Source organism: Thermus caliditerrae, from assembly GCF_021462525.1.
GTDB lineage: Bacteria > Deinococcota > Deinococci > Deinococcales > Thermaceae > Thermus > Thermus caliditerrae.
This window is the reverse complement of record NZ_JAKEDT010000011.1, coordinates 1-54,795: the sequence shown is the minus strand read 5'-3', so window position 1 is coordinate 54,795 and position 54,795 is coordinate 1. Positions and strand designations below refer to the sequence as shown.

At 67.8% G+C, this 54,795-nt stretch carries 52 protein-coding genes, 1 tRNA gene and 1 riboswitch (1 of these 54 only partly in view); of the genes, 23 read left to right on the top strand and 30 right to left on the bottom strand.

What is annotated here, in order from left to right; genetic code table 11:
- From L1088_RS07405 to hisS, 7 genes are all read right to left on the bottom strand, one after another.
- Window positions 1–250, bottom strand: partial view of a TRAP transporter small permease subunit gene (locus L1088_RS07405; protein WP_234554367.1) — the 5' portion only. 272 nt of this gene lie to the left of the window's left edge; the window shows 250 of its 522 coding nt (coding positions 1–250); its start codon is at window positions 248–250; its stop codon lies beyond the left edge, outside the window.
- Between the two features lie 10 nt (window positions 251–260).
- Window positions 261–1,343, bottom strand: coding sequence for a TRAP transporter substrate-binding protein DctP (dctP, locus tag L1088_RS07400; protein WP_234554366.1), 1,083 nt, complete (start codon window positions 1,341–1,343; stop codon window positions 261–263).
- Window positions 1,344–1,590: 247 nt separating this feature from the next.
- Window positions 1,591–2,907, bottom strand: coding sequence for an asparagine--tRNA ligase (gene asnS, locus L1088_RS07395; protein WP_234554365.1), 1,317 nt, complete (start codon window positions 2,905–2,907; stop codon window positions 1,591–1,593).
- 12 nt (window positions 2,908–2,919) lie between these two features.
- On the bottom strand, window positions 2,920–3,735 hold the full coding sequence (locus L1088_RS07390; RefSeq protein WP_234554364.1) for an HAD family hydrolase: 816 nt from the start codon (window positions 3,733–3,735) through the stop codon (window positions 2,920–2,922).
- 7 nt (window positions 3,736–3,742) lie between these two features.
- A complete protein-coding gene (locus L1088_RS07385) occupies window positions 3,743–4,636 on the bottom strand; it encodes a PhzF family phenazine biosynthesis protein (RefSeq protein WP_234554363.1) in 894 nt (297 codons plus the stop codon).
- Window positions 4,629–6,374 (bottom strand): aspartate--tRNA ligase, encoded by a 1,746-nt coding sequence (aspS, locus tag L1088_RS07380; RefSeq protein ID WP_234554362.1) that lies wholly within the window; start codon window positions 6,372–6,374, stop codon window positions 4,629–4,631. The genes L1088_RS07385 and aspS overlap by 8 nt, the downstream gene beginning before the upstream one ends.
- 24 nt (window positions 6,375–6,398) lie before the next feature.
- The gene (gene hisS / locus L1088_RS07375; RefSeq protein ID WP_234554361.1) at window positions 6,399–7,655 is read right to left on the bottom strand and encodes a histidine--tRNA ligase; all 1,257 of its coding nucleotides are present in this window, start codon (window positions 7,653–7,655) and stop codon (window positions 6,399–6,401) included.
- Window positions 7,656–7,686: 31 nt separating this feature from the next.
- Between hisS and L1088_RS07370 the strand changes: the two genes are divergently transcribed.
- Window positions 7,687–8,016 carry a hypothetical protein gene (locus L1088_RS07370; RefSeq protein ID WP_234554360.1) on the top strand — a complete coding sequence of 110 codons (330 nt, stop codon included), beginning with the start codon at window positions 7,687–7,689 and terminating at the stop codon, window positions 8,014–8,016.
- Window positions 8,017–8,474: 458 nt separating this feature from the next.
- On the opposite strand, the gene L1088_RS07365 is transcribed toward L1088_RS07370, so the two are convergent.
- The 5 genes from L1088_RS07365 to L1088_RS07345 form a co-directional block, all read right to left on the bottom strand.
- Window positions 8,475–9,485, bottom strand: a complete 1,011-nt coding sequence (locus L1088_RS07365) for an ABC transporter ATP-binding protein (protein WP_234554359.1) — start codon at window positions 9,483–9,485, stop codon at window positions 8,475–8,477.
- The gene (gene modB, locus L1088_RS07360; protein WP_234554384.1) at window positions 9,464–10,138 is read right to left on the bottom strand and encodes a molybdate ABC transporter permease subunit; all 675 of its coding nucleotides are present in this window, start codon (window positions 10,136–10,138) and stop codon (window positions 9,464–9,466) included. The genes L1088_RS07365 and modB overlap by 22 nt, the downstream gene beginning before the upstream one ends.
- A 3-nt stretch (window positions 10,139–10,141) precedes the next feature.
- Window positions 10,142–11,020, bottom strand: a complete 879-nt coding sequence (gene modA, locus L1088_RS07355; protein ID WP_234554358.1) for a molybdate ABC transporter substrate-binding protein — start codon at window positions 11,018–11,020, stop codon at window positions 10,142–10,144.
- Window positions 11,009–11,135, bottom strand: a riboswitch (molybdenum cofactor riboswitch). (Overlaps the previous gene by 12 nt.)
- A gap of 49 nt (window positions 11,136–11,184) precedes the next feature.
- Window positions 11,185–11,802 (bottom strand): uracil-DNA glycosylase, encoded by a 618-nt coding sequence (locus L1088_RS07350; RefSeq protein WP_234554357.1) that lies wholly within the window; start codon window positions 11,800–11,802, stop codon window positions 11,185–11,187.
- The gene (locus L1088_RS07345; RefSeq protein WP_014515903.1) at window positions 11,799–12,167 is read right to left on the bottom strand and encodes a hypothetical protein; all 369 of its coding nucleotides are present in this window, start codon (window positions 12,165–12,167) and stop codon (window positions 11,799–11,801) included. The genes L1088_RS07350 and L1088_RS07345 overlap by 4 nt, the downstream gene beginning before the upstream one ends.
- 80 nt (window positions 12,168–12,247) lie before the next feature.
- Here L1088_RS07345 and L1088_RS07340 point away from each other — a divergent pair, with 80 nt between their 5' ends.
- From L1088_RS07340 to murJ, 9 genes are all read left to right on the top strand, one after another.
- Window positions 12,248–13,357 carry a hypothetical protein gene (locus L1088_RS07340; RefSeq protein WP_234554356.1) on the top strand — a complete coding sequence of 370 codons (1,110 nt, stop codon included), beginning with the start codon at window positions 12,248–12,250 and terminating at the stop codon, window positions 13,355–13,357.
- Between the two features lie 4 nt (window positions 13,358–13,361).
- On the top strand, window positions 13,362–13,958 hold the full coding sequence (locus L1088_RS07335; protein WP_038046040.1) for a hypothetical protein: 597 nt from the start codon (window positions 13,362–13,364) through the stop codon (window positions 13,956–13,958).
- 7 nt (window positions 13,959–13,965) lie between these two features.
- Window positions 13,966–15,204, top strand: a complete 1,239-nt coding sequence (gene hisD / locus L1088_RS07330) for a histidinol dehydrogenase (RefSeq protein ID WP_234554355.1) — start codon at window positions 13,966–13,968, stop codon at window positions 15,202–15,204.
- Window positions 15,201–15,998 carry a helical backbone metal receptor gene (locus L1088_RS07325; protein WP_234554354.1) on the top strand — a complete coding sequence of 266 codons (798 nt, stop codon included), beginning with the start codon at window positions 15,201–15,203 and terminating at the stop codon, window positions 15,996–15,998. The genes hisD and L1088_RS07325 overlap by 4 nt, the downstream gene beginning before the upstream one ends.
- A gap of 35 nt (window positions 15,999–16,033) precedes the next feature.
- Window positions 16,034–17,350, top strand: a complete 1,317-nt coding sequence (locus L1088_RS07320; RefSeq protein WP_234554353.1) for a S8 family peptidase — start codon at window positions 16,034–16,036, stop codon at window positions 17,348–17,350.
- 35 nt (window positions 17,351–17,385) lie between these two features.
- The gene (locus L1088_RS07315) at window positions 17,386–18,537 is read left to right on the top strand and encodes an LCP family protein (protein WP_234554352.1); all 1,152 of its coding nucleotides are present in this window, start codon (window positions 17,386–17,388) and stop codon (window positions 18,535–18,537) included.
- Between the two features lie 17 nt (window positions 18,538–18,554).
- Window positions 18,555–18,642, top strand: a tRNA-Leu gene (locus L1088_RS07310).
- Window positions 18,643–18,683: 41 nt separating this feature from the next.
- Window positions 18,684–19,772: a PDDEXK family nuclease gene (locus L1088_RS07305; protein WP_234554351.1), complete on the top strand. Its 1,089-nt coding sequence runs from the start codon at window positions 18,684–18,686 to the stop codon at window positions 19,770–19,772.
- Entirely contained in the window at window positions 19,762–21,249 is a 1,488-nt protein-coding gene (gene murJ, locus L1088_RS07300) for a murein biosynthesis integral membrane protein MurJ (RefSeq protein ID WP_234554350.1), read from the top strand. The genes L1088_RS07305 and murJ overlap by 11 nt, the downstream gene beginning before the upstream one ends.
- Here the strand turns inward: murJ and L1088_RS07295 are convergent.
- The 6 genes from L1088_RS07295 to L1088_RS07270 are packed head-to-tail and all read right to left on the bottom strand — an operon-like array spanning window position 21,200 to window position 27,572.
- Complete coding sequence (locus L1088_RS07295) at window positions 21,200–23,581, bottom strand: tetratricopeptide repeat protein (protein WP_234554349.1); 2,382 nt, start codon at window positions 23,579–23,581, stop codon at window positions 21,200–21,202. The two genes, murJ and L1088_RS07295, sit on opposite strands and share 50 nt — an antisense overlap.
- Before the next feature lie 4 nt (window positions 23,582–23,585).
- Window positions 23,586–25,478 carry an AMP-binding protein gene (locus L1088_RS07290; protein WP_234554348.1) on the bottom strand — a complete coding sequence of 631 codons (1,893 nt, stop codon included), beginning with the start codon at window positions 25,476–25,478 and terminating at the stop codon, window positions 23,586–23,588.
- Window positions 25,479–26,270 (bottom strand): serine/threonine-protein kinase, encoded by a 792-nt coding sequence (locus L1088_RS07285; protein WP_438948062.1) that lies wholly within the window; start codon window positions 26,268–26,270, stop codon window positions 25,479–25,481. It abuts the gene before it with no gap.
- 28 nt (window positions 26,271–26,298) lie between these two features.
- Window positions 26,299–26,973, bottom strand: coding sequence for a metal-dependent hydrolase (locus L1088_RS07280; protein WP_234554346.1), 675 nt, complete (start codon window positions 26,971–26,973; stop codon window positions 26,299–26,301).
- A gap of 21 nt (window positions 26,974–26,994) precedes the next feature.
- Window positions 26,995–27,366 carry a DUF3809 family protein gene (locus L1088_RS07275; protein WP_234554345.1) on the bottom strand — a complete coding sequence of 124 codons (372 nt, stop codon included), beginning with the start codon at window positions 27,364–27,366 and terminating at the stop codon, window positions 26,995–26,997.
- On the bottom strand, window positions 27,363–27,572 hold the full coding sequence (locus tag L1088_RS07270) for a DUF3248 domain-containing protein (RefSeq protein WP_038046051.1): 210 nt from the start codon (window positions 27,570–27,572) through the stop codon (window positions 27,363–27,365). Before L1088_RS07270 ends, L1088_RS07275 begins: the two co-directional genes overlap by 4 nt.
- 43 nt (window positions 27,573–27,615) lie before the next feature.
- Between L1088_RS07270 and L1088_RS07265 the strand changes: the two genes are divergently transcribed.
- A complete protein-coding gene (locus L1088_RS07265) occupies window positions 27,616–28,026 on the top strand; it encodes a hypothetical protein (RefSeq protein ID WP_234554344.1) in 411 nt (136 codons plus the stop codon).
- On the opposite strand, the gene L1088_RS07260 is transcribed toward L1088_RS07265, so the two are convergent.
- Complete coding sequence (locus L1088_RS07260) at window positions 27,974–29,119, bottom strand: 23S rRNA (cytosine(1962)-C(5))-methyltransferase (protein ID WP_234554343.1); 1,146 nt, start codon at window positions 29,117–29,119, stop codon at window positions 27,974–27,976. The genes L1088_RS07265 and L1088_RS07260 overlap by 53 nt on opposite strands.
- Before the next feature lie 102 nt (window positions 29,120–29,221).
- Between L1088_RS07260 and L1088_RS07255 the strand changes: the two genes are divergently transcribed.
- From L1088_RS07255 to atpD, 9 genes are read left to right on the top strand one after another with little or no spacing between them, the layout of a single operon-like run.
- Window positions 29,222–29,536, top strand: a complete 315-nt coding sequence (locus L1088_RS07255) for a V-type ATPase subunit subunit G family protein (protein ID WP_234554342.1) — start codon at window positions 29,222–29,224, stop codon at window positions 29,534–29,536.
- Window positions 29,533–31,491 (top strand): V-type ATP synthase subunit I, encoded by a 1,959-nt coding sequence (locus L1088_RS07250; RefSeq protein WP_234554341.1) that lies wholly within the window; start codon window positions 29,533–29,535, stop codon window positions 31,489–31,491. The genes L1088_RS07255 and L1088_RS07250 overlap by 4 nt, the downstream gene beginning before the upstream one ends.
- A 12-nt stretch (window positions 31,492–31,503) precedes the next feature.
- Complete coding sequence (locus L1088_RS07245) at window positions 31,504–31,803, top strand: ATP synthase subunit C-like protein (RefSeq protein ID WP_234554340.1); 300 nt, start codon at window positions 31,504–31,506, stop codon at window positions 31,801–31,803.
- Window positions 31,804–31,858: 55 nt separating this feature from the next.
- Complete coding sequence (locus L1088_RS07240) at window positions 31,859–32,425, top strand: V-type ATP synthase subunit E (protein ID WP_038042822.1); 567 nt, start codon at window positions 31,859–31,861, stop codon at window positions 32,423–32,425.
- Window positions 32,426–32,428: 3 nt separating this feature from the next.
- The gene (locus L1088_RS07235; RefSeq protein ID WP_234554339.1) at window positions 32,429–33,400 is read left to right on the top strand and encodes a V-type ATPase subunit; all 972 of its coding nucleotides are present in this window, start codon (window positions 32,429–32,431) and stop codon (window positions 33,398–33,400) included.
- Between the two features lie 2 nt (window positions 33,401–33,402).
- Window positions 33,403–33,717 carry a V-type ATP synthase subunit F gene (gene atpF, locus L1088_RS07230; RefSeq protein ID WP_234554383.1) on the top strand — a complete coding sequence of 105 codons (315 nt, stop codon included), beginning with the start codon at window positions 33,403–33,405 and terminating at the stop codon, window positions 33,715–33,717.
- A gap of 12 nt (window positions 33,718–33,729) precedes the next feature.
- Window positions 33,730–35,466, top strand: a complete 1,737-nt coding sequence (locus tag L1088_RS07225) for a V-type ATP synthase subunit A (RefSeq protein WP_234554338.1) — start codon at window positions 33,730–33,732, stop codon at window positions 35,464–35,466.
- Between the two features lie 11 nt (window positions 35,467–35,477).
- Window positions 35,478–36,914 (top strand): V-type ATP synthase subunit B, encoded by a 1,437-nt coding sequence (locus L1088_RS07220; protein ID WP_234554337.1) that lies wholly within the window; start codon window positions 35,478–35,480, stop codon window positions 36,912–36,914.
- Between the two features lie 9 nt (window positions 36,915–36,923).
- Window positions 36,924–37,595, top strand: a complete 672-nt coding sequence (gene atpD / locus L1088_RS07215) for a V-type ATP synthase subunit D (protein ID WP_135259451.1) — start codon at window positions 36,924–36,926, stop codon at window positions 37,593–37,595.
- Window positions 37,596–37,691: 96 nt separating this feature from the next.
- Here atpD and acnA read toward each other — a convergent pair whose 3' ends face one another.
- Genes acnA through L1088_RS07175 form a run of 8 tightly spaced genes read right to left on the bottom strand, consistent with a single transcriptional unit; the run spans window position 37,692 to window position 48,779 of the window.
- Window positions 37,692–40,397 (bottom strand): aconitate hydratase AcnA, encoded by a 2,706-nt coding sequence (gene acnA / locus L1088_RS07210; protein ID WP_234554336.1) that lies wholly within the window; start codon window positions 40,395–40,397, stop codon window positions 37,692–37,694.
- The gene (locus L1088_RS07205; RefSeq protein ID WP_234554335.1) at window positions 40,381–40,878 is read right to left on the bottom strand and encodes a carboxymuconolactone decarboxylase family protein; all 498 of its coding nucleotides are present in this window, start codon (window positions 40,876–40,878) and stop codon (window positions 40,381–40,383) included. Before L1088_RS07205 ends, acnA begins: the two co-directional genes overlap by 17 nt.
- A gap of 4 nt (window positions 40,879–40,882) precedes the next feature.
- Window positions 40,883–41,635 (bottom strand): alpha/beta hydrolase, encoded by a 753-nt coding sequence (locus L1088_RS07200; RefSeq protein ID WP_234554334.1) that lies wholly within the window; start codon window positions 41,633–41,635, stop codon window positions 40,883–40,885.
- A 3-nt stretch (window positions 41,636–41,638) separates the two neighbouring features.
- Window positions 41,639–44,938 (bottom strand): efflux RND transporter permease subunit, encoded by a 3,300-nt coding sequence (locus tag L1088_RS07195; RefSeq protein WP_234554333.1) that lies wholly within the window; start codon window positions 44,936–44,938, stop codon window positions 41,639–41,641.
- Entirely contained in the window at window positions 44,935–46,116 is a 1,182-nt protein-coding gene (locus tag L1088_RS07190; RefSeq protein ID WP_234554332.1) for an efflux RND transporter periplasmic adaptor subunit, read from the bottom strand. The genes L1088_RS07195 and L1088_RS07190 overlap by 4 nt, the downstream gene beginning before the upstream one ends.
- Before the next feature lie 2 nt (window positions 46,117–46,118).
- A complete protein-coding gene (locus tag L1088_RS07185) occupies window positions 46,119–47,084 on the bottom strand; it encodes a TolC family protein (protein ID WP_234554331.1) in 966 nt (321 codons plus the stop codon).
- Window positions 47,081–48,352, bottom strand: coding sequence for a TolC family protein (locus L1088_RS07180; protein ID WP_234554330.1), 1,272 nt, complete (start codon window positions 48,350–48,352; stop codon window positions 47,081–47,083). Before L1088_RS07180 ends, L1088_RS07185 begins: the two co-directional genes overlap by 4 nt.
- Complete coding sequence (locus tag L1088_RS07175; RefSeq protein ID WP_038046070.1) at window positions 48,345–48,779, bottom strand: MarR family winged helix-turn-helix transcriptional regulator; 435 nt, start codon at window positions 48,777–48,779, stop codon at window positions 48,345–48,347. Before L1088_RS07175 ends, L1088_RS07180 begins: the two co-directional genes overlap by 8 nt.
- 82 nt (window positions 48,780–48,861) lie before the next feature.
- Here L1088_RS07175 and L1088_RS07170 point away from each other — a divergent pair, with 82 nt between their 5' ends.
- Entirely contained in the window at window positions 48,862–50,187 is a 1,326-nt protein-coding gene (locus L1088_RS07170) for a hemolysin family protein (protein ID WP_234554329.1), read from the top strand.
- Window positions 50,174–50,542, top strand: a complete 369-nt coding sequence (gene cdd, locus L1088_RS07165; protein ID WP_038046072.1) for a cytidine deaminase — start codon at window positions 50,174–50,176, stop codon at window positions 50,540–50,542. Before L1088_RS07170 ends, cdd begins: the two co-directional genes overlap by 14 nt.
- Here the strand turns inward: cdd and L1088_RS07160 are convergent.
- Genes L1088_RS07160 through L1088_RS07150 form a run of 3 tightly spaced genes read right to left on the bottom strand, consistent with a single transcriptional unit; the run spans window position 50,539 to window position 53,983 of the window.
- Window positions 50,539–51,207, bottom strand: a complete 669-nt coding sequence (locus L1088_RS07160) for a hypothetical protein (RefSeq protein WP_234554328.1) — start codon at window positions 51,205–51,207, stop codon at window positions 50,539–50,541. The two genes, cdd and L1088_RS07160, sit on opposite strands and share 4 nt — an antisense overlap.
- Entirely contained in the window at window positions 51,204–52,055 is an 852-nt protein-coding gene (locus L1088_RS07155; protein ID WP_234554327.1) for a dihydrodipicolinate synthase family protein, read from the bottom strand. Before L1088_RS07155 ends, L1088_RS07160 begins: the two co-directional genes overlap by 4 nt.
- On the bottom strand, window positions 52,052–53,983 hold the full coding sequence (locus tag L1088_RS07150) for a hypothetical protein (protein ID WP_234554326.1): 1,932 nt from the start codon (window positions 53,981–53,983) through the stop codon (window positions 52,052–52,054). The genes L1088_RS07155 and L1088_RS07150 overlap by 4 nt, the downstream gene beginning before the upstream one ends.
- Before the next feature lie 17 nt (window positions 53,984–54,000).
- Here L1088_RS07150 and sdaAB point away from each other — a divergent pair, with 17 nt between their 5' ends.
- The gene (gene sdaAB, locus L1088_RS07145) at window positions 54,001–54,663 is read left to right on the top strand and encodes an L-serine ammonia-lyase, iron-sulfur-dependent subunit beta (RefSeq protein WP_038046076.1); all 663 of its coding nucleotides are present in this window, start codon (window positions 54,001–54,003) and stop codon (window positions 54,661–54,663) included.
- Window positions 54,664–54,795 lie beyond the last annotated feature (132 nt).

Sequence of the window (54,795 nt, the reverse complement as noted above, 5' to 3'; positions counted from 1 at the left end):
CGTAGAAGACATCTACCCCCACGTGGGCCTTTTCTTTGAGGGCATACGCCCCGGTGAAGGCGTAAAGTAAGCCGAAGAGCAGGGTGGAAACCTCGTGGGCCCACTGGGTGGGGGCGTTGAAGAAATAGCGCCGCACGACCTCTACGGTAAGGATGAGCACCGCCGCCAAGGTGAGCCAGGCGGCCAGGCGGCCCGACCACAAGCTGAGGGCCTCCACGAAGACCAGGAAGCGTTGGAGGGTTCGCCCCACGTTCCCGCTCCTAGAGGCTAAGGCCCCGGAGGTCAGCGTCGGTCACGTAGCCCAGAGCCTTCATGTACTCCAGCTGGCTGGAGAAGGCCTCGCGGGCGTACTTGTCCTGCTTGGCCCACTTGAACCAGATGGGAATGGCCACCCGGCGGAACTTGCGCACATCCACCGTGGAGAGGCGGATGATCTGGACCCCGGCCGCCCTATACTTGGGCCAGGCCTCGAGGTTGGCCTTCTGGATCCCCGCGTAGTGGACCCAGCTCCACTCGTGCACTGCCGCCTCGAACCGCTCCCGCAGGTTCTTGGGCACCGCCCGCCAGCGGGCGAGGTTTAGAGTGATGTCCGCCAGGTCCACAGGCTGGTGGATGCAGGGGGTTTCCGGCGGCCCCATGATGATGTACTTGGTCACCTGGTGGAACCCGAGGTTGTAGTTCACCGCCGGGCCCACGAAGTCGGCGGCGTCGATCACCCCCCGCTCCAGGGCCGGGTAGACCTCTCCCCCGGGCAGAAGGACGGTGGCCGCACCGGCGGCGGCGAAGATCTCAGCGATCATCCCCCCGGGCACCCGCAGCTTCACGCCCTTGAACTCCTCGAAGCTCTTGATGGGCTTTTTGGAGTGAATGAGGTTGTAGTCGTGCTGGACTGGACCCACATAGAAAAGGCCCTGCTCCTCAAAGGCCTTTCGGGCCAGTGCTAAGCCGCCCAAGGCGTAGTACCAGGTCTCCCACTGGTCGGGGCGGTCCAGACCCATGGGGTAGGAGGAGAGGAAGGCGGTAACGGGCATCCTCCCCGCCCAGTAGGGGGTAAAGGGATGCATCCCGTCCAGCACCCCGCTCTTCACCGCGTCGAACATGTCGAAGGTGCCCACCACCGCCCCGGCAGGGAAGGTTTGGATCTCGATCTGCCCGTCGGTGAGCTCCTTGACCCGCTCGGCGAACTTTTGGAATAGGCTATAGCCCACGGTGCCCGCGTCCCAGGCGGACTGGATGCGCCAGCGAAACCTGGGGGCTTGGGCGATGGCCAAGGGGCTGAAGGTCGCGCTGGCCGCCACGCCGGCAGCCACCCTACGGATGAAGCTTCTCCGACTCTCCTTCATGGCCTTCCTCCCTTGAAATAAGGGCCAATGCCGTTAACCGCCGACGCTGAGGTGAGGTTTTCCTGACGGGCCTATGAGAACACCCTTGTCAAGACCCGCGGACGGCCTTCCTGGGGGCCGGAAGGGAGGAAACACTGGGCTGGGGAGCCTAGGGGTCCGTGCGCGCGGCTCCCCTGCCGGTGAAAGCCAAGGCGGCTTACCTAGGGCTTTTCTAGTGTCCTATCCCACGCACGCTACAGCGGGGTGCTTAGGGGCGCATTCTTGTGTACATCCGGGGGAAGGGGATGGCCTCCCGCACGTGGCTGAGGCCCCCAATCCAGGCCACCGTGCGCTCCAGGCCCAAGCCAAAGCCCGCATGGGGCACGCTGCCAAAGCGGCGGAGGTCCAGGTACCAGCCGTAAACCTCTTCTGGAAGCCCAAACTCCTGGATTTTCCGCTTCAGGAGCCCCAGGTCGTGGATGCGCTGGCTTCCCCCGATGATCTCCCCGTAGCCCTCGGGGGCCAGGAGGTCGTCGTTGAGGACGAGCTCGGGGTCCTCAGGGTCGGGCTCCATGTAGAAGGCCTTGATGCGAGCCGGGTAGCGCTCGATGAAGACCGGGCGGTCAAACTGGCGGCTGATGGCCGCCTCGTGGGGGGCGCCGAAGTCCTCCCCGTAGGGCAGGGGGGGTACCTCGGGGTCTTTTTCCGCCAGGCGGTTCACCAGGGCCACGGCCTCCTTGTAGGTGAGCCGGGGGTAGTGGCCTTGGGCGGCGGGCTCGAGGGCCTTGGGGTCCCGTTCCAACATCTCCAACTCCCTGGCCCTTCGCTCCAGCACCCGGCCCACCAGGTAGCTCACCAGCTCCTCCTGCAGGGCCATGTTCTCCTCGTGGGTCATGAAGGCCACCTCGGGCTCGATCATCCAAAACTCCAGGAGGTGGCGGCGGGTCTTGCTCCTCTCCGCGCGGAAGGTGGGGCCGAAGGTGTAGACCTTGCCGTAGGCCAGGGCCCCGGCCTCGGCGTAGAGCTGGCCTGACTGGGAAAGGTAGGCCTTCTCCCCGTCAAAGAGGTCCACCTCAAAGAGGTCGGTGGTGCCCTCTACGGCGCTGGGGGTGAGGATGGGGGCGTCGAAGCGGAGGAAACCCCTTTCGGCGAAGAAGTCGTGAATGCCCCGTTCGATTTCGTCTCGGATGCGCATCACCGCGAAGGGGCGGCGGTGGCGGAGCCAAAGGTGGCGGTGGTCCATGAGGAAGTCGATGCCGTGTTCCTTGGGGCCGATGGGGTACTCCCCTTGGGGGAGGCTCACCACCTCCAGGCCCCGCACGGCGAGCTCGTACCCCCCGGGGGCCCGCTCGTCCTTACGCACCACGCCCCACACCCTGAGGGCAGTCTCCTGGGGCAGGCGGTCCGCCTGCTGGAAGACCGCTTCCGGCACCTCCCCATGGAACACCGTGGCCTGAAGGAAGCCCGTGCCATCCCGGAGGATCAGGAAGTGGATCTTGCCCTTGGAGCGTTTTTGGTAAAGCCAGCCGCGGAGCTCCACCTCCTGTCCCTCGTGCCGGGGGATCTCGTCAATGAACACCCGCATACCTCAAGGAGTCTACCCCAGGAGGCCCAAAAGGGCCTCGGCGAGGCCGCAGGCCTCCACCGGGGCCACCACCCGCTGGGCCGCTTTCCGGACGCTTTCCGGGGCGTTCCCCATGGCCACGCCCAGGCCCACCGCCCGGAGGAGCTCCAGGTCGTTCTCCCCGTCCCCCACCATGGCGCAGGCTTCCAGGGTGAGGCCGTAGGCCTCTGCCACAAAGCGGGCCGCGGAGAGCTTGCTCACCCCCTTCTTGGTGAGGGAAACAAAGCGCACCCCGGGCATCTTGGGGCTTTCCGCGATGTGGGGGGAAAGCCCCGGGGGCAAGCGGTCCAGAAAAGCGCCCAGGGGCGCTTCGGGCCCGGCCAGCACCTGGAGACGCACCAGGGGGCTTGGGAGGTGGAGGAGGTCGGCCCCTTCCGCCTGTAGGCCCAAAAGCTCCTGGTGGGCCAGGAAGAGGGGGCTTTCTCCTTCCACGTAGAACCCCCCTTCGGCGGTGTAGCCCTCGAGGGGAAGCCCCAGCCTGCGGGCCAAGCGGACCGCCTCCTCTACCTCCTCCCGGGCCAGGGCCTCCACCAGTAACGGTGTCGCCGGGGTTTCGTGGGGGTCTTGGGACAGGCGGAGGACCACTGCCCCCGACTCAAACACGTGGAGGCCTGCCGGAGCGAGCCTGCGGGCGTAGGCCAACGTTTCCCCCCGGCCTGGCCGCCCGGTGATGAGGGCGAGGGCGATCCCCCGCTCCTGTAGGGCGGCCACCGCGGGCCAGACGCAAGGGGGCACCCCTTCTTTCCCCACCAAGGTGCCGTCTACGTCCACGAACACCAAGCGCACCATGTTGCCCTTAGAACTCGCCGGTGTGCAGGATAACGGCCTCTCCTCCGATCTGCACCGCATAGGGCTGGCCCATGGGGCTGTACTCCACCACCACCTCTACCACCCCTGGGTTGCCTAGGCGGTGGCCCTGGTAGATGGTGAGGGCTACCTGGCCCTCCCGCCTCGGCACCACCCCCGCCCGGGCCAGGAGGGCCCCCAGGGCGGCGTTGGCGGAGCCCGTCACCGGGTCTTCGGGGATGCCGAGAAGGGGGGCGAAGTCCCGGGCGTAGAAGCTCCTCGGGCCCATGGGGGCGTAAGCGTGCACCGTGGCCACCTCCAGCTTGCGGGAGACCTCGGTTAGGAGGGGCATGTCGGGCTCCAGGGCGTCCACCACCCCGGGGGCGATGAGGGGTACAAAGAGACTCCAGAGTCCGGTGTAGGCGATGCCGTAGGGGAGCCCCCGGTGGAGGTAGCGTTCGTCCGAGCCCAGGGCCTCGAGGGCCTCCTTGAGGGCCTGGTAGGGGGGCAGGTCGCGGAAACGGGGGGCCGGGCCCCGCACCAGGGCCTTCTTGGGCTCGCTCCCCTCGTAGACGATGTCCACCGGCAGGGCCTCCGTGGGGGTGTGCAGGAAAAGGCGGGTGGTTCCCCCCGGGGCCAGGCCCAGGCGCACCAGGGCCAAGCCCAAGGCCACGGCGGCGTGCCCGGAGAACTCCACCTCCCCCCCGGGGGTGAAGAAGCGCACCGCAAAGACGTTGCCCCGGCGCTCGGTGACGAAGGCCGTTTCAGGCTCGGAGAGCCTGCGGGCCACCTCCTGCATCTCAGGTGGGGTCATGCCCCGGGCGTCCAGGACGATGGCCACCCGGTTCCCCGCCCCGGGGGCGGGGGCGAAGGCGTCCACGATGGCGTAAGGGATCCTAGGCATTCCGGATCACCCTCAGGCCCAACTCGCGAAGCTGCTCCTCCGAAACGGGGCTGGGCGCCCCGGTGAGGGGATCTTTCCCCTCCTTGTTCTTGGGGAAGGCGATGACCTCACGGATGGAGGGGCTGGCCGTCATCAGGGCCAGGAGGCGGTCCAGCCCCCAGGCAATGCCCCCGTGGGGCGGGGCCCCGTACTGGAGAGCCTCCAGGAAGAACCCGAACTTTTCCTTCTGCTCCTCCTCCCCGATGCCCAGCACTTGGAACATCTTGGCCTGAAGAGAAGGATCGTGGATGCGGATGGAGCCGCCCCCTACCTCGGTGCCGTTCAGCACCAGGTCGTAGGCCAAGGCCCGCACCGCCCCCGGGTCCCTGTCCAGCAGGGGCAGGTCCTCGGGGTGGGGGCTGGTGAAGGGGTGGTGCATGTAGGTCCAGCCCTGCCGCTCCTCGTCCCACTCCAGGAGGGGGAAGTCCACCACCCAGAGGAAGCGGAAGCCCTCCCTGGGGAGGTCTAGGAGCTCCGCCAGCTTAAGCCGCACCTGCCCCAAGGCGGTGACCGCTACCTTGGCCGGCCCGGCCACGAAGAGAAGGGTGTCCCCCGGGGCGGCTTTCGTGGTCTCCAAGAGACTTTGCCGCACGGGTTCCAGAAACCTAGCGACCCCGCTTGCGAAACCTCCCTCCTCCACTCGGGCAAAGGCCAGGCCCTTTGCCCCGTGGCGCTTGGCCAACTCCTCCAAGTCCGAGATCTCCTTGCGGGATAGGGCTTTGGGCACCGCCAGGGCCTTTACCCTTTCCGCTTCGCGGAAGACCTGGAACTCGCTTTCCCGGAAGAGGGGCCCCACCTCCACTAGCTCCAGGCCGAAGCGGGTGTCCGGCTTGTCGGAGCCGTAGCGCTCCATGGCCTCCAGATAGGAAAGGCGGGGGAAGGGGAGGGGAAGCTCCATCCCCAAGGCCTCGCGGAAGACGTGGGCCATGAGGCGCTCGTTAAGGGTGAGGACGTCCTCCACCTCCACGAAGCTCATCTCCAGGTCCATCTGGGTGAAGTCGGGCTGGCGGTCGGCCCTGAGGTCCTCATCCCGGAAGCAGCGGGCGATTTGGAAGTAGCGGTCCAAACCCGCCACCATGAGCATCTGCTTGAAAAGCTGCGGCGACTGGGGGAGGGCGTAGAAGAGCCCCGGCTCCTGGCGGTAGGGCACCAGGAAGTCCCGGGCCCCTTCCGGGGTACTCTTGGTGAGGAAGGGGGTTTCCACCTGGACAAAGCCCTCCCGGTCCAGGAAGTCCCAGATGGCCTTGATGACCCGGTGGCGCAGGCGCAGGTTTTCTTGCATGCGCCGCCTTCTCAGGTCCAGGTAGCGGTACTTGAGGCGGAGGTCCTCGGAGACTTCCTTTTCCTCCTCCCCCCGCCAGCCGGCATCCACGGGGAAGGGGGGTGTCTTAGCCTCGGCCAGGACCTCCAGGGCGGAAAGCTCCACCTCCACCTCCCCGGTGGCTAAACGGGGGTTGGGCTCCGGGCGGAGGCGCACCGTGCCCCGGGCGCGCACCACCCATTCCGAGCGCACCCGTTCCGCTTCCCGGTAGGCGGGGCTTTCGGGGTGGGCCACCAGTTGCACTAGCCCTTCCCGGTCCCGGAGGTCCAGGAAGATGAGGCCCCCCAGGTCCCGGCGGCGGTTCACCCAGCCCTCGAGGACCACCTCCTGTCCGGCGTGTTCTGGCCGTAAGCTCCCGGCGTAGTGGGTGCGGCGCATAATCTTCTAAATCTTACCCGATGCTCAGGAAAGGGTTCCGAGGAGGAAGCCCAGGACCTCGGCCTGGGGCAGGCGCACCTGCTCCCCGGTGGCCAGGCGCTTCAGGGTGACCTCCCCGGTCCTCAGCTCGTCCTCGCCCAAAAAGCCCGCGAAGCGGGCGTTCCGCTTCAAGGCCTCCTCCACCCCCTTCCCCGGCTTCTTGGGGGTGAGGGCGTACTCCGCCCGGATGCGGGGCCTAAGGGCTTCCGCCAGGTAGAGGGCCTCCGCCACGGCTTCCTCCAGCAGGGGCACCAGGTAAAGGTCTGGCCCCTTGGCCTCGGGGAGGGTGAACCCCTCGGCCTCGAGGGCCAGGGCCACCCGCTCCACCCCGAAGGCGAAGCCCACCCCAGGCACCCTTGGCCCCCCCAGGAGCTCGGAAAGCCCGTCGTACCGGCCGCCGCCCCCTAAGGCCGACTGGGCGCCGATCTCGGCGTGGTGCACCTCAAAGGCGGTGCGCACGTAGTAGTCCAGGCCCCGCACCAAGGCCGGGTCCAGCTCGTAGGGGATGGAAAGCCGTTCCAGATGGCGCTCCACCGCCTTCAGGTGGGCGCGGGCTTCTTCCCCCAGGAAGTCCAGCATGGGCCTTACCCCAAGCTCCCGCAGGAGGGCTTGGTCCTTCTCGCTCTTGGAGTCCAGGATGCGCATGGGGTTGAGCTCCAAGCGCTCCTGGGAGTCCTCGGAAAGCTCCTCGCGGTAGGGGGAGAGGGCTTCCCGCAGGTAGGCGTTGTACCGGGCCCGGTCCTCGGGGTCGCCCACGGAGGAGAGCTTCACGGAAAGGCGCCGCAGGCCGAGCTCCCGCAGGCAGTCGTGGAGCAAGGCCACGGCTTCCGCGTCCAGGATGGGGTTTTCCGAGCCCAGGGCCTCGTAGCTCACCTGGTGGAACTGGCGGTACCGCCCCTTCTGGGGGCGCTCGGCCCGGAACATGGGCCCGGCCATCCAGAGGCGCACGGGCTGGGGCCAGACCTTCATGCCGTGCTCCAGGTAGGCCCGCACCATGGCGGCGGTGCCTTCGGGGCGCAGGGTGAGGGAGCGCCCGCCGCGGTCTTGGAAGGTGAACATTTCCTTGCGGACGATGTCCGTGGAGATGCCCACGCCCTTTTCAAAGACCTGGGTTTCCTCGAAAATGGGCGTGACCAGTTCCAAGGCTCCGGCTGCCTCCAATACCTGACGGGCGGTGGCCACGATGTGCTGGTGGAGCCCAAGCTCCTTGCCAAACAGGTCTTTGGTGCCGCGGACGGCCATACTACCCCACTTTACCCCGTATACTTTGGACATGGTCGGCAGGGGTCTTGGGAGGGCCCTGGCGGTTTTCCTTTACCTGGCCCTCACCCTCACCGCCTCCACCGGGGTAGCCCTGCAAATGTACCTCATGCAGGTGCAAAACCCGGGGTTGCGGGCCGACTTGTGCCAGGCGCCGGGAGAGGAGAGGGAGGTGGATCACTCCCTCTTCTGCGGCATGCAGGTGGCTTCCGGCCTTCCCGTGGTGCAGGAGCCAGCGGCCCCCACCTTGCTGGAGGTGTTGCGGGTCCGCCCCAGCGCCCGGGCAGGCCATCCTGAACCGGCGCGGTCCAACCTGGCGCCTCGCGCCCCTCCTTACGCCTAGCGGCAAACCCCCAAGCGGTGTAGGCCCAAAGGCGAAAGGAGGTGGCGTGGATGCACGCAGTGGTGTTGACCCATAACCTGGAGCTTTACGCCCTGGTGGCAGAGGCGTTGCGCAAGGAAGGTTGGAAGGTTGCTTGGAGGGAAGGCAAGGGGCTGGTCCTGGCGGATTTGGACTTCCTGGAGCACGGCCAGGTGTGGCTGTGGCGGACTCCGGCGGGGTTCCGGGCCTACGACCCCAGGCGCCAAGCCTTCCTCACCCGGCGCGATGACCCGAAGACCCTATCCGATGGCCTTCGCGGGCGGTTGGGCCTTGCCCTTTCCCCCGGGGAGGTGGAGGTTCTTTGGGCTTTGGGCCGTGGGGTGGAGGCGGAGGCCAAGGCCCTGGCCCGCGCCCTAAGCCTCTTTCCCTACCAGGCCCGCTTCCACCTCAAGGGGCTCAGGAACAAGTTCGGCCTCCCGCTAGGCGATCTCGCCCGCCTGGCTTGGCATCAGGTGCAGGTAACGGGGTTTCAAGGCCACCCGCAGGCGCTGGCCCGGGTGCAGGCGAAGCCTCTCTTGGACGTGCCGGGGCAGGAGCAGGGTGAGGGTTACAGGCCCCAAGAAGCGGCCGCGGAAGGCAAGGCCCTCGGGGTGCAGGCCCTCTAGTACCCCTTCCAGGACGTTTTCCGGGGGCAGGGGGCGGTCTTCCCGAACCACGATGACTTCCTCTGCCCGCACCCCGAGCCATACCTCCTCGTCCATCCGGGCCCAGGAGGGGAGGGGGAGAGTAAGGATCACCTGGCCCACCGCCACCCCGCCCGGTACCACCCGGGCGGGGAAGAGGTTTTCGTAGCCCAAAAGCCGGGCTACCTCCACCTCTTTAGGGGAGGCCAGGACTTCCTCAGGGGGGCCTTCTTGCAGGATGCGTCCCCGGCCCATCACCAGAAGCCAGTCCGCCATGCGGGCCAGGGCGGGGTCGTGGCTCACGGCTAGGGCCGGGATGCCCTGCTGGCGGATGAGGTCCACCAGGTCGGCCACCACCTGGTCCTTGGTGAGGGGGTCCAGGGCGCTGGTGGGTTCGTCCAAGAGGAGAAGCTCCGGTTTCCGGGCAAGGGCTCGGGCCAAGGCCACCCGCTGCTTTTGGCCTCCCGAAAGTTGGCCTGGCCGCTTGTGGGCATGCTCCCGCAGCCCGACCCGTTCCAGGAGCTTCAGGGCCTGCTCCTTGCGGCCTGGGCCCCTCAGGGGAAAGGCCACGTTCTCCCAGGCGGTCATGTGGGGGAAGAGGGCCAGGTCCTGGGGGAGGTAGCCCACGGGTCTGCGCTCTGGGGGGAGGCCCGGGAAGGGGGTGCCCTGGGCGGGGACCAGCCCCGCCAGGGCTTTGAGGAGAGTGGTTTTGCCCACCCCGCTTTCCCCTAGAAGCACGGTGAAGCCCCGGATGTGGAAGTGGGCCTCGAGGGCCACCGGTCGCCTTATCTGGTAGTGGACTTCCATGCGCGCCCCCTCGCTTCCAAGAGGCGAACCGCCACCAGCACCCCCAGGCTGAGAAGGAGGAGGACCGCCGAAGCCTCGGCGGCCTCCCGGAAGCGGAGGGCCTGGACCAAGTCGTAGAGGTAGATGCTTACCATCTGCGTCTTCCCGGGAATGGAACCCCCCACCATGAGCACCACCCCGAACTCCCCCAGGGTGTGGGCGAAGGCCAGGAGGGTGCCGGAGAGGAGGCCGGGCCAGGTGAGGGGCAGGACCACCTTCAGCCAGATCTTGCCCCTGGGCACCCCCAGGGTTCTCGCCACCTCCAGGAGGTTCCGGTCCAGGGACAGGAAGGCTTCCCGGTAGGCAGTGAGGGCGAAGGGGAGGCTGAAGAGGACGCTGGCGAAGACCAGCCCCTCAAAGCTGAAGGCCCAAGAGAGGCCGGTGAGCTTCCGCCAGGGCCCCTCGGGCCCTAGGAAGAGAAGGATGTAGAACCCCAAGACCGTGGGGGGCAGGACCAGAGGGAGGAGGAAGATGGCTTCCAGAAGGGCTTTCCCTGGAAATGAGCGGAAGGCCAACCACCAGGCCAGGGGCACCCCCGTCAGGAGGAGGACGAAGGAGGCCGTCAGGGCCACCTCTAAGGAAAGGGTGAGGGAGGTCCAGAAGGGCGGTTCCAGCATCTACTCTCCCGGAAGCACAAAGCCGTAGCGCTTGAGAATGGCCCGGCCCTCGGGGCTTCCCACGAAGCGGTGGAAGGCCAGGACCTCAGGCCGGGCCTTGCCCTTGAGGACCACGTAGTTTTGCTCCAGGAGAAGGTGGCTTCCCAAGGGGGCGGCCCAATAGACCCCAGGGCGGGAGAGGCTTTCGTGGACCGCCAGGGGCAGGGCCAGGATGCCTGCCTGGGTAGCGGTCAGGGCCAGCTGGGCCGTCTGGGAGATGTTTTCCCCGTAGACGAACTCAAAGTGGGGTTTGCCCCGCCGGAGGGGCTCCGGGTCCCAGTAGGCCTCCACCCCCCGGGTGAGGCTTTCCCAGGGGATCTCCGCCCACGAAAGCCTGGGAAAAGGTTGGCTCAGGCCGGATATGGGCGCGTCGGGCCGCCTTTTGAGGAGGCCGTAGCGCTCCAAAAGGGTGACGGCGGCCCGGCCGTAGGGGGCGTGGACGGGGTTGGCGATGGCCAGCCGGGTAATGCGGGGGTCTTTCAGGGCCTCGGGTCCGGGGGTAAGCCCCAGCTTCCGGTCCAGCCAGATGGCCATGCGCCCGATGGCGTAGGGCTTGCGCGTGCCCCGCTCCGTAAGCCCCTTTTCCTCCAGGAGCTTGGGGTAGATGCTCTCGGCGGAGAAGTAGAGGTCCGCCTCGAGGCCCTGGGAGAGCTGGGTGTAAAGCTTGCCCGAGGAGCCGAAGATGAGGGACACCTTGACCCCCGGGTTCTTGGCCTCAAACACCTGGGCCACCTCGCCGAGGGCGTACTGCAGGTCGGCGGCGGCCACCACCCGCACTTGGGCCTCTGCCAGGGCCACGCCAAAGCTCAAGAGCCAGACGCTCCAAAGGATGGGTTTCATGGATGCCTCCTTTGCGACCGCGGCAGGCGGCGGGGTTGCCCCCGCCACCCCGGGGCCCTCTGGCCCGGCCCGGAAGGCCCAGGGGGTCTTTCCGGGCTCGGAGGTAAGGGCATTTTACACGCGAAGGTAGGCTTTGCTGGGTTTAGGCCTCCAGGGCTCTGGCCTCAGAAAAGCGGTTCTTGGCTCACCGCCTTCACCTGGCGGCGCTCCTTGGGGGGGAGGCCGTCCAGGACGCGCTTCACCTCCTGGATGTCCAGCCAGGTGAGGTGCTTGGGGCTTCCGGGGGCGCGGCTGGGGTTCCTGAGGAGGTAGGCGGGGTGGAACATGGGGAAAACCCGGATGCCGTGCCACTCGTACCACTTTCCCCGTACCTTGGTGATGGATACCTTCTCTCCCAAGAAGAACTCCGCCGCCACCGCCCCTAAGGGGACGATGACCTGGGGGGCGATGAGTTCCACCTGCTTGATCAGCCACTTGTCGGTGCAGATTTTGGCCTCGTCGGGGAGGGGGGTGCGGTTTCCCGGCGGGCGGCACTTGACGATGTTGGTGATGTAAATGGATTCCCGGGGGATGCCCGCCGCCTCCAGGATGCGGTTTAGGAGTTGCCCTGCCTTGCCCACAAAGGGACGGCCCGTCTTGTCTTCTTCCTCGCCTGGCCCCTCCCCCACGATCATGAGCCGGGCGTCGGGGTTGCCCTCCCCAAAGACCACCTGGGTTCTGCCCTCTGCCAGGCGGCAGGCGGTGCAGGCCTGGGCCTGCGCTTGCAAAAGCTCCAGGGTCATTGCAGGGGCTTCCTCGCCTTACGGGCCTCCCGGCGGGTTTTGGGGTCCAGACCGATCATGAGGAAGAAGTTCTCCAAGGCGTTTTCCTGCCCCTTGATCTCGGGGTGCTGGTCCTCCGGGGTGCCGGTGACGAAGGGCAGGGACTTGTAAAGCTCCAGGGCGTACTGCACCACGGCCTCGGGGCCCTCGGCTTCCGCCACCTCCGCCAGCTTGGCGTAAACCTCCCGCCTGGCCTCGGCGTGGCGGCGAAAAACCTCTGGGTTTGGCGTTTCCGGCGCCCGGAGAACGTCCTGCTTGGCGATGCGGCGGTAGTGCTTCAGGCCGCGAACGATCTCCTCCGTGGTCAGCGTGATCTTGAACTCCATCCCCGCTCCTTTCCGCCCTTAGGGCCCATCCTTTGGCAGATTATAAGCCCAGCCCCGAAGGGATGCGTATACTTGGGGGGATGGAGGTTCTGGGCAACTATTGGTTGCGGCGTATTCTCGCCCGTATTGCAACCGTTACCGTGTACGAGGGGCAAGATACCCGGACGGGAACGCCGGTTTTGGTGCTCAAGGGGGCGCAAGGCAACCCCGTGCAGGGCGAAGGGATCCTGGCTTTGTTGGAGGAAACCCCGGAAGCTTGGGTATTGGAGTGGCCCATCGGGGCGGTGCCCTTGAGCCAGTACCTGGGGGTGGCGGACCTGGAGCGCACCGCCCACTGGCTCCGGGAGATGGCCCAGCTCTTGGCGGCCCTCGAGGCCCAAGGGGTGCGCTACGCCCCCGTGCCCGAGCTTTGCCTGGTCAAGGGCAAGCGGGTGTGGCTGGCAGGGGTGGGGCTGGAGGCTCTGGCCGGGGAGGGGCGGAAGGCGGTGGCGGCGTTGGCCCGCGCCCTGGTGGGGGAGCGCTGGCCCGAGTTCCCCCTGGCCAAGGCGGTGGAGGCCCTGGAGTCCTCGGCGGGCTCTTGGGAGGGCTTGCTGGGGAAAGGGGAGGAAGCTCCCGTGGCGTCATCGGAACCTTCCCCGGAGGCCCAGCTTCCGCCAAGGGAAGCCCCGCCCCCTTCAGGGGAAGACGCTTCCCCGGGGCCAGGGGAGGGGAAGAAGCGCCTGTCCGTGGAACCCGTTCCCGAGCCGGAGGTCCCGGGGCCGCCGCAGGAGCCGGAGCGTCCCCCGAGCCGTCCCCGGGTGGTGCGCATAGAGGAGCGGGAAGAGCCTTCCTTCCCCGTTCTGGAGCCCTCGAGGGAACGGGGCCCGCGTTTGGCGCTTGCGGCGCTCCTCCTAGCGGTTTTGCTCTTGGGGGGAGTGGGCTTTTGGCTCCTGCGTCCCCGGAGCCAAGGCCCGGGGGGCTACACCATGGAGTTCCGCACCGACCCTCCCACGGAGCGGGCCGAGGTGATTTTGCTGGAGGTTCCGGAAGGCTCCAAGATGCTCCCCGGGCGGGTGCTCCTCACCGCCCCCGGGCGGGTGGAGTTTGACCAAAAGGGGGTGTACCGCCTGCGCATCCGGGTGGCGGGGAGAGACCCGGTGGACTACCTCTTGGAGGTGCCGGGCCCGCCCCTCACCATCAAGGTACGCTAGGGCCATGACCGAGCGTCCCGCCGTGTACCTGTACCGCTACTTCTTCGCGGGGGAGCCCGCGGGGGAGGGGAAGCTGGAGGTGCGCCCGCAGGGCCGGGGGGTCAAGGCCGCCCTGAGCGCCGAGGTGCTCCTTCCCCTGCCCAAAACCCGCCAGCGCTGGCAGACGGAAACCGATGCCGAGGGGTTTTCCCTTTACTTCGCCGAGCGGGTGGAAGGGCGGGAGGCCCGGGTCTTCACCGTGGAGCGCCTCGAGGAGGAGGGCGTGGTCCTGGTGACCCAGGGGAAGGAGAGCCTAGCCCTGCCCTTCGTGGCACCCTACCACGACCCCCTTTCCCTTCTTTTAGCCCTTCCCCGGCTGGAGCTCCTCCCCGGGGAGGTGGTGCGCTTTCCCATGCCCGGGGGGCGGGTGTACGTGGAGCGGCTGGCGGATGTGGAGGTGGAAGGTCGCTTGCGCCTCCAGTACCGCCTGCGTCCCGGCCTGACCTTGGTGCAGGTGGAGGAAGGGGTGCCCGTGCGCCTGGCGCAGCAGGTGGGCAACCACGTCTTCGAGGCCCACCTGCAGGGTGTGGAGGAGGCGAAAAGACGCCGCCGCTGGGTATAGTGGAGGCATGATCTACCGCGCGGAGGAGGTGAGGGAGCGCTTCGCCCGCCGGGGCCTTTCCTTTGACCCCACGGTGGAGGAAATCGTGCGGGGCATCCTGCAGGCGGTGCGGGAGGAAGGGGATGCGGCCCTAGACCGCTTCAGCCTGGACCTGGACGGCCACCCCGTGGAGGAGATTCCCAAGAAGGCCTGGCGCCAGGCCTACGAGGACCTGGACGAGGAGCTCCGCGACGCCCTGGAAACTGCAAAGGAGCGCATCGAGGCCTTCTACCGGGAGGAGGCTCGCGGGGGTTTTTTGAAGGCGGATGAGAAGGGATTATTGGGCCAGCTGGTGCGGCCCATGGCCCGAGTGGGGGTCTACGTCCCAGGGGGCACCGCTCCCCTCCTCTCCAGCCTCCTCATGACCGTGGTCCCGGCCAAGGTGGCCGGGGTGGCGGAGGTGGTGGTGGCCAGTCCCCCCAGGGTCCACCCCGGGGTGTTGGCCGCCGCCTGGGTGGCGGGGGCGGACCGGCTCTTCGCCATGGGGGGGGCGCAGGCCGTCGCCGCCTTGGCCTACGGCACGGCCCGCATCCCCCGGGTGGACAAGATCGTGGGTCCCGGCAACGCCTACGTGGTGGCGGCCAAGCGCCAGGTTTTCGGAGTCGTGGGCGTAGATGGGCTGGCCGGCCCCACGGAGACCCTGATTGTGGCCGATGGCTCCGCCTCCCCTAAGCTCCTGGCTGCAGACCTCCTGGCCCAGGCGGAGCACGGCCCCGACTCCGAGCCCTGGCTCCTCTCCCCAGAGCGGGCCCTTTTGGAGCGGGTGGAGGCCGAGCTCGCCAAGCAGCTTTCCGATCTTCCCCGGGCGGAGATCGCCCGGCGGGCCCTGGAGAAGGGAGGGTTGGTCCTCACCCGGGACCTCGAGGAGGCCCTGGAGCTGGCCAACCTCTACGCCCCCGAGCACCTCTGCCTGGCCCTGGCGGACCCCCTGCCCTGGCTGGGGAGGGTGCAGAACGCTGGGGGGGTCTTCCTGGGGGAGGGGAGCCCCGAGGCCCTGGGGGACTACATCGCCGGGCCCAGCCACGTGATGCCCACCTCGGGCACCGCCCGCTTCCAGGGGGGGCTTTCGGTGCGGGACTTCCTCAAGGTCATTCCGGTGATGGGCCTGAGCGAGGGCGCGGTGAAGGTGTTGGCGCAGAAGGGGGCCCTCCTGGCCCGGGCGGAGGGCCTCGAGGGCCACGCCCGCTCCTTGGACCTAAGGCAATGAAAATCTTTCACGAGCTTCTCGGCCCCCTAGACCTCCCCGACCGCTTCGGGCGCATCGTGAGCCTGGCCCCCAACCTGACGGACGCCCTTTTCGCTCTGGGGGTGGGGGATAGGCTGGTGGGTCGGAGCGCCTTCTGCCACCGCCCGGCGGAGGTGCTTTCCCTGCCGGTCCTGGCCTCCTACACCAAGACCCGCACCGACTTCCTCCGGAGCCTGAAGCCCGATTTGGTCCTCCTCTCCACCGGGGTGCAGCGGGAGCAGGCCCTCAGGCTCAAGGAGGAGGGCTTTCCCGTCTACGCCGTGCCCTTGCCCACGAGCCCCTACGGTATCCTGGAAAACCTCTCCACCCTGGGCCACCTTCTGGACCTGGAGGAGCGGGCCGCGGAGCTGGCCCACGGGCTTTCCCAGCGCTATGGCCGCCTCAAGGGGCGCTTTGACCTGAAGGTCTACTTTGAAATGGACCTGGGCGGTCCCATCACCGTGGGCCGGGGGAGCTACATCGCCCAGGCCCTTTTGCACCTGGGCCTTAAGCCCATCTTCCTGGACGTGCCCCAGGCCTACTTCCCCCCGGACCTGGAGGAGGTCAAGCGCCGCAGACCCGACCTCTTCCTCTACGAGCCCAAGCCCTGGGGGAAAAACCCCCTGGCGAAGGCGAGGGCCCTGGCGGAGGAGCGGGGATGGGACTTTCCCGTGGCCGCCACCGATGGGGACGAGCTGGCCCACTACGGGCCCATGTTCTTCGCCTTCCTGGAGAAGTTGGCGGGGCGGATAGAGGAAACCTTAGCCCAGGCTTAAGGAGAGGCGGGGACAGGGCATGTAGAGTAGGGAGCATGAACCGGCTTATTTTCATGGCCCTTCTTGCGGCCACGGCCCTTCTCCTCACTGCCTGTCCTCAGACGCCCCCGCCGCCTCCCGTAAACCCCGCCGAGTGCCCCGTGGGACCCTTGCAGGCGCAGGCTACGGAGGAGCCACTTCGCCTCCAAGGCTTGGGCCGCTTTGCTGGGGAATACGTGCCCGGGGAGCTCCTGGTGCTTCCCAAGCCGGGGCTTTCCGTCCAGGCCCTGCGGGCTGAGGGAGTGGAGCCCCAGGAGGCCCTTTCCCAAGGCCTCTTGCGGGTGAAGGTGCCCAAAGGGCAGGAGGAGGCCAAGGCCTGGGCCCTCCTCCGGGCGGGGGCGCAGTACGTGCAGCCCAACTACCTCTACCGCCCCCTGCGGACGCCCAACGATCCCCTCTATACAACAGACCAGAAGGTATACCTTAACAACCTGCTCCGACTGGAAGCGGCCTGGAACCTGAGCACGGGCCGGGGGTGCCCTCCCCTCATTGCGGTGCTGGATACGGGGGTCCTGAACCATGAGGACTTTCAGACCAGCAAGTACCTCCCTGCAGGCGTCAACCTGGATGTGGCCGATGGGGACGCCGACCCCACCGATGGGCAAGCCCCCTATCAAGACAGCTACGGACACGGGCTTCAGGTGGCCAGCGTCCTGGGTGCGGACACCCACAATGGCCGGGGCATGGCCGGGGTGACCTGGGGGGGCTACATTCTGCCCATCAAGGTGTTCCGTGACGGGGGCGGGGCCACCACCGCTACCCTCCTGGAGGGCGTGCGGCTCGCCCGAAGCCTAGGGGTGCGGGTTGCCAACATCTCTTTAGGTCAGAACGGGTACGACAGCCTGCTGGATGGAGAGCTAGCCCAGGCCCGGGCCCAGGGGATGGTGATCGTGGCGGCGGCAGGGAATTATACGTCGGGAGGCCCGGTCATGTTCCCTGCCAGCAGCCCTAGCGCCTTGGCTGTGGGGGCGGTGGACCAGGACCGAAGGCGAGCCTCGTTTTCCGCTTATGGTCCGGAGCTTGATCTGGTGGCCCCCGGCCAAGGGGTGGTTGTGCCGGACCCCAACAAGCCGCAGGGCTACTTGGTGGGTAGCGGCACCTCCTTTGCTAGCCCCATCGTGGCGGGGGTGGCAGCCCTGTACATGAGCAAGTACGCCAGCGAGCGCAAAAGCTGGCCCTCACCGGATCAGGTGTACACCTGCTTGACCCAGGCCGCCGAGGACCTGGGCCCTGCGGGGAAGGACGATGAGTACGGCTTCGGCCTGGTGCGCGCCGACCGGGTGCTGACCGACACCACCTACTGCTTCCCCTAATCCCCCTCACCCGAGGGGGTGTAGACTGAGCCCCCGTGCGGCGGTTGCTCATCCTTCTCTTCGCAGTCCTTTTGCTGGCCTTGGGGATTTGGGCCTACCCCCTTTTGGGCCCTGCGGTGCGCCATGGGGCGTTGCCCGCTCCTGAAGGGCTCAAAAACCCCTTGACCCTCTTGGTCTATGGCTCCAGCCCCGAGTACTCCGGCTACCACCGGCGGGCCCCGGAGCGGTTTCGGGGCCTGGCGGACACCATCCTCCTGGTGCGCCTGGACCCGGGGACGGGCCGGGTGGTGGTCCTCTCCATCCCTAGGGATGTCTGGGTGAACCTCCCCGGCTACGGCTGGCACAAGGTGAACGCGGCCAGCCCCTTGGGCGGCCCGGACCTCATGAAGGAGGCGGTGGCCCAGATCACCGGGGTGCAGGCGGACCGCTACGTGGTGGTGAGCACCGAGGCCCTCCGCCGGGGGGTGGACGCTTTGGGGGGGGTTAGGGTCTGTGTGGAGAAGCCCATGCGCTACCGGGACACCGCCGCGGGCTTGGACATCGATTTAAAGCCGGGGTGCCAAGTGCTGAACGGCGAGCAGGCGGAGGGCTACCTACGCTTTCGCAAGGACGCCTTGGGGGACATCGGGCGGGTGCAGCGGCAGCAGGCCTTCCTCCACGCCCTCAGGGAGCAGGTGCTTTCTCCTTCCGGCCTGCTTCGCCTGCCTAGGGCGGTGGCGGCGGTGGAGCCCTACGTGCAGACCGACCTCACCCGCCAGGAAACGGGGGCCATCCTGGGTTTCGCCATGAAGCGGCCCGCCCTGGTGAGCCTCCTTCTGCCAGGACGCTTTGGCGGCGGGGGTTGGCGCGTGGACGAGGCGGCTCTTCGGGAGCTGGTGGGCCTCTACTTCAACGGGGAGGGCACCGCGGAGGAGGCGGCGCTTTCCGGGAGGCGGGTAGCCCTGGTCTTCGGCCCCGGGCAGGAGGGCCAGGCCGAGCGGGTCAGGGAGAGGCTTCAGGCCCTGGGCCTGCGGGTGCTCCTGCACCCGGTGGAACTTTCCCCCACCCGCACCGAAGTGCTGGAGAACGGGCCGGGGGTACTGGCCCGAACATTGGGGGAGAGGCTGGGGGTGCCCTACCGCATCTCCGGGGAGGCGGTTTTGGGGGCGGATCTCACCCTAAGGCTTGGCGAGGACTTCCCGCTTTAGTAGCATGAAAGGCGCCCGCCGGGGTGGCGGAATGGTAGACGCTGCGGACTTAAAATCCGCTGGGGGGTTACCCCCGTACGGGTTCGAGTCCCGTCCCCGGCACCAGGCGGCCCCGGAACCACCGGGGCCTTTTTCTTGGCCCTGATATGCTGGAACCCGTGGGCGTTCTCACCCGCTACCTGGAAAGGACCATGGCCCAGGCCCGCTATGATTTGGCGGGCCCGGGGCGTTTCGTGGGGGAGCTTCCCGAGCTGGGCCTAAGGGTGGAGGCCGAGCACCTGGAGGCGGCAAGGCAGGCCCTGAGGGAGGCCCTCGAGGCCTGGCTCCTGGACGCCTTGCGCTCGGGCCTCACCCCCCCGGGGCTGGAGGGGGGGGAGGACCCGGTGCGGTCCCGCTTCTTCGCCCTGGCCGGGGAGATGTGGCGGCTTGTGCGGGAAACCCCTGCGGAGGCGCCGAAGGCCCAGCCGCCCCAGCCTGAGCCCGCAAAGGCCCAGGAGGCCCCTAAGGCCAAAAAGGTGGCCTCCGTGGAAGAGTGGCTCAAGGGTCTGGGCATCCAGGTGGTGAAGAAGCCCCAGGAGGAGGAGGAGAAGGAAAAAGTCCTCACCCGCTTGGCCCTCTTCCTGGGGGACCGCTACCCCAGCCTGGAGAAGCTCTACGAGCGCCTGAAGCAGAGCCTTTCCACCAAGCGCCAGTTTGAGCTTTCCCTTTCCGAGGCCTCCCAGGAGGAGATCGCCAACTCCACCCAGTTCTGCACCATGCTCAAGCAGTACGCCCTCCTCACCTCCTACCACTACAAGAGCGAGGAGCGTCGCATCCGCGCCAAGGCCAGCACCGAGGGCTGGGTGCAGAACTTCCTCACCGGGGGCTGGTTGGAGCGGTACGTGGCCGAGAAGGTGCGGAAGTTCCTGCGTTCCAAGAACCTGCCCCACGAGGTGGCGGTGGGCTATCAGGTAGCGCTCCCCAATGGGGACGCCATGGAGCTGGACGTGCTGGTGCGGGTGGGAGAAAGGGTCTACTGGTTTGAGACCAAGACGGGGGACTTCCAGGCCCACATCGCCAAGTACGCGGGGCTCAAGAAGGTGCTTGGGCTTTCCGCTCGGGAAAGCTTCCTGGTCCTTCTGGGCATGGATAAGGCCCGGGCCAAGGAGCTCTCCGCCCTCCACGGGCTCACGGTGGTAAACCAGGCCAACTTCCTCGAGGTCTTCCAGGAGGTTCTGGAGGGGAATGCTCCGTAAGGTTCTCCTGGTCATGGGGGGAACCCTGGCCTCGAGGGTCCTGGGCCTCGTGCGCCAAGCGGTCTTCAACGCCTACTTCCCCGACGCCCTCAAGGACGCCTTCAACGTGGCCTACCGGGTGCCTAACCTCCTGCGGGAGCTCTTGGCGGAAGGTGCGGTCCAGAACGCTCTCATCCCGCTTTTGAAGGGTCTCTCCGAGGCGGAGGCCCGGGTTTTCGCCCGCCGCTTCGCCGCCTTCCTCCTGGGGGTGAACGTCCTCGTCCTGGGCCTGGCCTACCTCCTCGCCCCCTTCGTGGCGGCCCTTTTGGTGGCCCCGGGAAGCCACCTCCGGGAGGAGGCCGCCTTCGCCCAGGTGGTCTACCTTACCCGGCTTCTTCTACCCTTTCTCCTAGGGATTTCCATGGCCGCCCTCTTCTCCGCCCTTTTGCAGGCGGAGGAGCGTTTTCTGCCCTACGCCCTTGGCCCCATCGTCTTCAATCTGGTGGCCATCGGCCTCATGGCCCTCTACCCTGGGGATCCCACCGCCTTGGGGCTTTCCGTGGCCCTGGGGGGGCTTTTCCAGGCCCTGGTGCAGCTGCCCTTCCTCCAGGGCTTTCGCCTGGAGTGGCGCTGGCACCCGGCCTTCCTCACGGCCTTGGGCCGCATGGGCCCCTTTGCCTTCACCACCTCCTTGCGCCAGTTTCTGAACCTGGTCCTGACCAACATCCTCACCCGCTACCCCCCGGCGGCGGTCACGGGCTTCTACAACGCCGAGGTGGTCTTCCAGATGGTCCTGGGCCTCTTCGCCACCTCCCCGGCCATCGCCCTCTTCCCCCGGATGAGCGCCCTAAGGGGCGGGGAGCTGGCCCGGTTCCTCGAGGGGCCCCTGCGGCGGCTTTCCCTGTTTCTGGCCCTTCTGGGAGGGCTCCTCACGGGCCTGGCGCCTTATGTGGTGGTCCTTCTCTTCGGCCTCTTTGGACCCTTAAGCCCGGAAAACCGCCACTTCAGCGCCCAGGTGCTTGCCGCCATGGGCTTGGCCGTGTTCCCCTGGGGAGTGAACACCCTCCTCCTCCGGGGCCTCTACGCCCTGGGGCGGATACGGGAGGCGGTGGCCGTCAGCGCTTTGGTCTTCCTCACCAACACCCTGGGGTACTGGCTCCTGCGGGAGGCGGGCCTTTTCCTCCTGAACCTGGCCACGGCCTTGGCGGGGTATTTGGGGCTTTTCCTTTACCTCCGGCTTCTCGCCAGGGAGGGGGTGCGGCTGGGGTTTCTCCCCGGCTTCCTGGCGCGGGCTTTTTCGGCCGGGTTGCTGGCCGCCGTGCCCGGTCTGGTGCTAGCGCAGTTCTGGGTAGCCTCTGCCCCCTGGTCCGCCCTGTGGCCCTTGGGCGTGGGAGGGGTCTTGGGCCTCTTGCTCTTCGCCGCCTCAGGCTGGGCCTTGGGCCTCCCCCTTAGGGTGCTCCTCGCCAGAGGTCCCGCAGGCGGAAGTAAAGAAGCTTGAGCCTGAGGGCGAACGGAGGCTCTTCCCAGGTGGGCCAAGAGAAGCGGACGGGTGGGGCCCCTTCCAGGAGGAGGCCGATGCCCTCTATAGGCGTGGGTTCGGGGGCGTACCAGGCCAGGCGCCGGCTGGGGTCGGCGATGAGGAGCATCCCCCAGGGGATCCGGAGCTCCAAAAGCCCGCCTTCCCCCAGGGCGTAGTCCGCGGTGGGGTCCCGGGCCCCTTCGGGGTCCTGGCCCTGCTTCAGCTGGCCCAGCTCGTAAACCAGGCGGGGGTAGTCGGTGCCGTCCCGCCCCGTGCGGCGGCGGTTGGGTTCCAAGAGGAAGGGGACGAAGGGGCCCTCTTTCGGCCTGGTGGGCCCCCGGAAGTGGAGGTACTCCGTCTCCAGCAGGCCGTGGTCCAGCTCTTGGAAGGGGTAGTAGCCGGCCTCGATGAGGAGCCTGCCCCCTTCCGGGCCGATCTCCAGGTAGAACTCCGCCCCGAAGCCCTCCGCCACCGGCACCCCCCCGGGGACGGTGTCCAGGTAAAGCCTTAAGGGCAGGGGCCCCCGGTAGAGGAGCCAGAGGTACTCGGGGTCGGCGTGGGCCTTGAGGAAGCGGCCCTCCTCCCGCAGGAGGAAGGGCACCCCTTCCCACGCCTCGGCCTTCCCGTCCAGGCGGAAGCCCCCTTGGGCGGTGGCCGCCAGAAGGCCGTAGTTCTCTTCCGGGTCCAGGAGGTTGTGCCAGAAGGGGTCGCGCCCGGGGGTTTCCCAGTCCATGAAAAGCCAGTTGCGCTTAAACCACTCGTCCATCAGGGAAAAAACCAGGCTGCCCGCAAGCTGGGCCGCTTCCACTTCTTTCGTTAAGCGGGCCACACCTTCAGCCTGAGCGTTCTCGGAGTGCCCGCCGTGATGCCAACCCTGGGGTTGGAAGTGGGCGATGCCTCGGCTAGTGGGTAGGCCGATTTCACCGATGAGCACGGCTTGGTCCCCGTGGTGGGCTTTGAGGTCTAGGAGGTAGCCGAAGTAGTTGGAAGGACCAAAAGGGCCTTGGGCCTCCCGGTACCGCGGGCTCAGGTTCATGAAGTCCGGGTAGTAGGGGTAGGCGTGGTAGTTGGCAAAGGTGTCCACCGGGCTTCCCGGAAGGGGGCGGATGAGGGCCATGTCCAGGCTCACCTCGTCGTTGTTCAGTTCCCGCACCGCGTCCTCCGGGACCCGCTCCCCTCGAGCCCTTCGGAGGGCCGCCTCCTCCTCCCGGGTGCTCTCCGTGGGGTGGAAGAGGGGGTCCAGGGTGGGCCAGTTGCTCACGGAGAGGGGGCGCGCGGTGCCGTAAGCCTCCCACTCGTACTGGGCCAGCCGGTCCAGGACCTCGGCGATGTAGGCTTCGAAGGGGCTGGCTCCTGGCAGGGCCTGCAGGAACCTCCCCCGGTAGGTGCGACCAGGGTGGCGCTCGTTGTACTCCTTGACCGAGTAGGGCTCAAACTCCCGCCCCACCAGGAGGCCCAGGATCCAGGGGGAGACGTCGGCGGTGTAGTCCCCGTGGGCGTGCCCCGGGCGGGGGGGACGGCGCAGGTTGCCGTGGAGGGCGTCCAGAACCTCCCGCCCTTCCAGGAGGAACTTTTCCAGGAAGGGGCCTTCCCAGTCCGCATACCCCTCGTCCTCGGGGAGCTCCGTCCAAACCCCTTGGAAGAGGTAGAGGGGGCGGTCTTTGTGCAAAAGGTTGTGGTGGAGGAGGGCCCGGTAGAAGGCGGGGGGCAGGAGGGTGTAGGTGCGCACGGCGTTGGCCCCCATGGCGGAAAGGAGCTCCAACCAAGCCCGGTAAAGGGCTTCCTCCTCGGGGAACTCGGCGGGGAAGCGCCCCGGCAGGGCCACCCCCAGGTTGACCCCGCGCACCTGAAAGGGCTTTCCCTCCACCCAGAAACGCCCTTCCCGGGCGGCGAAGGGCGGGGGGCCCTTGCGGACCTTGGGGGCGGGAGGTGGGGGAGGGGGAAGGGTTTGGAGGATGGCCTCCGCGTCCCGGTACCCCTGCCGCAGGGCCCAGTCCAGGGCGCTCCTGGCCCCCTCCAGGTCTCCCAGGGCTCTTAAGGTGAGGCCGAAGCCGTAAAGGGCCTCGGGGCCCCCCTTCAGGGTCCCCACCAGGCGGCTGAAGAGGAAAAGGGCTTCGGAGAACCTCCCCAGGCGGTACTGGGCGAAGCCCGCTAAGAGGAGGGCCTCCTCGGGGGGGTTGTAGCCCTGTAGGAGGGGCTTAAGGGCTTCCAGGGCAGCTTCCATCCGCCCCGCCCCGTAGTGGGCCTGGGCTTCCTCCAAGGGCGCCGCCAGGGCCAGCCCCAGGGCCAGGAGCATCCCCAAAAGGCGCACGGCGTCAGCTTGCCGCCTGGCGGATGGCCTCCACCGCCTCCGGGTTCTCCAGGGCGGAGAGGTCCCCGGGATCCTGGCCCAAGAAGGCCGCCCGCACCACCCGGCGCATGACCTTGGCGTTCCGGGTCTTGGGGAGGTCGGGCACGAAGAGGACCCGCTCGGGCTTCAGGGGCTTGCCCAGGGCTTCCGCCACCTTTTCCGCCACCTCCTCCGCCAAGGCGGGGGAGGGGGTGAGGCCCGGCTTGAGCACCGCGAAGAGGACGATGGCTTCCCCCTTCACCGGGTGGGGCACCCCGATGGCGGCGCACTCCTTGAGGGCGGGGTGGGCGATGGCCGCGGTCTCCACCTCTGCCGGGCCCACCCGCTTGCCCGCCACCTTCAGGGTGTCGTCGGAGCGGCCGAGGATGAAATAGTGGCCCTCCTCGTCCAGAAGGGCGAAGTCCCCGTGAACCCAGACCCCGGGGAAGCGGCCGAAGTAGGTGTCCAGGTAGCGGGCCTCGTCCTGCCAGAAGCCCTTGGTCATGCCCGGCCAGGGTTTGAGGACGGCGAGCTCCCCCACCCGGCCATGGGTGGGCTTTCCTTCCTCGTCCAGCACCGCCGCGGCCATGCCGGGGACGGCGGTGTTGAAGCCCATGGGCTTGATGGGGCGGAGAAGAACGTTCCCCAGGATGCCCCCCGAGACCTCGGTGCCGCCCGAGTAGTTCACGATGGGCCGTTTTTCCTCCCCCACCACCCGGAAGAACCAGAGGTAGGGCTCCAGGTTCCAGGGCTCCCCCGTGGAGCCCAAGACCCTCAGGGAGGAGAGGTCGAAGGCGCGCACGGGGGCTTCCCCGAAGGGGATGAGGGCCCGCACCAGGGTGGGGGAGAGGCCCAGGTGGGTGAGGCGGTGGGCCTCCACCATGCGCCAAAGCCTTTCCGGCCCCGGGTGGTCGGGGGCGCCGTCGTAGAGGAAGACGGTGGCCCCGAGGATGAGCCCTCCCAGGATGGCCCAAGGCCCCATCATCCAGCCCAGGTCGGTGAACCAGAAGAGGTGGTCCTCCTCCCTGAGGTCAAAGAGGAGGGCCAGGTCCAAGGCGGCCTTCAAGGGGAAGCCGGCGTGGTAGTGGACCGTGCCCTTGGGGCGGCCCGTGGTGCCGGAGGTGTAGATGAGCATGAAGGGGTCCATGCTCTCCATCGCCTCCGGGGGGAAGGCTTCCCCGGCCAGGTCCTCGTAGGCCCGCTCCCCCCCTTCCAAGGGCAGGCCCAGGCGGCGCACCGCCAGGAGGGCGGGGGTTCCGGAGAGGGCCAGGGCCTTGCGGGCCTCGAGGAGGAGCTCCACCCGCCGGCCCCGCCGCAGGAAGCCGTCCTGCACCACCAGGAGCTTGGCGCCCGCGTCCTTGAGGCGCACGGCGGCGGCTTCGGCGGCGTAGCCGGAGAAGATGGGGATGGCGATGGCCCCGAGCGAGCTCGTGGCCAGGAGGAGGACGGCGGCCTCGAGGCCCATGGGGAGCCAAAGGCCCACCCGGTCCCCCCGCTCCACCCCCAAGGCCTTAAGCCCCGCGGCCACCCGGGCTACCTCGGCCTGGAGCTCCCCGTAGCTCAGGGCCCGCACCTGGCCGTCTTCCGTTTCGTGGAGGAGGGCCAGGCGGGAGGGGTCGTGGCGAAGGGCGGCTTCCACCAGGTTCAGCCTCCCCCCCACGAAGAAATGGGGAAAGGGGAAGCTTCCCTCCATCACCCGGGTGTAGGGCTCTTGCCAGGGAAGGCCCAGGTGGCTGAAAAACCGATGGTAGAAGTCCTCGGGCTCCTCCACGCTGTAGCGAAAGAAGGCCTCGTAATCCCTAAAACCCAGGGCTTCCATGAAGCGGAAAAGCCGGGTGCCGTTAACGTCCGCTTGCGATGGGTACCAGACGGGTTCCATCTATTTCCTCCAGAAGGGAAAGCGCTTGGGTTTTCCCGGGGTTTCCTGGGTGGGAGGGCCTTCGGGGTGGCGAAGGGCTTGCAAAAACTCCGGTATGGAGGCCCTTTCCTCGGGTTTCTTGGCCAGGAGGCGCCTCAGGGCCCGGTCCAGGCGGAGGGGCAGGCGGGTGGGCGGGGGTGGGAGGAGGAGGTGGGCGGTCCGCAGGTCCTCGAGGCTCTCCCCGCGGAAGGGCCGCCTTCCCGTGAGGAGCTCGTAAGCCATAACCCCAAAGCTGTAGGCCTCGCTCTTCACGCTGGGGAGGGCGCCCAGGAAGAGTTCGGGGGCCAGGTAGTGGGGGCTGCCCGCGTACTCCGCGCCGCGGTCGGCCAGGGGGCGCAGGGTTCCCAGGTCCCCCAGCTTGTAGACCCCCTCCCCCACGAAGACGTTGGAGGGCTTCACATCCTGATGGAGGAAACCCTTGCCGTGCAGGAAGAGGAGGGCTTCCCCTACCTGCTGGAGGACCCGCGCCGCCTCTTCCTGGGGGAGGGGTCCTTTGAGCAGTAGATCCTCTAACGTGCCCTTTTCTAGGTACTCCAGGGCCAAGAAGGCCTCTTCCCCGTAGGGCACCCCATGGAGTCCGCGCACCAAGTAGGGGTGCCGCAGGGAGAGGCTGAGGGCGACCTCGCGGGCGAAACGCTCCGCCAAGGAGGGGTTCTGCCGCACCTCCTTGCGGGGGAGCTTCAAGGCCACCCGCTCCCCGGTGGGGGCTTCCGCCAGGTAGACCTGGGCGGTCTGCCCCAGGCCCAGGAGCATGAGGAGCCGGAAGTCCTTGCGCCTTAGCTCACTCAAGGACCAGCACTCCTCCGGGCTTCAAGGCGTGGCCTTCCACGCCCTTTTCCGCCGCCTTGCGGGCGAAGGCCTCCCCGTCTTGCCGGATGGGGGGGAAGGTGTTGTAGTGGATGGGCACCACCTTTTTGGGGCGCAAAAGCTCCAGGGCCTTGAGGGCGTCTTCGGGTCCCATGGTGAAGTGGTCGCCGATGGGCAAAAAGGCCAGGTCCAGGCCCAGCTCCCCGATGAGGCGCATGTCGGAAAAGAGGGCGGTGTCCCCTGCGTGGTACACGCGCTTGCCCCCTAGCTCCACCACCACCCCCATGGGCATCCCCCCGTAGGTGCCGTCGGGGAAGCTAGAGGAGTGCCAGGCCGGGGTCCACTTCAGCCAACCCCCGGGGAAGCGGTACGTGCCCCCGAGGTTCATGGGGACGCTCTTAGCCCCGTGCCGTTCCGCGTAGGTGGCGATCTCAAAGGTGGAGACCACCACGCCCCCCTTCTTGGAGAGGGGCACGGCGTCCCCCCAGTGGTCCCCGTGGGCGTGGGTCACCAGGATGAGATCCGCCTGCACCTCCCCCACCCCCACCGGGGCCAGAGGGTTGCCGGTGAGGAAGGGGTCGATCACCACCTTGGTCTTGCCATCGGAAAGCCAGACCGCCGAGTGGCCCAGGTACCGGATCTCCAACATGCGCACCTCCTTTAGCAGGCACTATACCGGAGTTTCGCCGGGCACGGGAAGCATCTGACCCAAGGCCCGGAGGAAGAGGGCCTCGAGGATCCGTGCAAACGCCCGCTCGCCCCAGCTTCTGCCCTCGGGAAGGACCAGCTCCACCCAGAGCTCCAGGGCTGGCCCCTGAGGGCTCGGGCGGATCCAGCCCTCGGCCCTCAGGCTGGGCGGGGGCAGGGGCAGGGCGGTGAGGCGCTGGCCCTCCATGCGGCAAGCGAAGGGCAGGACCACTTCCCCGAGGACCGGGTTTTCCTGGCGGAGGGCCCCTTTCAGGATATTTCCCTCCCACTGGACCTCCAGGAACGGGGGGAGTCCCTCTAGGGCAGTTGGGTTAAGCACCAGCCGGGCCCTCATTCCTCCACCCACTCCACCCGCACCCGGCCCTCCTTGACCAGGCGGACCATCTCTGCATCGGGCACGTTCACCAAACGGGGGAGCTCCCGGAAGCGGGGCGTGGCCGAGGCTAGACCCACCCGCACCACCAGGACCTCCTCCTCCTCTGCTCGGCCCATGCGCCACACCAGGTGCTGGCCCAGGGCCTCCAAAAGGTCCGTTTCCACCCTTCCAGTCTACCCGGGGTGGGCGCGGGGCATAATGGGGCAAATGCCTTTGGCCGAGGTGGCCTTTTCCCGCCTTTCCCCCCTGGCCTTCTGGGCGGGGGTGGGGGTTCTGCTCCTGGCCCTTCTCCTGGGAGAGGTGCCGTGGGCGGCCCTTCTCCTCCTCTATCCCTGGTGGCGGCTTGGGCGGGGCTTCCGGCTGGCCCTTTTCCCCCAGCACCTGGAGGTTCACCCCCCCTTGGGTTTCCGCCGCCGCATTCCCCTGGCTCAGGTGCGGGAGGTGGAGGTGGCCTTCTGGTCGGCCGGACCCCTTGCCCGGGGGCGGCCTGCCCTCTTCCTGGGCCTCGAGGGGGGAGAGCGCCTGCCTTTGCCCCTGCCGGAGCCCGAGGCCTGGCGGGAGCGCATCAGAGCACTTCTAGCAGGGCAAACTTCAGGTAGTGGGTCTCGGGATGGTTGAGGAGGACGGGGTGGTCCCACCCCTGGCCCCGCCGCTCCACCACCCTCAGGACCCGGTGGGCGTCCGCCGCGGCTTCGGTCAGCATCTGGTAAAAAAGGGGTTCCGCAAGGTGATGGCTACAGCTGGCCGTGGCCAGATGGCCCCCTTCCTTCAGGAGCTTGATGGCCCGCAGGTTCACCTCCTTGTAGGCCCGGTAGGCCCGCTCCAGGTCCTTCTTGCCCTTGGCGAAGGCCGGAGGGTCCAGAACGATCAGGTCAAAGCGTTCTCCCGCTTTTTCCAAGGCGCGGAGGAACTCAAAGGCGTTGGCCTCCACCGTCTTCAGGGTGAGGCCGTTGAGGCGGGCGTTCTCCTCCGCCCTTTGTAGGGCTTCTCCGGAGCTGTCCACGCTGATCACCTCCTTGAAGCCCAAGGCCAGGTGGAGGCCGAAGCCCCCCGCGTAGCTGAAGACGTCAAGAGCCCTTTCCCCCGAGAAGCCTTCCATCAGGATGCGGTTGTCCCGCTGGTCCAGGTAGGCCCCCGTCTTCTGGCCTCCCTCGAGGTCCACCACGTAGCGCACCCGTCCCTCCCGCACGGTTACCCGCGGAGGGACCTGGCCCAAGAGGGGCCGGACATAAAGGGGAAGGCCCTCCAACTCCCTTACCTTGGCGTCGTTCTTGGCCAGGACGCTTCGCGCCAGGGGCTTTAGCCTCTCGGCCACCTGGGGCAAGAGGGCCTCCCAGGCGTGGGCGGTGGCCTGCACCACCGCATGCCCGGCGTAATAGTCCACCACCAGCCCGGGGAGGAAGTCCCCCTCGGCGTGGGCCAGGCGGAAGCCCCCTTCGGGCTCCCGCTCCAGGGCTGGGAGGCGGCGGGAGAGGGCCTTCTCCAGGTTCTCCAGGAGGGCCTCCTGGGGGTCGGATGCGGGGCGGAAGCGGAAGGCCCGCACGGCCAGATCGCTTTGCGGGTTGTAAAGGGCTAAGGCCAGGAAGCGCTTCCCCCAGTAGACGGGGTAAAGGCCGGGCTGGTCCGGTCCGGAGAGCACATCCCGCTGGAACACCCAAAGGTGCCGGGATAGGAGGCGGTGGGCCCCGCGTTCGTTGACGAGAATCCTCACCGCCTAAGTATACTTAGGCGGGGTTGGTTGACGCTTGCCCCGGTGGCCGGTATTATGGCCGGCAGGCGCGGTTTGCGCATCTTTTCACGAAAGGGAGGGGCGATGGGAGGCCTAGGACTTATCAAGAGCTTGGCGGAGAAGGAGAAGGAGCTCCTTGCCCGCCTCGAGGCCGCAAAACGAGAAGCGGAAGACCTGGTGGCCAAGGCCGAGGAGGAGGCCCGCCGCATTCTGCAAGAGGCCGAGTCCAAGGCGGCGGCTTTGGAGGCGGAGTTCCGGGAGAAGGAGGCCAAGGAAACCGAAGCCATTCTGGCCCGCTACCGGGCCCAAGCGGAGGCCGAGTCCAAGGCGGTGCAGGAGCAGGCGGCGGCCCGGCTGGAGGAGGCCGTGGCGTTGGCCCTGAAGGAGGTTCTGCCGTGATTGCCCCCATGGAGAAGCTGGTCCTGGCCGGGCCCAAGGCCCAGGCCAAGGAGCTTCTCCACAGCCTGCAACAGGCGGGGGTGGTGCACCTGGAAACCCTCCGGGTGGCCGAGCTTTCCGAGTACCGGCTTTCCCCTACAGAGCGAGAGGAGCTCCGCCGTTGGGAAGGGGTGGCCGCGGGAGCGGAGCACACCCTGGCCCTCCTGGGGCGGGAGGTGGAGCCCTCGCGGCCTTTCCCCGAGGGCCTAGAGGCGGCGGAGAAGGCTCTTGCCCCCGTCCAGGGGCATGCGGAGGGCCTTGCCCGGCAGAAGCAGGAGCTGGAGGAGGAGCTTGCCCTGGCCCAGGCCTACCTGGAGCCTTTGGAAAAGCTGGCCTCCTTAGCCCAGGGGCTGGACCAAAGCCCCTTCTTCCGCACCATCCCCTTCCTGATCACGGAAAAAGAGCTCCCGGTGGTGGAGGAGAGCCTAGGTAAGTCCCTGGAGGACCGCTTCGTCCTGGCCCACGAGGCCCGTGCCGGAGGGCTGGCCGCGTTGCTGGTGGTGCACCGAAAGGACCTCGAGGCGGCCAAGGCGGCTTTGTCCCGCGCCGGGGTGGCGGAGCTCCGGTTGCCCGGCGCCTACGGGGAGCTTCCCCTCTCCGAGGCGGCGCGCAGGCTGAAAGCCCGCGCTGAGGCCGCCCCCAAGGAGCTTTCGGAGGTGCGCCAGGCCCTCTACAAGCTGGCCCAGGAGGCCCACTCCACCCTGCAGAGCCTCTGGACCCGGGCCAAGGACGAGGTGGCCCGGCTCAAGGCCTTGGAGGAGCTGGCCTCTGGGCGCTTTGGCTTCGCGCTCATGGGCTATGTTCCCGTAAAGGCCAAGCCCCGGGTGGAGGAGGCCCTCTCCCGGCACAAGGACGCCGTGGTTTATGCCTTTGAGCCCGTGGATGAACACCACGAGGCCGATCGCGTCCCCGTGACCCTGGACAACCCCCCGTGGGTGAAGCCCTTTGAGCTCTTGGTGAGCTTTTTGAACACCCCCAAGTACGGTTCCGTGGATCCCACCCCGGTGGTTCCCCTCTTCTTCCCCTTCTGGTTCGGCATGATCGTGGGGGACATCGGCTACGGCCTGCTCTTCTGGCTCCTGGGCCGCTGGCTTGCCGGGTACGTGAAGCGGAACGAGCCCTTGGTCATCGACCTCTTCGCCCTAAAGCTCAAGCCCCCGGTGATCGGGAAGCTGGTCTACATCCTGAACTGGATGGTCTTCTGGACGGTGGTCTGGGGCTTTGTCTACGGGGAGTTCTTCGGCACCTTCCTGGAGCACCTGGGGGTCTTCGGCACCCCCGAGCACCCTGGGCTCATCCCCATCCTCATCCCCCGCATCGACACCGCCAAGACCGCCAACCTCCTCATCCTGCTCTCCGTGGCCTTCGGCGTCCTCATGGTCTTCTGGGGCTTGGGGCTTCGGGCCTACCTGGGCCTGAAGCACCACCACCGGGGCCATTTCTGGGAAGGCGTGGGCTACCTGGGGGGCCTGATGGGCATCCTGGCCCTGGCGGCCTCTTACCTGGGGAACCTGCAGGCCGGGTGGCTTTCCGGCCTCATGTACGTGGGCTTTGGAGTCTTTCTGCTGGCCATCCTCATGAGCCGCATCTGGCTCATGCTTCCGGAGATCTTCACCCAGGCGGGGCACATCCTGTCCCATATCCGTATCTATGCGGTGGGGGCCGCAGGAGGCATTCTGGCGGGTCTCCTCACCGACGTGGGCTTCGCCATGGCGGAGAAGATGGGGCTTGTGGGCGCCTTGTTGGGCCTGGTGGTGGCGGGGGTGCTGCACCTGCTCATCCTGCTCCTCACCACCTTGGGCCACATGCTCCAGCCCATCCGTCTCATCTGGGTGGAGTTCTTCACCAAGTTCGGTTTCTACGAGGAGAACGGCAGGCCTTACCGGCCGTTCAAAAGCGTCCGTGAGACGCAATAGGGAGGGAAAAAGATGAAGAAGCTTCTGGTGTCGGTTCTGGTGGCGGTGTTTGGCGCTCTGGCGTTCGCGGCGGAGGAGGCGGCGGCCTCCGGAGGGATGGACCGGGGTCTTATCGCCGTGGGCATGGGCCTGGCGGTGGGCCTGGCCGCCCTTGGTACCGGTGTGGCCCAGGCCCGGATCGGTGCGGCGGGCGTGGGGGCCATCGCCGAGGACCGGGGCAACTTCGGTACGGCCCTGATCTTCCTCCTCCTGCCCGAGACCCTGGTGATCTTCGGCCTCCTCATCGCCTTCATCCTGAACGGCAAGCTCTAAGCGAGCGCTTTGGCCCTGCCCCTCTTGGGGTGGGGCCTTTTCCCAAGGAGGGAAGATGTCCAAACTGGAAGCCATTTTGAGCCAGGAGGTGGAGGCGGAGATCCAGGCCCTCCTGGGGGAGGCCCGGGCCAAGGCGGAGGCGGTGGTGGCTGAGGCCCGTTCCAAGGCGGAAGCGCTCCTCAGCGCCCGGAAGAGGGCCCTCGAGGCCAGCCTGCAGGCCGCCCTCCGCCGGACAGAAAGCGCCGGGGAACTCCTCCTGGCCACAGCCCGTACCGAGGCCAAGGGGGAGGTGCTCTCCCAGGTGAAGGCCAAGGTGGAGGAGGCCCTCAGGGCTTTGCCGGATAGCCCCGACTGGCCTCAGGTGTTGCGGAAACTGGCCGAGGAGGCCCTTGCGGCCTTGGGCGAGCCCGAGGCCCTGGCCTCCCATCCGGACAACCTTCCTCACCTCGAGGGTCTGGCGCGGGAGCGGGGCCTGGAGCTTAGGGCCGACCCTGTCTTGCGCCTTGGGGTGAGGGCCATCGGCAAGGGGGGCAGGACCCAGGTGGAGAACGCCCTGTTAAGCCGTCTGGAACGGGCCTGGGATGCCCTTTCCTCCAAGGTGGCCCAGGTGGTGTGGGGCTAGGACATGGCGGACGACTTCGGCTACCTAAACGCCCGGGTGCGGGCCAGGAGGAGCACCCTCCTCAAGGAGAGCTTCTTCCAGGAGGCCTTGGACCTTTCCTATCCCGATTTCCTGCGTCTACTTTCCGAGAGCGTCTACGGCCGGGATCTGGCCGGCCAAGGCCTTCCCGAGGTGGACCGGGCCGTAGCCCTCACCCAGGCCCGGTTGGTGGGGGACCTGGCGGGGTTGGTCACGGGGGAGGCTCGGGAGGCGGTGCGGCTTCTCCTCCTCAGGAACGATCTCACCAACCTCCAGGCCGTCCTCCGGGCCAAGGCCACGGGGAAGCCCTTTGAAGAGGTGGTGCTTCTCCCGGGTACCTTAAAGGAGGCCCTTTGGCGGCAGGCCTACGAGGCCCAGGATGCGGCGGGGATGGCCCAGGTGCTTTCCGTGCCCGGCCATCCCCTGGCCCGGTCCTTGAGGGCGGTTCTCCGGGAAACCCAGGACCTGGCGCGCATGGAGGCCCTTTTGGCCAAGCGCTTCTTTGAAGGGGTGGCCAAGGCCTCCAAGGCCCTGGAGGAGACGGCCTTGAGGGATTACCTGGTCCTCGAGGTGGATGCGGAGAACCTGCGCACCGCCTTCAAGCTCCAGGGGCAGGATGTGCAGGTGGAAACCGTCTTCGTACGGGGTGGGCGGTTCGTGGACAGGGTCCGCTTCGCCCGGCTTCTCGAGGGGGATTACGCCGTATTGGACGAGCTTTCGGGCACCCACTTCGCCCCTTTGGCAGGCGTGCGGGACCTCAGGGCCCTGGAAAGGCGGCTCAGGTGCCTCCTCCTGAAGGAGGCCAGAAAGGGAGCCTCCGACCCGCTGGGCGTGGGATTGGTGCTGGCCTATTTGAAGGAGCGGGAGTGGGAGGCCGTGCGGCTTAGGCTTCTGGCCAGGCGGGCCTACTTCGGCCTTCCCCGGGCCCAGGTGGAGGAGGAGGTGGTCTGCCCATGAAGATCGCGGTGATCGCTGACCCCGAGGCGGCGCAGGGGTTTAGGTTGGCGGGCCTCGAGGCCTATCCCGCCGCCTCCCCCGAGGAGGCCAGGGCCCGGCTGGAGGAGCTGGTGCAGGCGGGACGCTACGCCCTGGTGGCCGTGGACCAGGGGCTTCTCCCGGAGCCGGAGAAGGCCGTGGAGCGCCTCATGCGGGGCAAGGACCTGCCGGTTCTCCTTCCCATTGCTGGCCTCAAGGAGGCCTTCCAGAACCCCGACGTGGAGGGCTACATGCGGGAGCTGGTGAGGAGGACCATCGGCTTTGACATCAAGCTGTAGAATGGAGGGAAGATGATCCAAGGCGTGATTGAGAAGATCGCGGGCCCGGCGGTGATCGCCAAGGGCATGACCGGGGCCCGCATGTACGACATCTGCAAGGTGGGCCACGAGGGCCTGGTGGGGGAGATCATCCGCCTGGACGGGGACACCGCCTTCGTCCAGGTCTACGAGGACACCTCTGGCCTTAAGGTGGGCGAGCCCGTGGTGTCCACGGGCCTCCCCCTGGCGGTGGAGCTGGGCCCGGGGATGCTGAATGGGATCTACGACGGCATCCAGCGCCCATTAGAGCGTATCCGGGAGAGGACCGGCATCTACATCACCCGGGGCGTGGTGGTTCACGCCCTGGACCGGGAGAAAAAGTGGGCCTGGACTCCCAGGGTGAAGCCGGGGGACGAGGTGCGGGGAGGCATGGTGCTCGGCACCGTGCCCGAGTTCAACTTCACCCATAAGATCCTGGTGCCCCCGGACGTGAAGGGCCGGGTCAAGGAGGTGAAGCCCGCTGGGGAGTACACCATTGAGGAGCCGGTGGTGGTCCTGGAGGACGGCACCGAGCTCAAGATGTACCACACCTGGCCCGTGCGCCGCGCCCGGCCCGTGCAGAGGAAGCTGGACCCCAACACCCCCTTCCTCACGGGCATGCGCATCCTGGACGTCCTCTTCCCCGTGGCCATGGGCGGGACCGCGGCCATCCCCGGGCCTTTCGGGAGCGGCAAAACCGTGACCCAGCAGTCCCTGGCCAAGTGGTCCAACGCCGACGTGGTGGTCTACGTGGGCTGCGGGGAGCGGGGCAACGAGATGACGGATGTGTTGGTGGAGTTCCCCGAGCTCACCGACCCTAAGACGGGCGGGCCCCTCATGCACCGGACGGTGCTCATCGCCAACACCTCCAACATGCCCGTGGCCGCCCGCGAGGCCAGCATCTACGTGGGGGTGACCATCGCCGAGTACTTCCGCGACCAGGGCTTTGCCGTGGCCCTCATGGCCGACTCCACCAGCCGCTGGGCCGAGGCCTTGCGGGAGATCTCTAGCCGCCTCGAGGAGATGCCCGCAGAAGAGGGCTACCCCCCCTACCTGGCCGCTCGGCTGGCCGCCTTCTACGAGCGCTCGGGCAAGGTCATCACCCTGAATGGGGAGGAGGGGGCCGTGACCATCGTGGGGGCCGTTTCCCCTCCCGGCGGCGACATGTCCGAGCCCGTGACCCAGTCCACCCTGCGCATCGTGGGGGCCTTCTGGCGCCTGGACGCTTCCTTGGCCTTCCGCCGCCACTTCCCGGCCATCAACTGGAACGGCTCCTACTCGCTCTTCACCGGGGCCTTGGACCCCTGGTATCGGGAGAACGTGGCCAGGGACTACCCCGAGTTGCGGGACGCCATCTCCGAGCTCCTGCAGCGGGAGGCGGGCCTGCAGGAGATCGTGCAGTTGGTGGGTCCCGATGCGCTGCAGGACGCTGAGCGCCTGGTCATCGAGGTGGGGCGCATTATCCGCGAGGACTTCCTGCAGCAGAACGCCTACCACGAGATCGACGCCTACTGCTCCATGGGGAAGGCTTACGGCATCATGAAGATGATCCTCACCTTCTACAAGGAGGCTGAGGCGGCCATTCGGCGGGGGATAACCATCGATGAGATCCTGGCCTTGCCCGTCATCGAACGCATCGGCCGGGCCCGTTACCAGAGCGAGGAGGAGTTCCCCCGCTACTTCGAGGCGGCCATGCAGGAGATCGAGGGGGCCTTCAAGGCCCTGGCCTAGGGGGAGGGAAGATGGACCTTTTGAAGAAGGAGTACACGGGCATCACCTACATCTCGGGGCCTCTCCTCTTCGTGGAGAACGCCAAGGACCTGGCCTACGGCGCCATCGTGGACATCAAGGACGGCACGGGCCGGGTGCGCGGCGGCCAGGTGATCGAGGTCTCCGAGGAGTACGCGGTCATCCAGGTGTTTGAGGAGACCACGGGGCTGGACCTGGCCACCACCAGCGTCAGCCTGGTGGAGGACGTGGCCCGGCTCGGGGTTTCCAAGGAGATGTTGGGGCGGCGCTTCAACGGCATCGGCAAGCCCATCGACGGCCTGCCCCCCATCACCCCGGAAAAGCGCCTGCCCATCGTGGGCCTGCCCCTGAACCCGGTGGCCCGGAGGAAGCCCGAGGAGTTCATCCAAACGGGTATCTCCACCATCGACGTGATGAACACCCTGGTGCGGGGGCAGAAGCTTCCCATCTTCTCCGGCTCGGGCCTTCCCGCCAACGAGATCGCCGCCCAGATCGCCCGCCAGGCCACGGTGCGCCCGGACCTCTCCGGGGAAGGGGAGAAGGAGGAGCCCTTCGCCGTGGTCTTCGCCGCCATGGGCATCACCCAGCGGGAGCTCTCCTACTTCATCCAGGAGTTCGAGCGCACCGGGGCCTTGAGCCGCTCCGTCCTCTTCCTCAACAAGGCGGACGACCCCACCATCGAGCGCATCCTCACCCCCCGCATGGCCCTCACCGTGGCGGAGTACCTGGCCTTTGAGCACGACTACCACGTGCTGGTCATCCTCACGGACATGACCAACTACTGCGAGGCCCTGCGGGAGATCGGGGCGAGCCGCGAGGAGATCCCCGGGCGGCGCGGCTACCCCGGTTACATGTACACCGACCTGGCCACCATCTACGAGCGGGCCGGGGTGGTGGTGGGCAAGAAGGGGTCCGTGACCCAGATTCCCATCCTCTCCATGCCCGACGACGACCGCACCCACCCCATCCCCGACCTCACCGGCTACATCACCGAGGGGCAGATCCAGCTCTCCCGGGAGCTCCACCGCAAGGGCATCTACCCGCCCATCGACCCCCTGCCCTCCCTTTCCCGGCTCATGAACAACGGGGTGGGCAAGGGCAAGACCCGGGAGGACCACAAGCAGGTGTCCGACCAGCTCTACTCCGCCTACGCCAACGGGGTGGACATCCGCAAGCTGGTGGCCATCATCGGCGAGGACGCCCTCACGGAGAACGACCGCCGTTACTTGCAGTTCGCCGACGCCTTTGAGCGGCACTTCATCAACCAGGGCCAGCAGAACCGCTCCATCGAGGAGAGCCTGCAGATCGCCTGGGCCCTGCTTTCCATGCTGCCCCAGGGAGAGCTTAAGCGGATCTCCCGCGACCACATCGGCAAGTACTACGGGCAGAAGCTGGAGGAGATCTGGGGTGCTCCGCAAGCCCTGGACTAAGGAGGTTAGATGAGCCAGGTAAGCCCCACCCGCATGAACCTTCTGCAACGGCGCAGCCAGATGCGCCTGGCGCAGAAGGGGGTGGACCTCCTCAAGAAGAAGCGGGACGCCCTGGTGGCCGAGTTCTTCGGGCTGGTCAAGGAGGCCCTCGAGGCCCGCAAGGCCCTGAACCAGGCGGCCCAGGAAGCCTATGGGGCCTTGCTTCTCGCCCAGGCCTTTGACGGGCCGGAGAGCGTTTCCGTTGCGGCCTTGGGGGTGAGGCCCCTCGAGGGGGTGGAGGCTCAGGTGGAAAACGTCTGGGGCAGCAAGGTGCCGAGGCTCAAGGCCACCTTCCCCGATGGGGCCTTGCTCTCCCCGGTGGGCACCCCAGCCTACACCTTGGAAGCCGCCCGGGCCTTTCGCCGCTACGCCGAGGCCTTGATCCAGGTGGCCAACACGGAAACCCGCCTGAAGAAGATCGGGGAGGAGATCAAGAAGACCACCCGTCGGGTGAACGCCCTGGAGCAAGTGGTCATCCCCGGCATCCGCTCGCAGATCCGCTTCATCCAGCAGGTCCTGGAGCAACGGGAACGGGAGGACACCTTCCGCCTCAAGCGCATCAAGGGCAAGATCGAGGCCCGGGAGGCTGAGGCCGAGGGCGGGCGTCCCAACCCGCACCTGGAAATCGGGGCGGGCCTTTAATACCACCCCACCCTGGCGTGGCTAGGGTGGGGGCCCCATAGAGGGGCGGCGTGGGCAAGGGCCCCGGGGTTTCCCCGGGGCCTCCTGCCGCTTGGCCTACTGGGCCTTGGCCTCCTTCAGGAGGTTGAGGAGCACCGTCTGCAGGATGCCCCCGTTCTGGTAGTAGTCCACCTCCACGTTTGTGTCCAGACGGGCGATGGCCTGGAAGCGGATTTCGGAGCCGTCCTCCCTCCTGGCCACCACCTCCACCCGCTTCCGGGGGAAGAGGTCCTCAAGGCCCAGGATGTCGTAGACCTCGTACCCGGTGAGGCCCAGGGTCTCCCGGTTCTCCCCGGGGAGGAACTCCAGGGGCAGGACGCCCATCCCCACCAGGTTGGAGCGGTGGATGCGCTCGAAGCTCTCGGCCAGCACCGCCTTCACCCCCAGGAGGTAGGTGCCCTTGGCGGCCCAGTCGCGGCTAGAGCCGGTGCCGTACTCCTTGCCGGCGATGACCAGAAGGGGCGTCCCTTCGGCCTTGTAGCGCATGGCCACGTTGTAGACGAAGTCCACCTCTCCCTCCGGGAGCTTCTTGGCGTAGCCGCCTTCCACCCCATCCAGCATGAGGTTCTTAATGCGGATGTTGGCAAAGGTGCCCCGCATCATCACCTCGTGGTTCCCCCGGCGGGAGCCGTAGGAGTTGAAGTCCTCGGGCTTAACCCCTTTGGCCAGGAGGTACTGGCCCGCGGGGCTCTTCACGGGGATGGCCCCGGCGGGGGAGATGTGGTCGGTGGTCACCGAGTCCCCCAGGACCAGAAGCACCCTGGCCCCCCGGATGTCCCCCACCTGGCGCCGGCCCAGCTCCTCGAAGAAGGGCGGGTTCTGGATGTAGGTGCTTTCAGGATCCCAGCGGTAGCGCTCCCCTTTGGGGGCGGGGAGGGCCTGCCAGCGCTCGTCCCCCTCGAAGACCCTGGCGTACTCCTTCTTGAAGAGCTCGGGGTCCAGGGTCTTGGCCATGGCCTCCCGGATCTCCTCCATGGAGGGCCAGATGTCCCTGAGGAAGACGGGCTTGCCGTTGGGGTCAAAGCCCAGGGGCTCGCTGGTGAAGTCGATATCCATGCGCCCCGCCAGGGCGTAGGCCACCACCAGCATGGGGCTCGCCAGGTAGTTGGCCTTCACGTGGGGGTTGATGCGCCCCTCAAAGTTGCGGTTGCCGGAGAGGACCGCGGCCACCACCAGGTCGCCTTCCTCCACCGCGCGGGCGATGTCCTCCGGGAGGGGGCCGGAGTTGCCGATGCAGGTGGTGCAGCCGTAGCCCACCACGTGGAAGCGGAGGGCCTCGAGGAAGGGGAGGAGGCCGCTGGCCTCGAGGTAGTCGGTCACCACCTTGGAGCCCGGGGCCAGGGAGCTCTTCACCCAGGGCTTGGTGTCCAGCCCCGCCTCCACCGCCTTCTTGGCCAAAAGCCCCGCGCCCAGCATCACCGTGGGGTTGGAGGTGTTGGTGCAGCTGGTGATGGCGGCGATGACCACCGAGCCGTGGGTGAGCTCAAACTCCTCGTCCTGGCGCTTGACCAGCACCTTTTTGGAAAGCTGGTCCTGGGTGAGGCCGAAGCCCCGCTCCTTCACCGGCTTGGTGAGGTGGGCCAGGAAGCTCCCCTTCACCTCCTTGAGGGGCACCCGGTCCTGGGGCCGCTTGGGGCCGGCTAGGGAGGGTTCCACCGTGGCGAGGTCCAGCTCCAGGTACTCGGAGTAGCGCACCCGTTCCTCTGCCTCAGGCGTGCGGAAAAGCCCGTTGGCCTTGGTGTAGGCCTCCACCAGCGCGATGAGCTCCTCCGGGCGGCCCGTCAGCCTCAGGTAGTTGAGGGTTTCCTCGTCCACGGGGAAGAAGCCCATGGTGGCCCCGTACTCGGGGGCCATGTTGGCGATGGTGGCCCGGTCGGCCAGGGAGAGCTTGGCGACCCCGGGGCCGTAGAACTCCACGAACTTGCCCACCACCCCGTGCTTGCGGAGGATTTCCGTGATGGTGAGGACCAGGTCGGTGGCGGTGGCCCCCTCGGGAAGCTCCCCGTAGAGCTTGAAGCCCACCACCTTGGGGGCCAGCATGTAGTAGGGCTGGCCCAGCATCACCGCTTCGGCCTCGATGCCCCCCACCCCCCAGCCCAGGACCCCGAGGCCGTTCACCATGGTGGTGTGGCTGTCGGTGCCCACCAGGCTGTCGGGGAAGGCGAGAAGGAGGCCATCCCGCTTTTCGGTCATCACCACCTGGGCCAGGTACTCCAGGTTCACCTGGTGGACGATGCCGGTGCCCGGGGGTACCACGCGGAAGTTCTTGAGGGCCCCCTGGCCCCACTTGAGCAGGAGGTAGCGCTCCTTGTTCCGCTCGTACTCCTTCTCCACGTTGTAGAAGAAGGCGTAAGCGGTGCCGAAGGCATCCACCTGTACCGAGTGGTCGATGACCAGGTCGGCAGGGACCACGGGGTTGATGCGCTCAGGGTCCCCGCCCCGCTCGGCCACGGCGTCCCGCATGGCCGCCAGGTCCACCACCGCCGGCACCCCGGTGAAGTCCTGGAGGATGACCCGGGCCAGCTTCAGGGGCACGTTGATCTCCCCGGGCTCCGGTTGCCAGCGGGCCAGGGCCTCGATGTCCTCCCGGGTCACCTGGTAGCCGTCCTCGTTTCTGAGGAGGCTTTCCAGCATGACCCGGATGGAGAAGGGTAGGCGGCTGACCTCCGCCACACCCTGCCGCTCCAGCTCGCTAAGGTCAAAGTAGCCGTAGGTGCCGCTGGCGGTCTCGAGGGTCTTCAGGGCTTTAAAGCTGTCCTTCATGTCCACTCCTTTCCCTTCCCCCGAAGGGCAAAGGGCTAAGCTGGGCTCGGTTGTTGGGGGAAGTTTCCCGAGGGGGGGCGCCCGCCCCGGCTTTTCCCACTATAGCACTTCCAAAAGGGGGGTGGCGTGGCCCAAGATCCAAAAGGGGGGTGGCGTGGCCCAAGACGGCGTTGGCCTGGGCCTGCCGGGCGATCTTCAGGGTTTCCAGAAGGGCCTCCTTGGGAATGCCCAGGCGCTTGGCCCGGTGGCTCATGGCCTTGACGCAGCTTTCCGAACCCGTGGCCAGGGCGATGCCCAGGAGGATGAGGGTGCGGGTCCTTTCGTCCAAGGCTCCCTTCTCCGGCATGGCGAAGGTCCAGCTCCGCCCGTGCTCCAAAAGGAGGCCCGGGGCTTTCTCGGCCAGGAGGGGAATGGCCTTGGGAAGGCCCTCCCCCAGGTTTTCCCGCATGGCCCGTAGAACCCGCTCGTGGGTGCGCTCCATATCCTTAGCGTAGGGCCTGGGGCGGGGGCGGGGTGTCCCACCCCAGGCCCTCCAGGAAGAGAAGGACCTCCTGGCTGATTTCCTGCCAGAGGGCTTCCCTGGGCCGGGTGGCAGGCCGGTCCCCCTTCTGCGGGCCGTAGGCCCCAAAGCCCGCGTGGTTCAGTCCTTCTAGGAAGACCACCCGGGCTCCCCGGGGGAGGCGCTTGGCCTTTTCCCGGGCTTCCTCCGGGGGGAGGAGGCCGTCTTCCGTGCCGTAGAGGGCCAGGGTGGGGAGGCTCTGCCCGGAGAGGTCGGCCTCGGGGTAGCTGGCGAAAAGGACCAGGGGAAGCCCTTCCCGGGCGGCCACCTCCGCCGCCGCCACCCCGCCTAGGCTGTGCCCCCCCACCACCAGGGGGAGGTTAGGGTGGGCGGCCTGGGCCTCCAGAGCCCGCTCCTTTCCCAGGAGGGCGATGCCGGAGGGCACCTTCAGGAGGACCACCAGGTACCCGGCCTCCGCCACGGAGGCCAGGGCCGGGGCGTAGGCCAAAGGCTCCACCCGGGCCCCGGGGTAGAAGGCCAAAAGGGCCTTGGGGGCCTTGGGGACGAGCTCCAGGCCGTAGGGGGCTTCCCGCAGGGTGAGGCTAGGGCGGGCGAGGGCTTCCAGGGCTACCCTCTCGGCCTTCAGGGGTCGGAGGAAGTAAAAGGCCACCCCTACCACCGCCCCGCCCAGGAGCAGGGCCGCGGCCAGGAAGAGGAAGAGGAGCTTCTTGGCACTCACGCTTCACCTCAGGACGGGTTCTTGGGCCCGCCGCCGTTCAAAGGCATAAAACGCTGCGGGCACCACGAAGAGGGTAAGCAGGGTGGAGGAGAGGAGCCCCCCCAGGATGATGACGCCCAGGGGCTTGCGGTACTCCGCTCCTTCTCCCGTGCCCAGAAGGAGGGGCAGGCTGATGATGAGCACGGTGAGGGTGGTCATGAGGATGGGCCTTAGGCGGAGCCTAGCCGCTTCCACCAGGGCATTCTTCAGGGGCATTTCCCGCATGCGCTTCACGGCGAAGTCCAAAAGGAGGATGGCGTTTTTGGTCACCAGCCCGATGAGCATCACCACGCCCAGGACGCTGATCACGTCCAGGCCGGTACCCAGTAGGTAGGTGAGCCAGAAGGCCCCCACCAGGGCCAGGGGCACGGGGAGGAGGAGGTAGAAGGGGTAGCGCCAGGCGTTGAACTGGCTGGCGATGACCAGATAGTTGAGGACCAGGGCCAGGAGGAAGGCCAGGGGGGCCAGCCGGGCCAGCTCCCCGGTGAAGGAGCCCAGGCCGGTGGCGATGAGCTCCACCCCGTCGCCCAAGAGGCCTTTTTCCCTAAGCTCCGTTTCCAGCTCCCGTTGGATCTGGAAGCTCCCAGGGGCGTCGGGCTTGAGGTTGATGTTGATCCCGGCGGCGTAGGCTTGGTTGCGCCTCGAGATCAGGGTGGGTCCGGGCCGCTCCACGAACCGCCCGAGGCTCCCTAGGGGCAGGAAGGCCTGCAGGGCTGGGGCGTAGACGGGGAGGGAAAGGAGGTTGGCCTCGTTTCCCAGGCGCAGGGGGTCGGCCTGGACCACCACGGGGAACTCCTCTCCCGAGCGCCGGGCGGTGGCCGCCTGGGTACCGGAGAGGTAGAGCCTCAGGGCCTGGGCCAGGTCCGCGGGGGTGAGGCCGGTCCCGGCGAGCCTGGCCGGGTCGGGGACGAAGACCCGCTCCCGCTGGGTGGCCTCGAGGGTGCTCTTCACGTTCATCACGTAGGGCTTCTCGGCGATGAGGGCGGTGATGGCCTGTGCCCGCTTCTCCAAAAGCGCCCGGTCGGGACTGGTGACGAAGAACTGCAGATCGGCGTCCCCAGCTTCGGGGCCCGTCTGGGCCAGCACCCGGAGGTCGGCCCCGGGAAAGTCCTTCAGAAGGGCTTTTCCCTCCCGGTTGAAGGCCTCGGTGAGGGTGAAAATGTCCTGCCGTTCCCCTTTGGGCTTGAGGACGATCTGGAGCTGGACCCGGCTGGGGTCTCCCACCTGGGCCCCGCCCACCGCGCTGGCCCCCACGGTGGTCACCACCCGGAGCACGGCGGGGTGGGTGAGGAAATAGGCCTCGAGGGTCCGCGCCGCCCGGTCCGCCACCGCCAGGGGCGTGTCCTTGGGCAGGAGCAGGGTGGCGGTGAGCACCCCGGTGTCGGAGCGGGGGGTGAAGTTGAAGGGGATCTTGGGCAGGATGGGGAAGATGGAGAAGAAAGCGAGGCCCGCAATCCCGAGGACCAGGCCGGGGCGCCTCAGGGCGCCGGCCAGGCTGCGGGCGTAGGCCTCCGTGAGGCGGCTCAGGCCCGCCTCCGCCAGGCCGTGAAGGAGGCGGGTGGCGGCCCCAGCCAGGTCCAAGAGGAAACGCCCCAGGTACCGCAGGAGCCCCAGGAGGGCTGGGTAAAGGGGCAGGAGGAGCAGGTACAGCGGCCCCTGCCGCCAAAGCAGGAAGGCCGTCATGCCCCCCAGCAACAGCCCTAAAGGGGTGCGGAAGCCCCTGCGGTAGGCGAAGCGGAGGTCCTGGGGGAGGAGGTTTAGGGAACGGAAGGCTTCCTTGAGCGTTGGGGGCTCGGGGTCGGGGAAGTAGGCGAGGCGCACGGTGAGGAAGAGGAGGGCCTCCAGCCAGCTCACCGCGATGGCCGCCGCCATGCCCAGGCCAAACTGCTGGAAGATCTGCCCGATGAGCCCCGGGAGGAAGCTGATGGGGAGGAAAACCGCAAGGAGGCTCAAGGTGGCCGCGGCCACCGCCACGCTCACCTCGGATGCCCCTTTGAGAACGGCCTCTTTTGGGCCAAAGCCCATCCGGCGGTAGCGGTCGATGTTCTCCGCCACCACGATGGAGTCATCCACCACGATGCCCACCGCCACGGTGAGGGCGAGAAGGCTGATGAGGTTGTAGGTGAAGCCTAAAACGCCGAAGAGGAGGATAGCCCCGGAGAGGGTGATGGGGATGGCCAGGATCACGGAGAACACGGAGTTGAGCTTCCCCAGGAAGACCAAGACCACGAGGGAAACGGCCAGGGCCGCTAAAAAGGCCTCCCGCACCGTGTCCTCCACCGCGGCGCGGATGAAGCGGGTGGTGTCCAGGGCCACCTCCGCCCGGTAGCCTTGGGGGAGGCGGATCTCGGAAAGGGCCCGCTTTACCCCGTCGGCCACGGCCACGGCGTTGGAGTCTGGGGTTTTCACCACCGCCAGGAGCACGGCGGGGCGGCCATTCAGGCGGTTTAGGGTGGTGGGCTCCTCGGCCCGTTCCTCCACCCGGGCCACGTCCCGCACCCTAAGGCCACGGGAGGGGTCCAGGAGGAGGTCTGCTACCTCTCCTGCCGTGGCCGGGGTGCTCCGCAGGGTGTAGACCAGGCGCTTCTCCCCTTCGGTGAGGCTTCCCAAGGGCAGGTTGAGGGCCGAGGCGGAGAGGGCTTGCGCCACCTGCCCTGGGGCCACCCCCAGGGCTTGCAGGCGGTCCGGGTCCAGGTAAACCCGGATGGAGCGCTTGGGGGCCCCGGTGAGGCGGATGTCCGCCACCCCCTGCACCAGCTGGAGCTTGGGCTTCAGGGTGCGCTCCGCGTAGCGGAGCACCTGGGAGAGGTCCTCCCCCGGGGCCTCGAGGGCCAGGTAGAGGATGGGGCTTGCCGAGGGGTCGAACTTCTGCACCACGGGGGCCGAGGCGTCCTTGGGGAGCTGGCCCCGGGCGGCGGCCACCTTCTGGCTGGCCTCCACCGCCGCCCGGTCCACGTCCACCCCCTGCTGGAACTGGACGAAGACCAGGCTGAAGCCCTCGCTGGAGCTGCTGCCGATGGTGTCCACCCCGCTTAGGGTGGAAAGGGCATCTTCCAGGGGCTTGGAGACCTGCTCCGCCACCTCCTCCGGGCCCGCCCCGGGGTAGCTGGTGGAGACCGCCACCACCGGCACGCTGAAGCGGGGCAGGAGCTCCACCCCGAGCCCTAGGCCCAGCAGCAGGCCCACCAGCACCAGGCCCACGAAGATGGCCGTGGCGAAGACAAAGCGCTCCACGAAGAAGGCCACCAAGGGGTTTTCCCTCACGGGAGCACCTCCACGGGGTCGCCGTCCTTAAGGCCTTCGGGGACGGGGTAGATGACCCGGGCCCCTTCGGGCAAGCCCTCCACCACCGCCTGGGTCCCTTCCTGGGCCACCAGCCGCACCCGGACTTCCCGGGCCCGGCCGTCCTCCACCCGGTAGACCACCGCTTCGCTCTCCTGAATGCGCACCGCGCCGGCGGGCAAGCGAACCCCTTCCGCCACCCGCTCCCGGTAGCGGGCCTCGGCGGGGCCGGGCAGAAGGGCCCCCTGGGGCTCTAGCACCACCTCCACCAGGCGGTTCTGGCCCGGAAGCTCGGACTTGCGCAGGAGCCTGGCCGCCACCTCCTGCCCGTTTTGGCGCAGGGTGAAGGGGGTTTCCGGCCCCAGGGCGCTGGCCTTTTCCGGGGGCAGGTAGACCTTGGCCAGGAGGCGGTCGGTGGTGGCCAGGCGGAAGGCGCGGCTACCCGTGCCCAGGAACTCCCCTTCCTTTACGAAGACCTCCACCACCTCCCCAGCGAAGGGGGCCCGCACCACGCTCTCCTTGAGGTTCCGTTCCGCCTGACGCACCTGGAGCCTGGCCCCTTCCACCTGGAGCTCCAAGAGCCTGAGGTCCTCGGCCCGCTCCAGGCGGGAGAGGGCTTCCCGGGCGTTCTCGTAGGCGCTTTGCGCCTGGCGGAGCTGGGCCTCGAGGGCCTTGAGGTCCAGGGGGGCCAGGGCGCCCGCCTGGAGGAGGGCCTGGCCTTCCTCGTAGCGCCTCTTGGCGGCTTCCAGCTGCACCTTGGCCGCCTCCAGCTGGGCCTGGAGGGCGGCCCGGTTGCCCAGGAGCTGGTTCCGCGCCCGCTCCAGGTTGGCCTCCGCCTGGCGGAGGTTGAGCCTTGCGGCCTCCAGGGCCTCCTGGAAGGGGGCGGGGTCCAGGTAGACCACCCCTTCCCCGGCCCGCACCGGGGTGCCTGCGGGGAGGGTCTTGAGCACCCGGCCTGCGGCCCCGGCGGCCACCAGGCTGTCCCGTTCCGCCTGCAGGCTGGCGGAGGCCCGCACTTCCCGTTCCAGGACGCCCCGCTTGGCCTCCACCACCCGCACCTGGAGGGCCAGGGGGGCTTGGGCTTCCTGGGCGGGGGCTTCCGCCTTTTTGGGGGCGCAGGCGAAGAGGAGGAGGGGTAGGAGAAGGAGGAGTCGGCGCATGTTCACCTCGAGGCCAAAAGGCCGTAGTAGGCCTTCAGGTAGGCGTGCTTGGCCTGCTCCCAGGAGAGCTCCGCCTGCTTCAGGGCGAGCTCCTGTTGCAGGAGGGAGAGGCGGCTTGTGAGCCCGGCTTGGAAGCGCTTTTCCTCGGCCCGGTACCGCTCCTGGGCCGCCTGGTAGGCTTCCTCCGCCGTCTTCACCCCCTGGAGGAGGGGGGCGAGCTGGCGCTGGCGGGCCTCCAGGGCTACCCTTAGGGAGCGCTCCAGGCTCAGCAGGTTTTCCTCCAGGGTCTTGGCCTGGTCCTCCAGGGCCTCGAGGTCCTTCCTGGCGGCGAAGCTCTCGTCCAGGAGGCCCCGCTGGAAGCGGAGGAGCTCTAAGGACTGCCGGAGCTGGAGAAGGTCAGCGTGCTCCTGGAGGAGGCTTGTCACCACCTCCTCGCCGGGGATGGGGGGAAGCTCATGGACGCTTTCCGGATTCCAGGCCCCCACCAGGTTGGCCAAGGCGGCCAGGGCGCTTTCTTGGCCGCGCTGGGCGGCCTCTAGGTTCTTCCGGGCCTCCAGCGCCCGGTTCTGCGCCTCCATGAGGTCCAGGCTGGTGGCGCCCCCGCCCTTCACCCGCACCTCGGTGGCCTTGAGGCCCAGCTCAGCCACCTCCAGGGCTTTGGCGGCCAGGGCTACCTGGAGTTCGGCCTCCCGGGCCTGGGCGTAGGCGGCGACGATGTCGCTTTCCGCCTGGGCCAGGGCCCGCTTGAGCTTGGCCTCGGCCAGGAGGGCGGCCTGCCGGGCTTGGAGCTCGGAGAGGGCAGTGCGCAAAGGGTCTTGGAGGGTTCGGGCCAGGTCCTTCTGCTTCAGGACGTGGTCCAGCCGGGCCGTGACCACCGCCGCCGCCTCGGGGGCCCGCTTCAGGGCCTCGGGGAGGGGCTGGGCCAGGGCGGGGAGCAGGAGGAGAAGGGTCATAAGGGGTCGTTTCATGGATTTACCTCCGGTAAAAGCTCGCCGTAGAACTGGTAAAGCTCCATCAGACGGTTTCGGTACTCGCTTTCCGCTTGCGCCAGGCCCAGGCGGGCCTGCATCCACGAGAGTTCAGCCTGGAGGAGGCCCAAGGGGCTTTCCAGCCCCAGGGCCAGGCGCTTTCGGGTTTCCTCCAGGGCCTGCTCTTGTGTGGCCAGGCGCCTTTGGGCCAGGGCCAAGGCGGCCTCGGCCCCTTGAAGGGCGTGGCGCAGGCTGGCCTCTTGAAGATGGGCCTGGATCTCGGCCGCCCGCAGGGCCTCTTCTGCCCCCTGCTTCTGGAGGTTGGCCGCCTCCAGGGCCGCCAGGAGCCCAGGGGAGAGGGTGAGGGAGAGGGAAAGCCGGAGCTCCTCCTGGGTGCGGTAGCTGCCCCCGCCCGGCACCGGGGTGGGCTGGCGGGCCGGGTCCTGCCGGGTGTAGGAGAGGGTGGGCTGCAGGGAGCGGCTGGAAATGGAAAGGGCCAGGGTGTCGTTGCCGCTAGGGTAGAGGAGGTAGCTGGCCTGCGCCTGGGGCAGGAGGGCGCGGAGGGCACTCTCGTAGGCGATCTCGGCCTCCGCCATGCTTAGGCGGGCTTCCTCCAGGGCAAGGGGCGTGCTCCCCTTGGGCGGGGGGATCTCGGGAAGGGGCTTTTCCAGGTCCACCAGCCCTAGCGCCGCCTGCTTGGCCAGCTCCAGGCCGCGGCGGGCCTCCTCGAGGCGGTTTTGCGCCTCCAGGAGAGCAAGCTCCGCCTCGCGCAGCTCCTTGGCGTTGGCCTGGCGCTTCCTGGCGGCCTCCAGGGCTTTCTCCGCCAGCTCCACGCCCTTGGCCGCCGCCTCCACCCCCAAAAGGGCCTGGCGGTGACGGCCGTATGCGGCCACCGCCTGGGCCTGTAGGGCGGTGAGGGCCTTGCGGTAGCCCAGTTCCGCCCGGCGGTAGGTGATCTGGGCCCTTGCTAGCCCGTCTGCGGTCTCCCCGAAGGGGAAGGGCGTGAGGACCAGGGACAGGGTGAGGCTCCCCCCCGTGGCGGGGAGGCTTGGGCAGAGGGAGGCGGGGGTGCACTCGTAGCCTAGCCGGGCGTAGTTGCCCTGGAGGTTGAGGGCGAGGGGGCTGGCCTGGGCTTCCAGCCCCTTGCGCGCTGCCTCCAGAAGGGCTTGGGCCTGGCGGAGGAGGGGGTGCTCCCGCAAGGGCACTAGGGCGTGGCCGCTGGCCAGGGCCGGGACCAGGAGGAAAAGCAGGGCCCAGGGCCTAGCCACGCTCCACCTCCGTGAGCTTTTTCAGCAGGTCGCGGAAGGCCAGAAGCTCCGCGGTGTTCAGGCGGCTAAGGTGCTGGCGGTAGGCCTCCAGCCAGGCTGCCTGGAGCCGTCCTTGCACCGCCTTTCCCTTGGGGGTGAGCTGGAGCTGGACCCGCCGCCGGTCCTCGGGGTCGGGGTGGCGTTCCAGGAGCCCGGCTTCTTCCAAGGAGGCCAGGAGGTGGGAGACCTGGGAGGGCAGGACCTCCAGGTGCTCGGCCAGCCTCGAGGGCAGCCGCACCCCCTCGGCCACCAGGCGGAGCGCCTCCGCCTGCAGGGGGGATACCCCTTCCTTAGCGAAGACCTCCTTGGCCCGGGCAAAGAGGAGGCGCATGAGGGCGTAGCCCAACCGGGAAAGCTCTTCCACCAGGGTGAGGGGCGGACCATTCATACCCTTCAACTATACAGAAAGGTGAAGTAAGGAGGTGGGGCCGGGCCACACTTGCCCATGGTGTACAATGCGAAAAGGTGATATGGACAGACCTCCCAGTCGGTGGCTCTTCTTCTTGCCCTTCGGCACCGTAGCCCTGGCCCAGTCCCAAGCCCCTAGTCCTGGGGACCTTTTTCTTTTGGCCCTCTTCCTGGTCCTTTCCGCCTTCTTTTCCGCCAGCGAGACCGCCTTCACCACCCTCTACCCCTGGAAGGTGCGGGAGCTTTCGGAAGCCCAAGGGGGGCCCTTCCGCCTCTTGGCCCAGGACATCACCCGCTTCCTCACCACCATCCTGGTGGGCAACAACCTGGTGAACATTGCCGCCACCGCCTTGGTCACGGACCTGGCCACCCGGGCCTTCGGCTCCGCGGGGGTGGGGGTGGCCACCGGGGTCATGACCTTCCTGATCCTTTTCTTCGGGGAGATCACCCCCAAGTCCATCGCCGTGCACCACGCCGTACCCCTGGCCCGGGTGGCCGCCTGGCCCATCTACCTCCTCTCCGTCCTCCTCTACCCGGTGGGGCGCTTCTTTAGCCTGGTTTCCGTTTCCCTGCTCAAGGTGCTGGGCCTCGAGCCCCGGGGCACGCCCCTGGTGTCCGAGCAGGAGCTCAAGCTCATCCTGGCGGGGGCGGAGGAGTCCGGCACCATCGAGGCCCAGGAGGAGGAGATGATCCACTCCATCCTGGAGCTGGAGGAAACCCCGGTGCGGGAGATCATGACCCCGCGGGTGGACATGGTGGCCATCGAGGCCGACGCCACCTTGGAGGACTTCCTCCACCTCTTCCGCGAGCACCGCTACAGCCGGGTGCCCGTTTACCGGGAGAGCGTGGACCACATCGTGGGGGTGGCTTACGCCAAAGACCTCCTGGACTACTACTGCGAGGAGGACCTCAAGGCGCGCACCGTGGCCTCCATCGCCCACCCCCCCTACTTCGTGCCCGAGAACATGGACGCCTGGACCCTCCTGCGGGAGCTTAGGCGCCGGAAGGTGCACATGGCCATCGTGGTGGACGAGTTCGGGGGCACGGCGGGCCTGGTGACCCTCGAGGACGTGATGGAGGAGATCGTGGGGGAGATTTACGACGAAACCGACGAGCCGGAGGACGCCGCCATCAGGCGCCTCCCCGACGGCACCCTCTCCATCCAGGCCCAGACCCCCGTGGACGAGGTCTCCGAGGCCTTAGGGGTGGAGCTTCCCGAGGGGGAGTACGACACCCTCTCGGGCTTCCTCTACGAGCAGTTTGGGCGTATCCCCAGCGTGGGGGAGAGCGTGGAGTGGCAGGGCTTCCGCTTCGTGGTGGAAAGCGCCGACCAAAGGCGCATCGAACGGGTGCGGGTGGAAAGGCTCGTGGAGCATGGAGAAGGTTAGGGAAATCCTGAAGGCCCACGTGGGGCGGGCCTATGCTCCCTATTCCGGCTTTCCCGTGGTGGCCCTGGTGGAGGCGGAGGGGGAAAGCTTCCTTGGAGTCAACGTGGAGAACGCCTCCTTTCCCCTTTCCCAGTGCGCCGAGCGCAACGCGGTGGCGGCCATGGTCCTGGCGGGGAAAAGGAAGCTGGAGCGGGTGCACATCTATAGCCCCAAAGGCCCCATTCCCCCCTGTGGGGGGTGCCGCCAGGTGCTCTTGGAGTTCGGCGGGCCCGAGGCGGAGGTGGTGATGCACGGGCCCCAGGGGTACGAGGTGCGCTCCTTGGGGGAGCTCCTTCCCCTCGGCTTCAAACTCTAAAGGGCCAGGACCAGGGTCTGGCGGAAGAAGCCTGGGATCTCGAGGGTGAGCTCCAGCCTTCCCGAACCCCGCTCTAGCCCAGGCCGGAAGCCCACCACCTGAAGCCTTCCTTCCCCCCGGGCGGGCAGGTCAGCCTCCACCCGGAAGCTCTGGCCCAGGAGGACAAGCCGCCCTTCCACCCGGAGGGGCAGGGGGTTGGGGTTTTCCAGGAAGAAGTTCACCCCTGCCCGGCGCACCCTTGGGGGCTCTAAGGGTAGGGCCACCCGGGTGCGGAAGAAGGTCAGCTCCCGCCCCAGGGTGCGGCCTTCCAGGGCCACCTCCACCCCCTGCGGGGAGAGAAGGGCTTGGGCGGTGTTCAGGGCGTTTTGCGGGATAAGCCGCACCAGAAGCACCTCCTCCTTCGCTCCTGGGGGCAGGGTGAGGTCCAGGGGCACCGCGACCTCGCCCACCTTGAGCCGGGCGCCCAAGGCGGAAAGGGGCAGGGGGAAGGGGTTGGGGTTGTGGAAGGCCACCCTGAGGCCCAGAAGGAGGGCTGGGCTCGGGGAGAGCTCCAGGCCCCGTAGCTCCGCCCCCAGGAAGCGGGCCTCGGGAGTGAGGGTCTGGGGGGCGCAGGCCCCCAGGGCCAAAAGGACCAGGAGAAAACCGGTTCTGAAGAAGGCCTTCATAGGATCCACCCCTCTTCCTTCAGGCTTTCCAGCTCCGGCAAAAAGGCCGGCCAGAAGGGGCTTTCCTCAGGATAGGGCGGCCGGGGGTAGCCCGCGGGCAGGCCCAGGTGGCGGAGGGCCTGCTTGAGGAGGGGCACCCCCCCCTTGGCGAGGAGGTCCCCCAAGGGGAAAAGGCGCCGCTGGAGGGCTTGGGCTTCCTCCAGGCGTCCTCCGCGGAAGGCTTCCAAGAGGGCGCGGTAGGCCCGGGGGGCCAGGTTGGCCGCGGCCAGGATGCCCCCTTCCACGCCCAGGGCCAAGGCCCCCAGGAAGGTGGGGGCGTGGCCGGTGAAGACCCGGAAATCCTTCAGATGGGCCTGGTAAAAGGCCAGGCGGGTTAGGTCCCCGCTGGAGTCCTTGATGCCCAGGACCTGCGGGTGGGCCGCCAGGGCCTCCACCGCAGGGAGGGGGAGGTCTACCTTGGTGTTCTGGGGCACGTGGTAGAGGAAGACGGGCATCCTGTCCGCTAGGGCTTGGTAGTAGGTGAGAAGCCCTTCCCCGAGGCTTCCGTGGTAGTAGCGGGGCGGGGTGGCCAGGAGGGCCATGGCCCCCGCTTCCTTAGCTTCCAGGAGGGCCCGCTCCGCCTGGGGCAGGGTTTCCTCCATGAGGCCTACCAGGAAGGGCTTCTTGGGGCTCAGGGCCCGCAGGCCCTGGGCCCGCTCCTCCGGGGTCAGGTGGACGCCCTCCCCGTTGGAGCCGTAGATGAGAAGCCCGTCCACCAAGGGTTCTAGGGCTTCCGCCAGTTCCCGAAAGGCTTCCGCGTCCAGGCGGCCTTCCCGGTCAAAGGGAGTGGGGATGGGAGGAAGGATCATGCGGACCTCCTCAGGCTAAGGGCCAACCCCAGGAGGTGGAGCCCATAGGCCAGGATCAGGAGGGTCGGTCCCTTCCTCTCCAGGAGGGCCAGGAGCCCGTAGGCGAAAAGGAGGAGAAGCACGAGGCCCAGCCCCGCGGAGAACCCCAGGCTTCCCGGTACCAGGAGGCGCACCCCCAGGGCCCAGGAGGGGGGGACCGGGGTCCTGCGCCGGGGTAGGAGGAAGGTGAGGAGGTGGTAAAGAAGGAGGAGCCAGAAGCCCACGAAGGCCCAAGGCTTCACCCCTTCGGGAAGGGGGGTGCTGAGGTGCAGGAACCCCCGGAAGGGATCCTCCAGGAGGCGCTTTAGCTCCACCTGGAGGAGGGCCTGATAAAGGGTGCGCACGGAGGGGCCTGGCTCCCTGGCCCCCCAGGGGTCCTGGCCCAGCCCTAAGGCGGTGCGGATGGGGCCCTCGAGGGGAGCCTTACGGTAGGCTTGGGCCAAGGCGGTTTCGTCTCCCCTAAGGGCCAGGGCAAAGGGTAAGGAGGCCTCCCGCAGGAGGTCCCGGGCCTCCTTGGGGGCTTCCGAAAGGAGGGCGTAGCCCAGAAGCGCCTTGACCTCGGGGGTAGAGGGCAGGGTGCGGAGCCAGTCCTGGGCTTTTTGGGTGCGGAGGGTGCCTTGGTCCAAGGGGGAGGCGAAAAGTCCTTTGCGCACCTGGGCGTCCAGTCCCTGAAGGAGGAGGCCCAGTCCGAGGGCCAGGAAGAGGGCCAGGGCCAGCACCCGTTCCCCCAGGCTGGCGTAGGCCAGGTGGAGGTGCCGAAGGCGCAGGAGGGGGTGCCGCCAGAACCCACCCAGGTAGCCACCGATGGGCTTCAGGTCCTTTAGCTGGGCGGGCAGGTAAAAGAGGAAGAGGTAGAGCATAAGGGCCAAATACGCCAGGCCCAAGGTCCCAAGGGCGGGGGAAAGCAGGGAAAGCCTTGGGGGAAGCCAGGTCCTAAGGAGTTTCTCCGCTTCCTGGAAGCGCAAGGCCTGGGCCGGGTGCCCCTGGGCCTCCAGGTACTGGGCCGTTTCCTTAAAAAAGGCCAAGGAACCTGGGAAAAGGGGGGTGTAGCGGAGAAGGGCCTGGGCCAGGAGGAGGGCCTTTTCGGGATCCTTTTGCCGCAGGGAGCGGGAGACCTCCGCCATGCGGGCCACCTCCGGTTGGCCGAAGAAGAGTTCCGGCCTATGGCCCCGGGCCAGCAGGTCCTGGCCGTAGGCCTCCAGGTCCTCCGGGGTGAGGCTGGCGGGGTCTTGGGTCCAGTAGGCGAAATAAGGCCAGGGCTTAGGAGGGTTAAGGGCCTGGAGGAGGGTGCCTAGGGCCTTTAGGTCCTCCCCGTGGCCTTCAAAGGGCAAGGGGGGGAAGGGGATGGGCAGGACCCAGTCCCCTTGGAGGAGGGCCTCAGGGCCTGGACGGAGGGCCAGGAGGCGGGCCGGGGCGAAGTGGAAGGAGACGGCTTCCCCCTTCAGGCGGGTCTCCACCACCAAAAGCCCCTGGGCCACGTACACCTTATCCCCCTGGACCAAGGGTCCCAGCCAGTCCCCTGGGGGCAGGGGCAGGAGGCCCCAGGGGAGCTTAAGGCCTTCCTGGGTCAGCTCGGCGGTGGTGGGAGCCAGGGCGGTGAGGCGGGCTTCCAGGGCTCCGGAGGGCAGGGAAAGGCGGATGCGGTACTCCCCAGGGGCCTTGGGGTGTAGCTCCAGCTGGAACCTTCCCTTCTGGGCCTCCACCTCCAGGGTTTCCTGCCCCTCGGGTCCTTCCAGCACCAGGGGGAAGCGCCCTTCGGGCAGGTCCCGCCCCTCCAGGACCACGGGCCTTCCCGCCTGGACCTCCTTCGGGACCACCAGGCTTTGGCCTAAAACCGGGAGTCCCAGGGCCAAGAGGAAGCCGATGGCCCGGGTCAGGAACGCGCGCATGGGGTTATTCTACAGGCATGGGTCTACTGGACATGATCGGCCCGGTGATGGTGGGGCCTTCCTCCAGCCACACCGCCGGCGCCTGCCGCCTGGCCCTTTTGGCCCGCCACCTTCTGGGAGAAAAGCCCCGGCGGGTGGAGTTTGGCCTCCACGGCTCCTTCGCCAAGACCGGCAAGGGCCACGGCACCCACCTGGCCCTGGCGGCAGGGGTCCTAGGTCTTAAGCCGGACGACGAAAGGCTGAAGGTGAGCCTGGAGCTGGCCCAGGCCGAGGGGGTGGAGGTGGTCTTCCGGGAAGTGGAGCTGGGGGACGTCCATCCCAACACCGTGCGCATGGTCTTGGAAGGGGAGAAGGAGCGCTTGGTGGTCACGGGAAGCTCTTTGGGCGGGGGGCTGGTGCGGGTCTTCGACCTGGACGGCTTTGAGGTGCGCATCACCGGCGCCGCTCCCACCCTCGTCATCCGCAACGTGGACACCCCGGGGGTGGTGGCGCGGGTGGCCCGCATCCTGGCCGACGACGAGGTGAACATCGCCCACCTCACCGTGAGCCGGAAGAAGCGGGGTGGGGAGGCCATGATGAGCATTGAGGTGGACCGTCCCCTTTCCGAGGTGCCCCTAAGGTACCTGGGGTACCTCTCCTACATCCTCTGGGTGCGGCAGATCCCTCCCGTGATGGACTAAGGGCCTGCGACGGTACCCCATCGGCAAAGGCCGAAACGCCTGGCCCATGGCCTTTCTGGGGGCACTTAGAGGCTGTCGTAAAAGTCTTGTATCCTTGAAGGGTGCAGAGGACACGCCCATCCTACCCCAGCG

What these genes read in the sequence shown, in the direction of transcription:
- dctP (WP_234554366.1), bottom strand. Translation starts at nt 1,343, where the DNA reads ATGAAGGAGAGTCGGAGAAGCTTCATCCGTAGGGTGGCTGCCGGCGTG.
- asnS (WP_234554365.1), bottom strand. Translation starts at nt 2,907, where the DNA reads ATGCGGGTGTTCATTGACGAGATCCCCCGGCACGAGGGACAGGAGGTG.
- L1088_RS07390 (WP_234554364.1), bottom strand. Translation starts at nt 3,735, where the DNA reads ATGGTGCGCTTGGTGTTCGTGGACGTAGACGGCACCTTGGTGGGGAAA.
- L1088_RS07385 (WP_234554363.1), bottom strand. Translation starts at nt 4,636, where the DNA reads ATGCCTAGGATCCCTTACGCCATCGTGGACGCCTTCGCCCCCGCCCCC.
- aspS (WP_234554362.1), bottom strand. Translation starts at nt 6,374, where the DNA reads ATGCGCCGCACCCACTACGCCGGGAGCTTACGGCCAGAACACGCCGGA.
- hisS (WP_234554361.1), bottom strand. Translation starts at nt 7,655, where the DNA reads ATGGCCGTCCGCGGCACCAAAGACCTGTTTGGCAAGGAGCTTGGGCTC.
- L1088_RS07370 (WP_234554360.1), top strand. Translation starts at nt 7,687, where the DNA reads ATGGTCGGCAGGGGTCTTGGGAGGGCCCTGGCGGTTTTCCTTTACCTG.
- L1088_RS07365 (WP_234554359.1), bottom strand. Translation starts at nt 9,485, where the DNA reads ATGGAAGTCCACTACCAGATAAGGCGACCGGTGGCCCTCGAGGCCCAC.
- modA (WP_234554358.1), bottom strand. Translation starts at nt 11,020, where the DNA reads ATGAAACCCATCCTTTGGAGCGTCTGGCTCTTGAGCTTTGGCGTGGCC.
- L1088_RS07350 (WP_234554357.1), bottom strand. Translation starts at nt 11,802, where the DNA reads ATGACCCTGGAGCTTTTGCAAGCGCAGGCCCAGGCCTGCACCGCCTGC.
- L1088_RS07345 (WP_014515903.1), bottom strand. Translation starts at nt 12,167, where the DNA reads ATGGAGTTCAAGATCACGCTGACCACGGAGGAGATCGTTCGCGGCCTG.
- L1088_RS07340 (WP_234554356.1), top strand. Translation starts at nt 12,248, where the DNA reads ATGGAGGTTCTGGGCAACTATTGGTTGCGGCGTATTCTCGCCCGTATT.
- L1088_RS07335 (WP_038046040.1), top strand. Translation starts at nt 13,362, where the DNA reads ATGACCGAGCGTCCCGCCGTGTACCTGTACCGCTACTTCTTCGCGGGG.
- hisD (WP_234554355.1), top strand. Translation starts at nt 13,966, where the DNA reads ATGATCTACCGCGCGGAGGAGGTGAGGGAGCGCTTCGCCCGCCGGGGC.
- L1088_RS07325 (WP_234554354.1), top strand. Translation starts at nt 15,201, where the DNA reads ATGAAAATCTTTCACGAGCTTCTCGGCCCCCTAGACCTCCCCGACCGC.
- L1088_RS07320 (WP_234554353.1), top strand. Translation starts at nt 16,034, where the DNA reads ATGAACCGGCTTATTTTCATGGCCCTTCTTGCGGCCACGGCCCTTCTC.
- L1088_RS07305 (WP_234554351.1), top strand. Translation starts at nt 18,684, where the DNA reads ATGCTGGAACCCGTGGGCGTTCTCACCCGCTACCTGGAAAGGACCATG.
- murJ (WP_234554350.1), top strand. Translation starts at nt 19,762, where the DNA reads ATGCTCCGTAAGGTTCTCCTGGTCATGGGGGGAACCCTGGCCTCGAGG.
- L1088_RS07290 (WP_234554348.1), bottom strand. Translation starts at nt 25,478, where the DNA reads ATGGAACCCGTCTGGTACCCATCGCAAGCGGACGTTAACGGCACCCGG.
- L1088_RS07285 (WP_438948062.1), bottom strand. Translation starts at nt 26,270, where the DNA reads ATGCTCCTGGGCCTGGGGCAGACCGCCCAGGTCTACCTGGCGGAAGCC.
- L1088_RS07280 (WP_234554346.1), bottom strand. Translation starts at nt 26,973, where the DNA reads ATGTTGGAGATCCGGTACCTGGGCCACTCGGCGGTCTGGCTTTCCGAT.
- L1088_RS07275 (WP_234554345.1), bottom strand. Translation starts at nt 27,366, where the DNA reads ATGAGGGCCCGGCTGGTGCTTAACCCAACTGCCCTAGAGGGACTCCCC.
- L1088_RS07265 (WP_234554344.1), top strand. Translation starts at nt 27,616, where the DNA reads ATGCCTTTGGCCGAGGTGGCCTTTTCCCGCCTTTCCCCCCTGGCCTTC.
- L1088_RS07255 (WP_234554342.1), top strand. Translation starts at nt 29,222, where the DNA reads ATGGGAGGCCTAGGACTTATCAAGAGCTTGGCGGAGAAGGAGAAGGAG.
- L1088_RS07245 (WP_234554340.1), top strand. Translation starts at nt 31,504, where the DNA reads ATGAAGAAGCTTCTGGTGTCGGTTCTGGTGGCGGTGTTTGGCGCTCTG.
- L1088_RS07240 (WP_038042822.1), top strand. Translation starts at nt 31,859, where the DNA reads ATGTCCAAACTGGAAGCCATTTTGAGCCAGGAGGTGGAGGCGGAGATC.
- L1088_RS07235 (WP_234554339.1), top strand. Translation starts at nt 32,429, where the DNA reads ATGGCGGACGACTTCGGCTACCTAAACGCCCGGGTGCGGGCCAGGAGG.
- L1088_RS07225 (WP_234554338.1), top strand. Translation starts at nt 33,730, where the DNA reads ATGATCCAAGGCGTGATTGAGAAGATCGCGGGCCCGGCGGTGATCGCC.
- L1088_RS07220 (WP_234554337.1), top strand. Translation starts at nt 35,478, where the DNA reads ATGGACCTTTTGAAGAAGGAGTACACGGGCATCACCTACATCTCGGGG.
- atpD (WP_135259451.1), top strand. Translation starts at nt 36,924, where the DNA reads ATGAGCCAGGTAAGCCCCACCCGCATGAACCTTCTGCAACGGCGCAGC.
- acnA (WP_234554336.1), bottom strand. Translation starts at nt 40,397, where the DNA reads ATGAAGGACAGCTTTAAAGCCCTGAAGACCCTCGAGACCGCCAGCGGC.
- L1088_RS07205 (WP_234554335.1), bottom strand. Translation starts at nt 40,878, where the DNA reads ATGGAGCGCACCCACGAGCGGGTTCTACGGGCCATGCGGGAAAACCTG.
- L1088_RS07190 (WP_234554332.1), bottom strand. Translation starts at nt 46,116, where the DNA reads ATGCGCCGACTCCTCCTTCTCCTACCCCTCCTCCTCTTCGCCTGCGCC.
- L1088_RS07185 (WP_234554331.1), bottom strand. Translation starts at nt 47,084, where the DNA reads ATGAAACGACCCCTTATGACCCTTCTCCTCCTGCTCCCCGCCCTGGCC.
- L1088_RS07175 (WP_038046070.1), bottom strand. Translation starts at nt 48,779, where the DNA reads ATGAATGGTCCGCCCCTCACCCTGGTGGAAGAGCTTTCCCGGTTGGGC.
- L1088_RS07170 (WP_234554329.1), top strand. Translation starts at nt 48,862, where the DNA reads ATGGACAGACCTCCCAGTCGGTGGCTCTTCTTCTTGCCCTTCGGCACC.
- cdd (WP_038046072.1), top strand. Translation starts at nt 50,174, where the DNA reads ATGGAGAAGGTTAGGGAAATCCTGAAGGCCCACGTGGGGCGGGCCTAT.
- L1088_RS07160 (WP_234554328.1), bottom strand. Translation starts at nt 51,207, where the DNA reads ATGAAGGCCTTCTTCAGAACCGGTTTTCTCCTGGTCCTTTTGGCCCTG.
- L1088_RS07155 (WP_234554327.1), bottom strand. Translation starts at nt 52,055, where the DNA reads ATGATCCTTCCTCCCATCCCCACTCCCTTTGACCGGGAAGGCCGCCTG.
- L1088_RS07150 (WP_234554326.1), bottom strand. Translation starts at nt 53,983, where the DNA reads ATGCGCGCGTTCCTGACCCGGGCCATCGGCTTCCTCTTGGCCCTGGGA.
- sdaAB (WP_038046076.1), top strand. Translation starts at nt 54,001, where the DNA reads ATGGGTCTACTGGACATGATCGGCCCGGTGATGGTGGGGCCTTCCTCC.